Source organism: uncultured Brevundimonas sp. (assembly GCF_963975535.1).
Taxonomy (GTDB): Bacteria; Pseudomonadota; Alphaproteobacteria; order Caulobacterales; family Caulobacteraceae; genus Brevundimonas.
Window position 1 is genome coordinate 166,129 of record NZ_CAXBHE010000005.1, and the last position, 56,194, is coordinate 222,322.

The 56,194-nt window shown below is 69.4% G+C and carries 50 protein-coding genes and 1 riboswitch (2 of these 51 running past the window's edge); of the genes, 26 read left to right on the forward strand and 24 right to left on the reverse strand.

The features are described 5' to 3' along the window. Positions 1 to 44 carry the 3' portion of a MarC family protein gene (locus tag AACZ75_RS08960; RefSeq protein ID WP_339872507.1) on the forward strand. Its footprint begins 655 nt before the window's first position, so the window shows 44 of its 699 coding nt (coding positions 656–699); the start codon falls outside the window, past its left edge; its stop codon occupies positions 42 to 44. Positions 45 to 60: 16 nt separating this feature from the next. On the opposite strand, the gene AACZ75_RS08965 is transcribed toward AACZ75_RS08960, so the two are convergent. Together AACZ75_RS08965 and AACZ75_RS08970 are read right to left on the reverse strand one after the other, a co-directional pair. Beyond that, positions 61 to 867 carry an SDR family oxidoreductase gene (locus AACZ75_RS08965; RefSeq protein ID WP_339872508.1) on the reverse strand — a complete coding sequence of 269 codons (807 nt, stop codon included), beginning with the start codon at positions 865 to 867 and terminating at the stop codon, positions 61 to 63. Next, positions 864 to 1,334, reverse strand: coding sequence for an Rrf2 family transcriptional regulator (locus AACZ75_RS08970; RefSeq protein ID WP_339872509.1), 471 nt, complete (start codon positions 1,332 to 1,334; stop codon positions 864 to 866). Before AACZ75_RS08970 ends, AACZ75_RS08965 begins: the two co-directional genes overlap by 4 nt. A 147-nt stretch (positions 1,335 to 1,481) precedes the next feature. Here AACZ75_RS08970 and AACZ75_RS08975 point away from each other — a divergent pair, with 147 nt between their 5' ends. From AACZ75_RS08975 to AACZ75_RS09000, 6 genes are all read left to right on the forward strand, one after another. Next, positions 1,482 to 3,470 (forward strand): potassium transporter Kup, encoded by a 1,989-nt coding sequence (locus AACZ75_RS08975; RefSeq protein ID WP_339872510.1) that lies wholly within the window; start codon positions 1,482 to 1,484, stop codon positions 3,468 to 3,470. Beyond that, complete coding sequence (locus tag AACZ75_RS08980; RefSeq protein WP_339872511.1) at positions 3,467 to 4,873, forward strand: RsmB/NOP family class I SAM-dependent RNA methyltransferase; 1,407 nt, start codon at positions 3,467 to 3,469, stop codon at positions 4,871 to 4,873. Before AACZ75_RS08975 ends, AACZ75_RS08980 begins: the two co-directional genes overlap by 4 nt. A 79-nt stretch (positions 4,874 to 4,952) precedes the next feature. Further along, on the forward strand, positions 4,953 to 5,615 hold the full coding sequence (gene rpe, locus AACZ75_RS08985) for a ribulose-phosphate 3-epimerase (protein ID WP_339872512.1): 663 nt from the start codon (positions 4,953 to 4,955) through the stop codon (positions 5,613 to 5,615). Continuing rightward, positions 5,612 to 7,420: a heparinase II/III family protein gene (locus AACZ75_RS08990; protein WP_339872514.1), complete on the forward strand. Its 1,809-nt coding sequence runs from the start codon at positions 5,612 to 5,614 to the stop codon at positions 7,418 to 7,420. The genes rpe and AACZ75_RS08990 overlap by 4 nt, the downstream gene beginning before the upstream one ends. 71 nt (positions 7,421 to 7,491) lie before the next feature. Continuing rightward, positions 7,492 to 9,096 (forward strand): bifunctional phosphoribosylaminoimidazolecarboxamide formyltransferase/IMP cyclohydrolase, encoded by a 1,605-nt coding sequence (gene purH, locus AACZ75_RS08995; RefSeq protein WP_339872515.1) that lies wholly within the window; start codon positions 7,492 to 7,494, stop codon positions 9,094 to 9,096. A gap of 153 nt (positions 9,097 to 9,249) precedes the next feature. Beyond that, on the forward strand, positions 9,250 to 10,005 hold the full coding sequence (locus AACZ75_RS09000) for a dienelactone hydrolase family protein (RefSeq protein WP_339872516.1): 756 nt from the start codon (positions 9,250 to 9,252) through the stop codon (positions 10,003 to 10,005). Here the strand turns inward: AACZ75_RS09000 and AACZ75_RS09005 are convergent. The 6 genes from AACZ75_RS09005 to mutS form a co-directional block, all read right to left on the reverse strand. Further along, positions 10,002 to 10,463 carry an OsmC family protein gene (locus tag AACZ75_RS09005; RefSeq protein ID WP_339872517.1) on the reverse strand — a complete coding sequence of 154 codons (462 nt, stop codon included), beginning with the start codon at positions 10,461 to 10,463 and terminating at the stop codon, positions 10,002 to 10,004. The two genes, AACZ75_RS09000 and AACZ75_RS09005, sit on opposite strands and share 4 nt — an antisense overlap. A gap of 14 nt (positions 10,464 to 10,477) precedes the next feature. Continuing rightward, a complete protein-coding gene (locus tag AACZ75_RS09010; RefSeq protein WP_339872518.1) occupies positions 10,478 to 11,170 on the reverse strand; it encodes a GNAT family N-acetyltransferase in 693 nt (230 codons plus the stop codon). Positions 11,171 to 11,246: 76 nt separating this feature from the next. Continuing rightward, the gene (trpS, locus tag AACZ75_RS09015) at positions 11,247 to 12,299 is read right to left on the reverse strand and encodes a tryptophan--tRNA ligase (protein ID WP_339872519.1); all 1,053 of its coding nucleotides are present in this window, start codon (positions 12,297 to 12,299) and stop codon (positions 11,247 to 11,249) included. A 40-nt stretch (positions 12,300 to 12,339) separates the two neighbouring features. Then, positions 12,340 to 13,920 (reverse strand): murein biosynthesis integral membrane protein MurJ, encoded by a 1,581-nt coding sequence (gene murJ, locus AACZ75_RS09020; protein WP_339872641.1) that lies wholly within the window; start codon positions 13,918 to 13,920, stop codon positions 12,340 to 12,342. 156 nt (positions 13,921 to 14,076) lie between these two features. Further along, a complete protein-coding gene (gene glnD, locus AACZ75_RS09025; RefSeq protein ID WP_339872520.1) occupies positions 14,077 to 16,752 on the reverse strand; it encodes a [protein-PII] uridylyltransferase in 2,676 nt (891 codons plus the stop codon). Next, positions 16,749 to 19,454, reverse strand: a complete 2,706-nt coding sequence (gene mutS, locus AACZ75_RS09030; protein ID WP_339872521.1) for a DNA mismatch repair protein MutS — start codon at positions 19,452 to 19,454, stop codon at positions 16,749 to 16,751. The genes glnD and mutS overlap by 4 nt, the downstream gene beginning before the upstream one ends. A 51-nt stretch (positions 19,455 to 19,505) precedes the next feature. Then, a riboswitch (cobalamin riboswitch) is annotated at positions 19,506 to 19,736 on the forward strand. Between the two features lie 166 nt (positions 19,737 to 19,902). Between mutS and AACZ75_RS09035 the strand changes: the two genes are divergently transcribed. After that, entirely contained in the window at positions 19,903 to 21,753 is a 1,851-nt protein-coding gene (locus tag AACZ75_RS09035) for a TonB-dependent receptor (RefSeq protein WP_339872522.1), read from the forward strand. Here the strand turns inward: AACZ75_RS09035 and AACZ75_RS09040 are convergent. The 3 genes from AACZ75_RS09040 to AACZ75_RS09050 form a co-directional block, all read right to left on the reverse strand. Next, complete coding sequence (locus tag AACZ75_RS09040; protein ID WP_339872523.1) at positions 21,737 to 22,645, reverse strand: aldo/keto reductase; 909 nt, start codon at positions 22,643 to 22,645, stop codon at positions 21,737 to 21,739. The two genes, AACZ75_RS09035 and AACZ75_RS09040, sit on opposite strands and share 17 nt — an antisense overlap. An 81-nt stretch (positions 22,646 to 22,726) precedes the next feature. Beyond that, on the reverse strand, positions 22,727 to 23,359 hold the full coding sequence (gene maiA / locus AACZ75_RS09045; protein WP_339872524.1) for a maleylacetoacetate isomerase: 633 nt from the start codon (positions 23,357 to 23,359) through the stop codon (positions 22,727 to 22,729). Continuing rightward, entirely contained in the window at positions 23,356 to 24,015 is a 660-nt protein-coding gene (locus AACZ75_RS09050) for a fumarylacetoacetate hydrolase family protein (protein WP_339872642.1), read from the reverse strand. Before AACZ75_RS09050 ends, maiA begins: the two co-directional genes overlap by 4 nt. A 164-nt stretch (positions 24,016 to 24,179) precedes the next feature. On the opposite strand from AACZ75_RS09050, the gene AACZ75_RS09055 reads away from it, so the two are divergent. From AACZ75_RS09055 to AACZ75_RS09065, 3 genes are all read left to right on the forward strand, one after another. Further along, positions 24,180 to 24,557 (forward strand): DUF883 domain-containing protein, encoded by a 378-nt coding sequence (locus AACZ75_RS09055; protein ID WP_339872525.1) that lies wholly within the window; start codon positions 24,180 to 24,182, stop codon positions 24,555 to 24,557. Further along, the gene (locus AACZ75_RS09060) at positions 24,557 to 24,940 is read left to right on the forward strand and encodes a hypothetical protein (protein ID WP_339872526.1); all 384 of its coding nucleotides are present in this window, start codon (positions 24,557 to 24,559) and stop codon (positions 24,938 to 24,940) included. Before AACZ75_RS09055 ends, AACZ75_RS09060 begins: the two co-directional genes overlap by 1 nt. 89 nt (positions 24,941 to 25,029) lie before the next feature. Further along, on the forward strand, positions 25,030 to 25,200 hold the full coding sequence (locus AACZ75_RS09065; protein WP_339872527.1) for a DUF1328 domain-containing protein: 171 nt from the start codon (positions 25,030 to 25,032) through the stop codon (positions 25,198 to 25,200). Positions 25,201 to 25,275: 75 nt separating this feature from the next. Here AACZ75_RS09065 and AACZ75_RS09070 read toward each other — a convergent pair whose 3' ends face one another. Genes AACZ75_RS09070 through AACZ75_RS09080 form a run of 3 tightly spaced genes read right to left on the reverse strand, consistent with a single transcriptional unit; the run spans position 25,276 to position 27,519 of the window. Beyond that, entirely contained in the window at positions 25,276 to 26,127 is an 852-nt protein-coding gene (locus AACZ75_RS09070) for a metallophosphoesterase (protein WP_339872528.1), read from the reverse strand. Beyond that, entirely contained in the window at positions 26,127 to 27,113 is a 987-nt protein-coding gene (locus AACZ75_RS09075) for a diacylglycerol kinase family protein (RefSeq protein WP_339872529.1), read from the reverse strand. Before AACZ75_RS09075 ends, AACZ75_RS09070 begins: the two co-directional genes overlap by 1 nt. Before the next feature lie 58 nt (positions 27,114 to 27,171). Continuing rightward, positions 27,172 to 27,519, reverse strand: coding sequence for a hypothetical protein (locus tag AACZ75_RS09080; RefSeq protein WP_339872530.1), 348 nt, complete (start codon positions 27,517 to 27,519; stop codon positions 27,172 to 27,174). 171 nt (positions 27,520 to 27,690) lie between these two features. Here AACZ75_RS09080 and AACZ75_RS09085 point away from each other — a divergent pair, with 171 nt between their 5' ends. From AACZ75_RS09085 to AACZ75_RS09095, 3 genes are all read left to right on the forward strand, one after another. Beyond that, entirely contained in the window at positions 27,691 to 28,029 is a 339-nt protein-coding gene (locus tag AACZ75_RS09085) for a YMGG-like glycine zipper-containing protein (RefSeq protein ID WP_339872531.1), read from the forward strand. A gap of 118 nt (positions 28,030 to 28,147) precedes the next feature. Further along, a complete protein-coding gene (locus AACZ75_RS09090; RefSeq protein WP_339872532.1) occupies positions 28,148 to 28,603 on the forward strand; it encodes an OmpA family protein in 456 nt (151 codons plus the stop codon). Positions 28,604 to 28,662: 59 nt separating this feature from the next. Then, positions 28,663 to 30,843, forward strand: a complete 2,181-nt coding sequence (locus AACZ75_RS09095; RefSeq protein WP_339872643.1) for a thioredoxin family protein — start codon at positions 28,663 to 28,665, stop codon at positions 30,841 to 30,843. A gap of 236 nt (positions 30,844 to 31,079) precedes the next feature. Here the strand turns inward: AACZ75_RS09095 and AACZ75_RS09100 are convergent, their stop codons facing one another. Continuing rightward, a complete protein-coding gene (locus AACZ75_RS09100; protein ID WP_339872533.1) occupies positions 31,080 to 31,556 on the reverse strand; it encodes a hypothetical protein in 477 nt (158 codons plus the stop codon). Between the two features lie 97 nt (positions 31,557 to 31,653). Between AACZ75_RS09100 and pgi the strand changes: the two genes are divergently transcribed. Beyond that, entirely contained in the window at positions 31,654 to 33,282 is a 1,629-nt protein-coding gene (pgi, locus tag AACZ75_RS09105) for a glucose-6-phosphate isomerase (RefSeq protein WP_339872534.1), read from the forward strand. Between the two features lie 14 nt (positions 33,283 to 33,296). Here pgi and AACZ75_RS09110 read toward each other — a convergent pair whose 3' ends face one another. Together AACZ75_RS09110 and AACZ75_RS09115 are read right to left on the reverse strand one after the other, a co-directional pair. After that, complete coding sequence (locus AACZ75_RS09110; RefSeq protein WP_339872536.1) at positions 33,297 to 33,857, reverse strand: hypothetical protein; 561 nt, start codon at positions 33,855 to 33,857, stop codon at positions 33,297 to 33,299. A gap of 326 nt (positions 33,858 to 34,183) precedes the next feature. Continuing rightward, positions 34,184 to 34,750 (reverse strand): hypothetical protein, encoded by a 567-nt coding sequence (locus AACZ75_RS09115; RefSeq protein ID WP_339872537.1) that lies wholly within the window; start codon positions 34,748 to 34,750, stop codon positions 34,184 to 34,186. Positions 34,751 to 35,041: 291 nt separating this feature from the next. Between AACZ75_RS09115 and groES the strand changes: the two genes are divergently transcribed. The 5 genes from groES to AACZ75_RS09140 all read left to right on the forward strand — a co-directional run bounded on the left by groES (position 35,042) and on the right by AACZ75_RS09140 (position 43,773). Continuing rightward, on the forward strand, positions 35,042 to 35,329 hold the full coding sequence (gene groES, locus AACZ75_RS09120; protein ID WP_300445965.1) for a co-chaperone GroES: 288 nt from the start codon (positions 35,042 to 35,044) through the stop codon (positions 35,327 to 35,329). A 56-nt stretch (positions 35,330 to 35,385) separates the two neighbouring features. Next, positions 35,386 to 37,038, forward strand: a complete 1,653-nt coding sequence (gene groL / locus AACZ75_RS09125; RefSeq protein WP_339872538.1) for a chaperonin GroEL — start codon at positions 35,386 to 35,388, stop codon at positions 37,036 to 37,038. A 391-nt stretch (positions 37,039 to 37,429) separates the two neighbouring features. Further along, positions 37,430 to 41,413, forward strand: a complete 3,984-nt coding sequence (locus AACZ75_RS09130) for a DUF4365 domain-containing protein (protein ID WP_339872539.1) — start codon at positions 37,430 to 37,432, stop codon at positions 41,411 to 41,413. A 291-nt stretch (positions 41,414 to 41,704) separates the two neighbouring features. Beyond that, positions 41,705 to 42,280, forward strand: coding sequence for a hypothetical protein (locus AACZ75_RS09135; RefSeq protein ID WP_339872540.1), 576 nt, complete (start codon positions 41,705 to 41,707; stop codon positions 42,278 to 42,280). Further along, positions 42,277 to 43,773 carry a terminase family protein gene (locus AACZ75_RS09140; RefSeq protein ID WP_339872541.1) on the forward strand — a complete coding sequence of 499 codons (1,497 nt, stop codon included), beginning with the start codon at positions 42,277 to 42,279 and terminating at the stop codon, positions 43,771 to 43,773. The genes AACZ75_RS09135 and AACZ75_RS09140 overlap by 4 nt, the downstream gene beginning before the upstream one ends. A gap of 180 nt (positions 43,774 to 43,953) precedes the next feature. Here the strand turns inward: AACZ75_RS09140 and AACZ75_RS09145 are convergent, their stop codons facing one another. The 3 genes from AACZ75_RS09145 to greA form a co-directional block, all read right to left on the reverse strand. Further along, the gene (locus AACZ75_RS09145) at positions 43,954 to 45,075 is read right to left on the reverse strand and encodes a DUF2855 family protein (protein ID WP_339872542.1); all 1,122 of its coding nucleotides are present in this window, start codon (positions 45,073 to 45,075) and stop codon (positions 43,954 to 43,956) included. Between the two features lie 119 nt (positions 45,076 to 45,194). After that, entirely contained in the window at positions 45,195 to 45,356 is a 162-nt protein-coding gene (locus AACZ75_RS09150; protein WP_339872543.1) for a hypothetical protein, read from the reverse strand. Between the two features lie 161 nt (positions 45,357 to 45,517). Further along, complete coding sequence (greA, locus tag AACZ75_RS09155; RefSeq protein WP_339872544.1) at positions 45,518 to 45,997, reverse strand: transcription elongation factor GreA; 480 nt, start codon at positions 45,995 to 45,997, stop codon at positions 45,518 to 45,520. Positions 45,998 to 46,271: 274 nt separating this feature from the next. Between greA and AACZ75_RS09160 the strand changes: the two genes are divergently transcribed. After that, a complete protein-coding gene (locus AACZ75_RS09160) occupies positions 46,272 to 47,504 on the forward strand; it encodes a TIGR03862 family flavoprotein (RefSeq protein WP_339872545.1) in 1,233 nt (410 codons plus the stop codon). Here the strand turns inward: AACZ75_RS09160 and AACZ75_RS09165 are convergent. Continuing rightward, positions 47,501 to 48,595, reverse strand: a complete 1,095-nt coding sequence (locus tag AACZ75_RS09165) for a pentapeptide repeat-containing protein (protein ID WP_339872546.1) — start codon at positions 48,593 to 48,595, stop codon at positions 47,501 to 47,503. The genes AACZ75_RS09160 and AACZ75_RS09165 overlap by 4 nt on opposite strands. A 408-nt stretch (positions 48,596 to 49,003) precedes the next feature. Here AACZ75_RS09165 and AACZ75_RS09170 point away from each other — a divergent pair, with 408 nt between their 5' ends. Continuing rightward, positions 49,004 to 49,192 carry a hypothetical protein gene (locus tag AACZ75_RS09170; RefSeq protein WP_339872547.1) on the forward strand — a complete coding sequence of 63 codons (189 nt, stop codon included), beginning with the start codon at positions 49,004 to 49,006 and terminating at the stop codon, positions 49,190 to 49,192. A 104-nt stretch (positions 49,193 to 49,296) separates the two neighbouring features. Then, positions 49,297 to 50,442, forward strand: coding sequence for a serine hydrolase domain-containing protein (locus AACZ75_RS09175; RefSeq protein ID WP_339872548.1), 1,146 nt, complete (start codon positions 49,297 to 49,299; stop codon positions 50,440 to 50,442). Here AACZ75_RS09175 and rarD read toward each other — a convergent pair. Both rarD and AACZ75_RS09185 read right to left on the reverse strand, forming a co-directional pair. Beyond that, positions 50,439 to 51,362, reverse strand: a complete 924-nt coding sequence (gene rarD / locus AACZ75_RS09180) for an EamA family transporter RarD (RefSeq protein WP_339872549.1) — start codon at positions 51,360 to 51,362, stop codon at positions 50,439 to 50,441. The two genes, AACZ75_RS09175 and rarD, sit on opposite strands and share 4 nt — an antisense overlap. Further along, on the reverse strand, positions 51,362 to 52,408 hold the full coding sequence (locus tag AACZ75_RS09185) for an aspartate-semialdehyde dehydrogenase (protein ID WP_339872550.1): 1,047 nt from the start codon (positions 52,406 to 52,408) through the stop codon (positions 51,362 to 51,364). Before AACZ75_RS09185 ends, rarD begins: the two co-directional genes overlap by 1 nt. 135 nt (positions 52,409 to 52,543) lie before the next feature. On the opposite strand from AACZ75_RS09185, the gene zapE reads away from it, so the two are divergent. Together zapE and AACZ75_RS09195 are read left to right on the forward strand one after the other, a co-directional pair. Beyond that, the gene (gene zapE, locus AACZ75_RS09190; RefSeq protein WP_339872551.1) at positions 52,544 to 53,632 is read left to right on the forward strand and encodes a cell division protein ZapE; all 1,089 of its coding nucleotides are present in this window, start codon (positions 52,544 to 52,546) and stop codon (positions 53,630 to 53,632) included. Between the two features lie 34 nt (positions 53,633 to 53,666). Next, positions 53,667 to 54,233, forward strand: coding sequence for a YbjN domain-containing protein (locus tag AACZ75_RS09195; RefSeq protein ID WP_339872552.1), 567 nt, complete (start codon positions 53,667 to 53,669; stop codon positions 54,231 to 54,233). A gap of 233 nt (positions 54,234 to 54,466) precedes the next feature. Here AACZ75_RS09195 and mdh read toward each other — a convergent pair whose 3' ends face one another. After that, the gene (gene mdh / locus AACZ75_RS09200) at positions 54,467 to 55,429 is read right to left on the reverse strand and encodes a malate dehydrogenase (protein ID WP_339872553.1); all 963 of its coding nucleotides are present in this window, start codon (positions 55,427 to 55,429) and stop codon (positions 54,467 to 54,469) included. Positions 55,430 to 55,538: 109 nt separating this feature from the next. On the opposite strand from mdh, the gene AACZ75_RS09205 reads away from it, so the two are divergent. After that, on the forward strand, positions 55,539 to 56,194 hold the 5' portion of the coding sequence (locus AACZ75_RS09205; RefSeq protein WP_339872554.1) for an EcsC family protein. It continues 118 nt past the right edge of the window; only the first 656 of its 774 coding nucleotides appear in the window; its start codon is at positions 55,539 to 55,541; its stop codon lies off the right edge, out of view.

Below are 56,194 nucleotides of genomic sequence, written 5' to 3' on the forward strand. Positions count from 1 at the left end.
TCAGCGGTGATGTCACCGCCCCCTATCCGGCCGGCGGTCACTAGGGCCCTCAGGCAAGGCCTAGAGCCGCTTCAGCCGTTTCGCGTGTCCGCCGACCATCCCCAGGGCCACCGCGTCCGGCAGCAGTTTGGGCAACAGGGCCAGAAGATTGTTCATGATCCCCGGCGCGACCTTCGGGCGGTTGGCCTCGCAGGCGCGGTAGCCGACCCGGGCCACATGGCCGGCGCTCTGCCACATCCACGCCGGATAGGCGGCCGAGACCTGGTCCCGGGTGCCGTTGACGTCATGGAATTCGGTCAGGGTGTAGCCCGGGCACAGGGCGGTGACGTGGACGCCGGTGCCGCGCAGCTCCAGATGCAGGCCGGCCGTGGCCTTGGTCAGGAAACTCTTGATCGGACCATACAGGGTGTCGCCCCCGGTGGCCGGCATCTGGCCGGCCAGCGAGGACACATTGAGAATCCGGCCGAAGCCGCGGGCGACCATATCGGGGGCCAGTCGCCGGCACAGGGCGACCGGAGCGGTCAGCATGACCCGGATCATCGCCGCATGCCGGGCCGGATCGGTGTTGAGGAAGCCGTCGGTGCAGCTGAATCCGGCATTGTTGACCAAGCCGTCGACGGTCAGGCCGCGGGCCGACAGGTCGGCGACGAGACGGTCGGGGGCGTCGGGATCGGCGAGGTCGGCGGTCAGGACGGTGACGTTGCAGCCGTGGGCCGCGGTCAGAGCGGCGGCCAGGGTCTCGAGCGGGGCGCGACGGCGGGCCGTCAGGACCAGATCCCAGCCCTCCGCGGCATAGACCCGGGCCAGGGCGGCCCCGATGCCGGCCGAGGCACCGGTGATGAGGACGGTCCGCCGCGGGTCGCTCACGCCGGGACCGTGGCCCGGTCCGGCAGGACGATGCCGGCGAGGGCCGCCGGATCGGTGGCCAGCAGATCGGCGATGGTGATGCGGGACAGGGCCTCGGCCGCGGCGGTGTTGGCGGCGATCAGGGCCTTGCCGACCTGGCGGGGGATGTGTTCACCGACGGGGCAGCCTCTCGCCCCCGCGGGCGGCGAGCCGAGGTGGGCGCAGCCGTGGACCGCGTGCAGCACGGTATCGAGGGCGATGTCTTCCGGCCGGTGCAGCAGCCAGGCCCCGCCGCTGGCCCCCGGCCGGGTGGCGATCAGCCCGGCGCGGGCCAGCAGGGCGGTGACGCGACGGACAACGACGGGATTGGTCGGTACCGAACAGGCCAGAACGGCGCTGGCGATGGCCTGACCGGGCGCAAAGGCGTCCTTGTGGGCCAGATAGGCCAGCACATGGGCGGCGACGGGAAAGCGTTGACTGTCTGACATGGTGTGACCGTGAAGGTAGGGCGTCGCCGCCGGTTACACAATCAGCGTCCCTGCGGCCTCGCCGGTACGATTGAACCCGAACTGGAAAGAGACTAAAGGCTCGCCGCTCTTGATGGGACCGCCTTCTGCGGCACCCGGAGGCTGTTCATGGTCGGGGCCCCTCCCCCAGGTGAAGACGGCAGCGCCGCCCCCACCTCAAACTCCCAGGCACCCGGCGACAAGTCCGTCGCACCGGCCCATCCGCACCCCGCGGCGGCCGGTGAGGGCGGCCACGTCAAGGCCGGCAAGCTGGGCCTGGCCATCGGGGCCATCGGCGTGGTGTTCGGCGACATCGGCACCAGCCCGCTCTACGCCATGCGCGAGGCGCTGGCCCATTCCCGCAGCGGCGGCGCGGCGGAACTGGCGGTGCTGGGCACGGTTTCGCTGGTGTTCTGGGCCCTGATCCTGGTGGTCACGGTCAAATACGTCTTCTTCCTTATGCGGGCCGACAACAAGGGCGAGGGCGGTACCCTGGCCCTGATGGCCCTGGCCCAGCGGGCCATCGGCAAGCGATCGACCCTGGTCTTCTTTCTCGGCGTCTGCGGCGCGGCCATGTTCTACGCCGACGGCGTTCTGACACCGGCGGTGTCGGTTCTGTCGGCGGTCGAGGGCCTGGGCGACGCGCCCGGCGTCGCCGGCCGGATGACGCCGTTCATCCTGCCGATCACCGTCGGCATCCTGATCACCCTGTTCATGGTCCAGGCGCGCGGCACCGCCAGCATGGCCCGGGCCTTCGGCCCGATCACCACGGTCTGGTTCCTGGTGCTCGCGTCGCTCGGCCTCTTTCATATCTTCGATGACCCCAGCATCCTCAGGGCCGTGTCGCCGCACTACGGCGCCCTGTTCCTGATCGACAACGGCTTCCTCGGCTTCATCCTGCTGGGCAGTGTGTTCCTGGCCGTCACCGGGGCCGAGGCGCTCTATACGGACATGGGTCATTTCGGAAAGGCCCCGATCCGGGCCGGCTGGCTCTGGTTCGTCCTGCCCTGTCTGATGCTCAACTATTTCGGCCAGGGGGCCCTGGTGCTGAGCGACCCTTCAGCCCGCATCAACCCGTTCTGGGAGATGATTCCCCACGGCGTCTACTGGCCGGTGTTGATCCTCGCGACCATGGCCACCGTCATCGCCAGCCAGGCGGTGATCACCGGGGCCTTCTCGCTGACGCAACAGGCGGTCCAGCTCGGGCTTCTGCCGCGGATCAAGATCCTGCAGACCAGCGAGAGCCAGGCGGGCCAGATCTTCGTGCCGTCGGTCAATCTGGCGATGCTGGTCGGGGTGATGCTGCTGCTGATGATGTTCCCGACCTCGTCCCAGCTGGCCGGGGCCTATGGCGTGGCGGTGACCGGTGCCATGCTGGTCGACAGCCTGCTGGCGTGGTTCATCGTCCGGCGTCTGTGGAAGTGGAGCCTGCCGGTGAGTGTGCTGGCGATCACACCGTTCCTGATCATCGATCTGGCCTTCTTCGGCTCCAACCTGCTGAAGATTCCGCAGGGGGCGTGGGCGCCGCTGGCCATGGGCGGCGGCATCGTCCTGCTGATGTGGACCTGGGTGCGTGGCACCCAGATCCTGACGGCCAAGACCCGCAAGGACAGTCTGCCGCTGGCCGATCTGATCGAGATGTTGCGCGCCCGGCCGCCGCACCGCGCGCCCGGCACCGCCATCTTCCTGACCTCGGATCCGGACATCGCCCCGGTCGCCCTGATGCACAACCTCAAGCATAACAAGGTTCTGCACGAGAAGAACGTCATCCTGACCGTCCGCACGACCGACCGGCCGCGCGTGCGGGAATCCGACCGTATCGCGCTGGAACCGATCAGCGACGACTTCAAGAAACTGACCATCAGTTACGGCTTCATGGAACAGCCCAACGTGCCCAAGGCGCTCGGGCTGTGTCGCAAACAGGGGCTGAAGTTCGACATCATGTCGACGAGCTTCTTCCTCGGTCGCCGCTCCGTGATTCCGTCGGCGCACAAGGGCATGCCGATCTGGCAGGATCGGCTGTATATCTTCCTGATGAGAAACGCCGCCAACCCGACCGACTTCTTCCACATTCCTCCGGGCCGCGTGGTCGAACTCGGAACCCAGGTGTCCGTATGAGTGGTGGAACCCCGAAAGGGCGCAGCAAGGGCGGAGACTCCGCCGCACGTGGCCGGCGCATGGCCGACAAGGCCCGCGGCCCGCGGCCCGAACGGCCCCGGCCGGAGCGGCTGGAACCGGACGATTCCGCCGATATCGGGGTCGAGGCGCGCATCGCTGCCGGCCTGCTGCTGAACGGGGCGCTGATCCGCCGCGGGGGTCTGGACGAGGCCCTGGCCCTGCCCGCCGTCAGCAACCTGCCGGGCCCGGACCGGGCCTTCGCCCGCGCCGTGGCCATGGCGGCCTTGCGCCGGCTGGGCGAGATCGACCAGATTCTCAATCACCGCCTGCAGAAGTCCCCGCCCGAGGCCGTGCGCACCATCCTGCGTATCGCCCTGGCCCAGACCCTGGTGCTGGAAACCCCGGCCTTCGCCGCCGTGTCGACGGCGGTCAAGCTGGCCGAACGCGACCCCAAGACCCGGCCGTACAAGAATCTGGTCAATGCGGTGCTGCGCGGCATCGGTCGCGAGGGCCCCGGCCTGACCACGGCCGAATCCAACCTGCCCGACTGGCTCGTCGCGCGCTGGCGCCAGACCTATGGCGACGCGGCCCTGGCCGGCCTGGCCCTCGCCGCACGCGAGGAGCCGCCGACCGACCTGACCCTCAAGCCCGGCGCGAACGCCGAGGCCCTGGCGGAGCTGGTCGAGGGCGTCGTCCTGCCCGGCGGCTCGGTGCGTACCGGTCGCCACGGTGACGTGGCCGGCTGGCCCGGCTTTGAGGACGGCATCTGGTGGGTGCAGGACGCGGCGGCCGCCGTGCCGGTGCGGCTGCTGGCCCCACAGACGGGTGAGACGGCGCTGGACATGTGCGCGGCACCCGGGGGCAAGACCATGCAACTGGCCGCGGCCGGCGCCGTGGTCACGGCCCTGGACCGGTCGGAGGCGCGGCTGAAACGCCTGCATCGCAACCTGGCCCGGGTCGGGCTGGAGGCCGAGGTCGTGGCCCGCCCGGCCGAGGACTGGCTGGACAGCCGTACCTATGACGCGGTGCTGCTGGACGCGCCCTGTACCGCCACCGGCACCTTCCGGCGCAATCCCGAAGTGCTGCGCGCGACCAAGCCGGCCGAGGTGGCCAAGCTGGCCGATGTGCAGCACCGGCTGCTGGACGCCGCCGCCGAGCGCGTCGGTCCGGGCGGGCGGCTGGTCTATTGCGTCTGCTCGCTGGAACGCGAGGAGGGCGAGACCCAGATCATCGCCTTCCTGCGCCGTAACCCGGCCTTCCGCACCGTGCCGGCGGATCCGGCGGCCGTCGGAGCTCCGGACGAGGCGCTGACGCCCGAGGGCTGGCTGCGCATCCTGCCGTCGATGTGGGCCGAGCGCGGCGGCGTCGATGGCTTCTTCGTGGCCAAGCTGGCGCGGGCCTGACCCCGGCCCCCGGCGCTCAGGGCGGCGGTGCGGCGAGGTCACGCTTGCCCCTCGCGGCCAGCCGTCTTATCCCGGGACCATGTCCACGCCCCTGATCTGCCCGTCGATCCTCGCCAGTGATTTCGCCCGTCTCGGCGAGGAGGTAGCCGCGATCGAGGCCGCCGGGGCGGACTGGGTCCATGTCGATGTGATGGACGGGCATTTCGTGCCCAATATCACCCTCGGCCCGGACGTGGTGAAGGCGCTGCGTCCACACACGACCCTGCCGTTCGATGTGCATCTGATGGTCGCCCCGGTCGATCCGTGGCTGGAGGCCTATCGCGAGGCCGGAGCCGACATCCTGACCGTCCATCCCGAGAGCGGGCCGCATCTGCACCGCACCCTGGGCCGGATCCGCCAGATGGGCGCGAAGGCCGGGGTGGTGCTGAACCCGGGCACGCCGCTGTTGGTGCTCGAGGATGTCATCGACCTCGTCGACCTGGTGCTGATCATGTCGGTCAATCCCGGCTTCGGCGGCCAGTCGTTCATCGACGCCTCCCTGCGCAAGATCGAGCGGGCGCGGGCCCTGCTGGACGCGGCCGGTTCGGCAGCCCGCCTGCAGGTCGACGGCGGGGTCACGGCGGTTAACGCCGGGGCCTGTGTCGCCGCCGGGGCTGACGCCCTGGTCGCCGGAACCGCCGTGTTCCGGGGTGGTCCTTCGGCCTATGCCGCCAACATCCGGGCCCTGAAGGGAGCCGCGTGAGCCCCGTCGGTCCGTTCGCCCGCAAGGAGGCCGACGCGCCGCCGGCCGGAGAAATCCCCGGTCTGCGCGGTGCGCCGATGCGAACGCCGGTGCGGGCGACCGGGGCGGTGACCGGACCCGGTCTGTGGCCGGCCATCGTCGGCCGGCTGCTGACCCGCCAGCTGTGGATCGAGCTGTACGGCCTGCCGGGCTACGGTTTGACCCTCGGCGGGGCCAGGGTGACGTCCTTTGCCGCCACGCCGCGTGATTTCCGCCCCGCCGATCCGGCCCTGGGCAAGAGCGTCCTCGGTGGGCGATTTGCCCTCGCCGGGTTCAATCTCGATGCGCCCGCGCCGGCCGATCCGTGGAACCGGCCCAGTCCGACCCGGGCCTTCGCCGCCGAGCTGCATGCCTTCAACTGGCTGTCCGCCCTGATGCTGGGCGGCGAACGCGGCGCGCGCGAGGCCCTGCGCCTGACCCTGGCCTGGGATGACCTGTTCAGCCGCTGGTCGCCGTTCGCGTGGCAGCCGGACATCCTGGCCCGGCGCGTCTATGCCCTGGCCTGCGCCGCCCGCCGCATGGGCGGGGTGGCGACCGAGGCTGATCGGCTGCGACTGGCCGCGGTCCTGGCCCGCCAGGCCCGCCAGCTGTTGCGTCCGCCCGGCGGCCTGGCCGGCAAGGCCGAACGTCTGACCGCGGCGGCCGTGGCCGGCTGTGTGCTGGCCGGTCCGGCGGGCATCGCCATTCGCAGAACCGCCCTGAAACGGCTGCCCCGGGCCCTGAGAGAGACGGTCGGGGTCGACGGCGGCCACGCCACGCGCAGCCCCGAGGCCGGGCTGGAACTGCTGCTGGACCTGCTAACTCTCGATGACGCCCTGGCCCAGTTGTCCGAACCGGCCCCCGAGGTGGTACGCGACACAATCGGCCGGCTGACGGCGGGGCTGAATGTCCTGACCCTGCCGGACGGCCGGCTGGTGGCGATGCAGGGCGGCGGTCCGTCCACCGTGGCGCGGGTCGCGGCAGCCCGGGCCGACGAGGACGCCGTCGCCCCGACCTCCGGCGTCGCCGTGGCCGGGATCACGCGTATCCAGAGTCCGCTGCTGACGATCGTCGCCGACGCCGCCGCGCCCGCGCGCGGGGCCTGGTCGACGGCCGCCTGTGCCCAGCCGCTGGCGCTGGAAATCGTCTGTGGCCGCGACCGGCTGATCTCCGGGTGCGGCTGGACCCCGCGCGCGGCGGATCGCCAGGGGTTGCGGCTGACACCGGGGCATTCGACCCTGACCCTGGGCGAGACCTCGATCGCCGAACCGCTGGGCGGCTGGAAGGCCGACATGCTGGGTCCGCGACTGGTCGGGCGGCCATTGCACGTCGAGGTCGAACAGCGCGACGGCGAGGGCGCGGTCTGGCTGGAGGTACAGCACGACGGCTGGGTGCCGCGTTATGGCCTGCTGCATCAGCGCCGGCTGTATCTGGACCAGCGGCTCGACGAATTGCGGGCCGAGGAACGGCTGTATCCGGCTTCGGGCCAGGCCGAGGTGGTGCGCATTATCGCCGCCCCCTATGCCGCCCGTTTCCAGCTGGAGCCTGGGGTCCAAGCCTCGCTGGCGCGCGACCGTCGCTCCATTCTGCTGCGCGGTCATTCCGGCCGGGGCTGGTGGTTCCGCACCGATGGTCCCGACGTCGCCATCGAGCCCTCGGTCCATGTCGAGGACGGCCTGACCCGGCGGTCGCTGCAGATCGTGGTGCGTGGCTCGGCCCGGACCGACTCCGAAACCAAGATCCGCTGGAAGCTGAGCCCGGCCGGAGCGGCGGGCGATCCGGTCTAGAGGGTGACGCTGGCGGCCCGGGATGCTAGACGGCCCGCGCCCTCCCCCGCCCCCAATGAACGGACGCCGTCATGCCCGCCGCTCCCGACTTTCCGCCCGCACCCGACCGGGTCAAGCCCGTGCGCGCCCTGATATCCCTGTCGGACAAGACGGGGCTGAAAGAGGCGGCGCAGACCCTGCACGACCTGGGCGTAGAGCTGGTCTCGACCGGGGGCACGCGGGCGGCGATCGCCGGCTTCGGCCTGCCGATCAGGGACGTCGCCGATCTGACCGGCTTCCCCGAGATGATGGACGGCCGGGTCAAGACCCTGCACCCGGTGGTGCATGGCGGCCTGCTGGGCGTGCGCGACGCTGCCGCCCACGCCGAGGCCATGACGACCCACGGCATCGGCCCGATCGATATCGTCTGGATCGACCTGTACCCGTTCGAGGCCACGGTGGCCGCAGGCGGCGGCTTCGAGGCGGCGGTCGAGAACATCGACATCGGCGGTCCGGCGATGATCCGCTCCGGGGCCAAGAACCACGGCTATGTCGCCGTCTGCGTCGATGCCGAGGGCGTGGCCGAGGTGACGGCGGCGCTTGCCGCTGACGGGAGCACCTCCCTGACCCTGCGCAAACGGCTTGCCGCCCGGGCCTTCGCCCGCACCGCCGCCTACGACGCCGCGGTCTCCGGCTGGTTCGCGGGTCAGGTTGAGGACACGGCTCCGGCGCGCAAGACCATCGCCGGCAGCCTGGCCCAGACCCTGCGCTACGGCGAGAACCCGCACCAGACGGGGGCCTTCTACCGCACCGGCCTGATCCGGCCGGGCGTGGCCCATGCCGAACAGATCCAGGGCAAGGAGCTGGGTTACAACAATATCGCCGACGCCGACGCCGCCTATGAGCTGGTGGCCGAGTTCGACGCGCCGGCCTGCGTCATCGTCAAACACGCCAATCCCTGCGGCGTGGCCATCGGTCACGACCTGCACCAGGCCTATGTGCGGGCGCTGGAATGCGATTCCGTCTCGGCCTTCGGCGGGGTGATCGCGGTCAACCGGCCCCTGACCGGGGCCGACGCCCGGGCCATCACCGAAATCTTCACCGAGGTGGTCATCGCCCCCGGGGCCGACGACGAGGCCCGGGCCATTTTCGCCGCCAAGAAGAACCTGCGTCTGCTGCTGACCGACGGCCTGCCCGAAGCCCTGGCCGCGGGGGAGGTGTTCCGGTCGGTGGCCGGGGGCTTCCTGGTCCAGTCGCGCGACCGCACCCGGATCGCCGCCCAGGACCTGAAGATCGTCACGCGACGCCAGCCGACCCCGAGCGAGGTGCGCGACATGCTGTTCGCCTTCACCGTGGCAAAACACGTCAAGTCCAATGCCATCGTCTATGCCCGCGACGGCCAGACGGCGGGCATCGGGGCCGGTCAGATGAACCGTCGCGACAGCGCCCGCATCGCCGCGATCCGCGCCGCCGAGGCCGGGGAGGTCAAGGGGCTGGCCCGGTCGCTGGCCCAGGGGTCGGCCTGTGCCTCGGAAGCCTTCTTTCCGTTCGCCGACGGCCTGATCGAGGCCGCCGCCGCCGGGGCCACCGCCGTGATCCAGCCGGGCGGCTCGATGCGCGACGCCGAGGTCATCGCCGCCGCCGACGAGGCCGGCCTGGCCATGGCCTTCACCGGGGTGCGGGTGTTCCGGCACTAGGGCTCGTCATTGGCGCTATCGCTCACGACGCGGTCGTTCGCTGCAGGAGCGCTTTCTGGGGGCGCTACGTTCGCCGCGCGGCGGCTCTCCGCTTGAGCGCCGGGTCTGCGATTTCGGCTATTTGACCGCGACGGGGACGGCTAGGCTCCGGCCATGGACACACTGGCCTCCCGCTGGGCGAAGCTCGCGCCCCATACCACGGTCACGGGGCCCGACGACGACCGGCCGCGACCGGCGGTGTTGCTGTTTCACGGCTGCGGCGGGCTGAGGGACCATCTGCCGCTTTACGCTGCGGCGGCCAGGGCCGCGGGCTGGCGTGCCTGTACGGTCGATTCCTATGCCGGGCGCGGCTTCAGCCGGACCTTCGCCCTGGGGGCCGTCTGTACCGGCCTGGTGCTGCGGGGCAGCGAGCGGGCCGGGGATGTGCTGGCCACCCTGTACGGCGTGTCGCGGATGGCTGAAGTCGATTCCGATCGTATCGCCCTGGCCGGCTGGAGCCATGGCGGCTGGGGCATCATGGAGGCGATGAGCGCCGACCGCTCGGGGCCCGGCCTGACCCTGTCCAATCCCGGCGATGTGCGCCTCGACCCGGTCATCGCCGCCTATCTGGCCTATCCCTATGTCGGCTTCCTGGCCCGCAACCGGATGCGGCCGTGGCGGCACTGTCCCCGGACCCTGGCGGTGATCGCCCGCACCGACCACCTGACCAGCGTGCGCAATGCCGAGCGGGTGCACGACATGGTGCGCAACTGCGGGGCCGAGGTCGAGACCTGGATCGCCGAGGGTACCCATTCCTTCGATGAGCCGACCAGCGCCCCGCCGATGCGTCACGATCCGGACCTGACCGCCGAGGCGGTGCGCCGCTTTCGCGCCCTGCTGGAGGACGTGGCGGTCGCCCCGCCGCCTTAGGCCGGCTCTATCCGGACCTCGGCATGGATCGAGCTGGCGATGTAGCAGGCCTCATGTGCCCGGTGATGCAGGGCCTTGATCCCGGGTTCGTCGGGTCGGAACTCGCCCGAGAACACCACCGCCGGGCGTAGGGTGATCAGGGTCATGGCCATCTTGCCGCGCCCGTCTCGGTCCAGAAGGCCGACCGCCGCGTCGCGGTAGCGGTCGACGACGAAGCCCTCCTTGCGGGCGAAGGCCAGGAAGAACAGCATGTGGCAGCTGGACAGGGCCGCCACCAGCGCCTCCTCGGGATCGACGGCGGCGAGGTCCGACATCGGGGCCGGAACGCTGGTCGGGGCCGAGGAGCCGCGCACCATCGCCCCGCCGTCGAAGCGCCAGTCGTGACCGCGCGAATAGAGATTGTCGGCAAAGAGCTGGTCGCCCCGACTCCATTCGACGATCGCCTCGTGCCTGCTCATGCCCGTCTCCGCCGTCAGCCCGCCAGAACCGTATAGGTCATCCGTGCGCGAACGTTGAAGCCCAGCGAACGGTAGAAGGCGATGGTCGCGTCGTGACCGTCGAAGGCGTGCAGGAAAACCCCTTCGCCCGTGGCGAGAATCCCGGATATCACCGCCCGCGACAGGGCCGCGGCCAGGCCCTGGCCGCGGTGGTCGGGGTGGGTGCAGACGCCGCTCAGTTCGGTGAAACCCTCGACCCGCAGCCGCCGCCCGGCCATGGCGATCAGGTCGCCGTCACGCTTGACGCCGATGAAGGGGCCCAGATTGCGGGTCTTCGACCGGAACGGACCGGGCTGCGTCAGGGTCGCCAGGGCCAGCATGGCCGGGGCGTCGGCCTCGGTCAGGGTCTCGAACGGCAGATCCCGCCCCCCGGGCGTCAGGGCGGTCGCCATCATCTGCACCAGGGCGATGCGGCGATCGACGGCGGTGCCCTGGGGCAGGACGTCGACCATCGGGCCCCCCGTCGCCTCGACGAGACCGGCTCCCGGATGCCGGCGCGCCAGCTCGCTGAGTCGGGCAAGGCTGGCGGCCGACGTATCGGCGGCGGCGAGGAAGACGCCGACCTCGGGGTCGATGCGCACGGCGCGACCGTCGGAGTCCGCCGTCGTGAATGGCGACAGCCTTGTGGTCAGGGCGTTCCAGACGGCGCGGTCGAGGGGGTGGCTCATGACCGACGCTCTAGAGCCGAACGGTCCCGGGTGGAACCGCCTGACACAGCGCGACGTCCGGAAACCGCCGGAGCCGTCAGCCGCGCCAGAAGCCGACGATCTTCCTGACCTCGGCCACGACGGGGTCGGCGATGGCGGCGGCGCGTTCGGCCCCGTCCTTCAGCACCCGGTCGATCTCGGTCGTGTCGGCCATCAACCGGCGCATCTCACCGCTGACCGGGGCCATCGAGGCCACGGCCAGTTCGGCCAGTTTCGGCTTGAACACGCCGAAGCCCTGGCCGCCGAATTCGGCCAGAACCGCCTCGCGGCTCATGCCGGCGAGGGCGGCGTAGATGGTCACCAGGTTCCTGGCCTCGGCCCGGTCGGCGAGACCCTCGAGGGTCTCGGGCAGGGGTTCGGCGTCGGTGCGGGCCTTGCGGATCTTGGCGGCGATGGTGTCGGAATCGTCGGTCAGATTGATGCGCGACTGGTCCGAGGGGTCGGACTTGCTCATCTTGGCCGCGCCGTCGCGCAGGCTCATGACCCGCGGGGCCGGGCCCTGGGTCAGGGGCTCTGGCAGGGGGAAGAAGCCGGGTACATTGAAGTCGGTGTTGAATTTCTGGGCGATGTCACGGGTCAGTTCCAGATGCTGTTTCTGGTCCTCGCCGGTCGGCACCTCCGTGGCCTTGTAGAGCAGGATGTCGGCGGCCTGCAGCACCGGATAGGTGTAGAGGCCGACGCTGGAGCGCTCCTTGTGCTTGCCCGACTTCTCCTTGAACTGGGTCATCCGGTCCAGCCAGCCGAGGCGGGCAACGCAGTTGAGGATCCAGGCCAGTTCAGAATGGGCCCGCACCGCCGACTGCGGGAAGATCACCGACCGGGCCGGATCGAGGCCCGAGGCCAGATAGGCGGCGGCGATCTCGCGCGTCTGGGCGGCCAGCAGGGCCGGATCCTGCCACACGGTGATGGCGTGCAGATCCGCCACGAACAGGAAACAGGGCGCGCCCTGGTCCTGCAGCTCGGTGAACCGCTTCAACGCGCCCAGGTAATTGCCCAGATGCAGGGCACCCGAGGCCTGGATACCGCTGAGAATGCGGCGGGGGCCGGTATAGGCGGGCGGCGGGGCGGCGGGCGCGGTCGGGTCGTACATGCCCGCGCAGATGCCTTACCCCCGGGCTCAGGGCAAGGGTCTAGCGGCGGCTGCGGCCCAGCAGGGTCTTGACCTCGGCCACAGTCAGCGCCCGGGTGGCGAAGGCCAGGGCGACATAGGTCAGGCCTCCGGCCAGGGTCACCAGCACCAGACCCATTTCCTTGGCCCCGTGATCCAGACCGGCCAGGGCCAGGGTTCCGGCGATCGGGGCCTCGAGCAGGGGCCGGGCCGAGGCGGCCAGACTGACGACCACGGCGAGGCCGGCGCTGGACAGGCCGATTCGGACCAGACGCGACAGAGCTGCCGTGGCGGGACGGTAGTGGTTGCGTCGCCACAGGGTGAAGCCCAGCAGGCCGGCATTGGTCCAGGCGGCGGCGCTGACAGCGGCGGCGATGCCGGAGACGCCCATGCCGAGGTTGAACAGGGCGATGGCCAGGCCGGCGTTGACGGCCACGGAGACGAGGGCGAACAGCATCGGCGTTCGGGTGTCGCGACGGGCGAAATAGGCGGGCGCGAGGATGCGGATCAGCACGAAGGCCGGCACGCCCCAGCCGAACTGGAACAGGGCGCGGGCGGTGTTGACGGCGTCGATCTGCAGGAAGGCCCCGCGGGTGAACAGGGCGTCGATCAGGAAATAGGGCATGGCCATCAGGGCCGCGGCGGCGGGCAGGGTCAGCGCCATCGACAGGGTCACGGCCTCATCCATCGAGGCCTGCTGCTGGCCGTGGTCCCCGGAGGCCACCGCGCGCGACAGGCGCGGCAACAGGGCGATGCCGATCGCGACACCGACGAGGCCGAGCGGCAGCTGGTACAGGCGGTCGGCGGTGGCCAGCCAGGTGCGGCCACCGGCGACAAAGCTGGACAGGTTGCCGGAGATGAAGACGTTGATCTGGGTCGCCGAGTTGCCGATCGCGGCGGGGATGGCGGTGATGATGATGGCCTTGACCGCCGGGCTCAGCCGCGGCCAGGCGAGGCGAATATTGGCCCCGGCCCTGCGCGCGGCCCACCAGCACAGGCCGGCCTGGGCCACGCCGGCGACCAGCACCGCCCAGGAGGCGGCATAGGCGGCCCCGATCTGGTCGCCCTGGGCCGGGATGACGGCGGCCAGCATGATCAGGTTGAGCAGGATCGGATAGGCCCCGGAGACGATGAAGCGGCCGCGGGCGTTGAGCACGCCGCTGAGCAGGGCCGCCACGGCCATACAGGGCAGATAGGGCATGGTGATCTGGGTCAGGATCACCGCCAGCTTGAAGCGGGCCGGGTCGTCGAGGAAGCCGATGTTGATGACCGTCATCAGCCACGGCATCGTCAACTGGGCGATGAGGGTCAGGATGACGGTGGCCGCGGCCACGGTGGCCAGGGCGTCGGTGGCGATCTTGTCGGCCACTTCCGCCCCCTCGGTCTCGAGCGTCTTGGCGTAGGCCGGAACGAAGGCGGCGGCGAAGGCCCCTTCGGCGAAGATGCGGCGGAACAGATTGGGGAAGTTCAGGGCGGTATTGTAGGCGTCGGCCGCCGGTCCGGCGGACGCCCCCAGGGCCGCCGAGATCACCACGTCCCGGGCGAATCCAGCCAGCCGGCTGACCAGGGTCAGGCCGCTGAAGATGGCCGAATTGCGCATCATACCGCCACCCTTGCCGGGCTTGGGACCGGTGGCCGGACGATCGTTGTCGATGGACGAGGCCAGGATCGGCAGGGCGGGATCGATCGGTGTGTCGTCGGTCGGTCGGGGGGGCTGGCTCACGGGCGAACGATCCGGATGAAGGGGCGGACGACCCGCTTAGCGTGGTTCAGCGGCGGGCGATACGGTCCGGCTGCGGCTCAGGTCGGATACATCGCGAACGCTGGCGCGGGCGGGGGTGACGGCGCGCCCGGCCGGGGCGACCAGGCGCTGGTCCAGCACGGCCTCGAGGGCGGCGCGCAGGGTGTCGGTGCGGCTGCCGACGGCTGGCTTCCGGCCGCGGGCATCGACGACATAGAAGCTGTCCACGGCCCGTTCCCCGAAGCTGGCGACATGGGCCGAGCGGATCGACAGTTTGTGGGCCGACAGGACCCGGGCCAGATCGGCCAGCAGGCCGGGGCGGTCTGCCCCCGAGACCTCAATGACCACGGCGGTGTCGCTGGCGCGGGCGTCGATCAGTACTACCGGCCGGACGTCGAAGGCGGCGCGGCGGCGGCTGATCTCGACCGAGGCGACAGGTTCCGGGGCCGTGTCGCGGCGGGCGGCGGAGTCCAGTCGTGCCAGCAGTCGCTTCAGCCGTCGAGGTTCGGACCGGCCATAGGGCAGGCCGGCCCCGTCCTGGACCGCGAACACATCGAGGGCGGTGCCGTCTTCGGCGGTGGCGACCCGGGCCCCGACCACATCGGCCCCGGCGGCAGACAGGGCGGCGGCGAGGGCGGCGAACAGGCCGGGCCGGTCCCGGGCCGCGATGGCGATCCGGGTGGTGGCGGCGGCGTCGCCGGGCCCGGGCGGCAAGGCCTCGACCGCTACTCCGGCGGAGCGGGCCCGTTCGACCAGATCGGGGAATTCGGCCAGCGGATCGTCGCGACGCACATCCTCTCCGCGGAACAGGGCTTCGGTGCGGTCGTAGAGGTCGCGCATCAGCTGGCCCTTCCAGCTGTTCCACACGCCCGGGCCGACGGCGCGGATATCGGCGACGGTCAGGACCAGCAGGGTGCGCAGATGTTCGGGGTCGCCGACCAGATCGGCGAAGGCGCGGATGGTGTCGGGATCGGAGACGTCGCGCTTCTGGGCATAGTCGGACAGGGCCAGATGGTTGCGCACCAGCCAGACCACCAGGTCGATACGACGGCGGTCGACGCCCAGACGCTCACAGGCGCGGCGGGCGGCGATGGCCCCGTCCTCCAGCTGACCGCGGTCACCGCCCTTGCCGACGTCGTGCAACATCATGGCCAGCATCAGGGCCTCGAAATCCCCGATCCGGTGAACGATCTCGGTGGACAGCGGATGGTCGGCCTGCAGCTTGCCGCGGGCGATGTCGTTGATGATGCCGATGGCCTGGAGGGTGTGCTCGTCGACCGTATAGGCATGGTACATGTTGAACTGGGTCTGGCCGACGATCCGGCCCCATTCGGGCAGGAACCGGCCCAGCAGGCCGGTCTCGTTCATCAGGGTCAGGACCCGGTACGGGCGCTGGCCGTGGGCCAGGATGTCGAGAAAGGTGCGCGTCGCCTCCGGGTCGCGGCGCAGCGACGGCGTCACCAGCGACAGCGACCGGGTCACGGCCGAAAAGGCGTCCGGATGCAGGTCCAGATCATGGGTGTCGGCGACGCGGAACAGCGTCAGCAGCTTGAGCGGATCGGCGGCAAAGATTCCGTTTCCGGTCACCGACAGACGCCCCCGGTCGTCGATGAAACCCTCGACCCCGAGCTTGCGCCGCCGTCCGGGGATCAGGCGCGACAGGCTGAGCGCCGACTTCTGCTGGCGCGCCTCCAGCTTGGCCGAGATGGCGCGGGTCAGGGCCCCGACGTCGCGGGCGACGAGAAAATAGCGGCGCATGAAGCGCTCGACGGCCGGCTCATCGCCACGGCCGCGCCAGCCCATGCGCCGGGCCACCTCGGCCTGATGGTCGAAGGTCAGCTTTTCCTCGGCGCGGCCCACGATCAGGTGCAGGTGGGCCCGGACCCGCCACAAGAAGTCGAAGGCCTCCTCGAAGGTCCGGCGCTCGCGGCTGGTCAGCAGGTCGTCGAGAACCCGTGCCCCCAGCGGGCTGTCCGGGGCCAGGGAGCGGGCGATCCAGAACAGGGTGTTGAGGTCGCGCAGGCCGCCCTTGCCGTCCTTGACGTTGGGTTCGACCCGGTAGCGCACCGCGCCCGACTTCTGGTGCCGGGTGTCACGCTCGTCCAGCTTGGCGGCAATAAAGGGCCGCGGGTCGGCGCGCGACACCTGGGCCCGGAAGGTGTCGATGAAGGTGTCCGCCAGGGCCCGGTCTCCGGCCAGGGGGCGGGCCTCCAGCAGGGCCGTGCGCACGGTCATGTCGCTCTGGGACAGGGCAAGGCAGTCGTCGACCGACCGGACCGACTGGCCGACCTTCAGGCCCATGTCCCACAGGACATAGAGGACGAATTCGACCACGGATTCGGTCCGGGGGGTGGTCTTCCACGGGCGCAGGAACAGCAGGTCGAGGTCGGAAAAGGGGCCGAGGACGCCGCGCCCGTAGCCGCCGACCGCGATCAGGGCCAGGCGTTCGGCCTCGGTCGGATTGGGGGCCGGATACAGGATTTCGGTAGTGAATTCCCACAGCGCCAGCAGCAGGTCGTCGGCGGCGGCGCAGTACAGGCGGGCGACCTCGACCCCGGGCAGGCCGGCGTTCAGGCGTGCGCCAACCCTGGCCCGGGCGGTCCGGTAGTGTTGGCCCAGAATGCCGGCGACGGCGGCGCGAACGTCGGGCGTGTCGACGGCGGCGGCGAGTGAACCGGCGAGAGGGTGGGTCACCGGCCGGCCAGACCCTTGAGCCGGTACAGGGCCTCCAGCGCCTCGCGCGGGGTCAGGGAGTCGGGATCGATGCCGGTCAGGGCCTCGTCCACGGCGGAGGCGCGCAGAGGCGGTGCGGCGGGTTCGGCCATCGCGAACAGGGGCAGGTCGTCGAGCCGGACATGGGCGGCCTTGTCGGTCTCGAGCCGGTCCAGAACCTCGCGGGCGCGGGCTACGACCGCGGCGGGCACGCCGGCCAGCTTGGCGACCTGGACCCCGTACGAGCGATCGGCGGCCCCGGGCGCGGCCTCATGCAGGAAGACGAGCTCGCCGTTCCATTCCCGGGCCCGCATCGACAGGTTGCAGACGTGGTCGAGTCGATCCTCCAGCCGCGCCAGCTCGTGATAATGGGTGGCGAACAGGGTGCGGGCTCGGTTGTGATCGTGCAGGGCCTCGGCCGTGGCCCAGGCGATGGCCAGGCCGTCATAGGTGGCGGTGCCGCGGCCGATCTCGTCCAGCACCACAAAGGACCGGTCGGTGGCCTGGGTCAGGATGGCCGCGGTCTCGACCATCTCCATCATGAAGGTCGAACGGCCCCGGGCCAGGTCGTCGCCGGCCCCGACGCGACTGAACAGCCGGTCGACCACGCCCAGCCGCATCGACCGGGCGGGCACGAAGGCCCCGGCCTGGGCCAGCACCACGAGCAGGGCGTTCTGACGCAGGAAGGTCGACTTGCCGGCCATGTTGGGGCCGGTGACGATCGACAGCCGGGCCCCGGCGCGGTCGCCGTTGGCGGTGTCGGACCCGTCCAGCGCACAGTCATTGGGCGTATAGGGATCGCCGGCGGCCTTGACCGCGGCCTCGACCACCGGATGCCGGCCGCCTTCGACCACGAAGCCGGTGCTGTCGTCGAGCACCGGGCGCACGGCCCCGATCTCGGCCGCCCATTCGGCCAGGGCGGCGTGGGCGTCCAGTTCGGCCAGGGCCTCGGCCACCGCCTGTAGCGGCTGGGCGAGATCCTGCACCGTGCGCCGCCAGGTCTCGAAGGTCTCGCCCTCGATGGCCAGGGCACGATGTCCGGCCTGGCTGATCTTCGCGTCGAGTTCCGACAGTTCGACAGTGGTGAACCGCACCTGGTTGGCGAGGGTCTGGCGATGGATGAAGGGGCTGTCGGGTCCGCCCCGCATCAGCGGTTCGGCGTGTTTGGCGGTGGTCTCGAGGAAATAGCCGAGCACCGCGTTGTGACGCACCTTGAACGGCACACCGGCCTCGCGCTGGGCCCGGGCCTCGAGATCGGCGACGACCCGGCGACTGTCGTCACGCAGGCGGCGCGCCTCGTCCAGCTCGGGGCGGTGGTCAGGGCGGACAAAGCCGCCGTCGCGGGCCAGATGCGACGGTTCGTCGACCAGACCGTCGACCAGGCTGGCCAGCAGATGGTCGACCGCCGGGGTCAGGGTCAGGCGGTCGAGGCAGGCGGTGATGCGGGCGGACGGCCCGGTCAGCGGGTCAGGGGTGCCGGCGAACAGGCTGGCCAGGCCCTGGCCCGTGGTCAGACCCGAGCGGATCGCCGCCAGATCGCGCGGTCCACCCCGGCCGAGGGCGAGGCGCGAGGTGGCCCGGGCCACGTCGGCCGAAGCCTTGAGCGCATCGCGCAGGTCACGACGCAGGTCGCGACGCTCCAGCAGCCACTCCACGGCGTCGAGGCCGTGGTTGATGGTGGACACATCGCGCAACGGCCGGGCGATGCGCTCGGCCAGGGCCCGGGCCCCGCCCGAGGTCACGGTGCGGTCGATACAGGCCAGCAGCGAGCCGTCGCGTTCACCGCGCTGGGTGCGGTCGATCTCGAGGCTGAGGCGGGTCGCCGGGTCGATGGCCAGGAAACCGGCCTCGCCGGATCGGCGCGGCGGGGCCAGGGCCGGGATCTTTCCGGCCTGGGTCGTCTCCAGATAGGCGGCCACCAGGCCCAGGGCCGAGACCTCGGCCTCCTCGAAGGCCCCGAACCCGTCCAGCGAGGCGACGCCGTAGAGCCGCTCGACCCGGACCCGGGCCCCGACCGGCTCCGCCAGGGCCTGGGCCAGGGCCTGGACCACGCCGCCGCAGCCGTCGAGCGCGGCCTGGGCCGTGGGGTCGGAGAACAGCCGGTCGGGGACCAGCACCTCGCTGGGGCGGAAGGCGGCCAGGGTCGCGCCCAGATCGGCCAGGTCGCAGGCCACGGCGTCGACGGTCCCGGCCGACAGTTCGACCACGGCCACCGCCGCGCGGCCCCTGCGCACCGACACGGCGGCCAGCCGGTTGGCCCCGCGCGCGTCCAGCAGGGTGTCCTCGGTCAGGGTGCCGGGGGTGACGACCCGCACCACCTCGCGTTTGACCACGGCCTTCGAGCCGCGTTTTCTTGCCTCGGCGGGGGCCTCGACCTGTTCGCAGATGGCGGCCTTGAAACCCTGGCGGATCAGTCGGGCCAGATAGCCCTCCAGCGCATGAACCGGGACCCCGGCCATCGGGATGTCCTCGCCCTGGTGCTTGCCCCGCTTGGTCAGGGTGATGCCGAGCGCGGCCGAGGCGATCTCGGCGTCCCTGAAGAACAGCTCGTAGAAATCGCCCATGCGGAAGAACAGGATGGCGTCGGGTGCCCCCGCCTTGGCCGCGAGAAATTGCGCCATCACCGGCGTGGTCCCGGTGTCGACGGATTCGGCTTTTGCTGGTGGCTTCAGGGGGGCGTTCATGGCGTCGGCACAGGGTGAAGGATTGCGTCCCTGCCCTCAAGCGGAATGGCGCGTAATCGACTTGTCGGCGGCGACCGGGCCTGCGACAAGCGGATCAGGCGGTTAAGGGAACACGGTGCGACACCGTGGCTGTGCCCGCAACTGTAGGCGGCGAGGCTGTCGTCCGGTCCGGGTCAGCGATGATCCGGCGTCACTGGGCCGTCTTCGGACGGACCGGGAAGGCGAGGGCGGAAGTTGTTGACCCGCAAGCCAGGAGACCTGGCCGCCGACGTCGTTCGTCCGCTGTCCGGGACCAGACAGAGGCGCGGGGTCCGTCCTGCCTTCCTGCGCAGGCATCCGTCCGTCGAAGCGACCCGATCCATGCGTCACCAGGCCGTCCGGTCTGGCGGATCGGTCGCTTTCAACACCGCTGCGCACGCATCCGCGGCGGTTTGACGGAGATACGCTGATGAAGCGGTCCATCCTGCTGTCCACGGTTGCCCTCGCGACCCTTTTCGCCCTGCCCGCCACCGCCCGGAATTCCGATAACGACCGGGCCACCGTCCTGCCCGAGGTGATTGTCACCGCCACCCGGCTGCCGGCCATCGTCGCCGACACGCCGGGCGCGCGGGTCATTGACGGAGCCACCATCGAGCAGCGCGGTGCCATCTTCGCCACCGACATCCTGACCGATATTCCGGGTCTGTCGGTGACCCGGTCGGGGGCCTATGCCGGTGTCGCCCAGGTGCGGATGCGCGGGGCCGCCCCGGGCAAGACCCTGGTCCTGGTCGACGGGGTGCCGGTCAACGATCCGTCCGAGATCAACGGGGCCTTCGATTTTTCCGGCTTCGACCTCGGCGACATCGACCGCATCGAGGTGCTGAGCGGACCCCAGTCGTCCTTGTGGGGGTCGGCCGCTATCGGCGGGGTGATCGCCTTCACCACCCGCGAGGTCGACGGACTGCGGGCCGAGGCGGAAGCCGGGTCGTTCAATACGGTGCGCGGGCGTCTGGCCCTGGGTCGGGCCGACGAGGCCTGGGCACTGGGGGCCTGGGTATCGCGTTTCGATACGGACGGCATTTCAGCCGCCGACGCCGCTGACGGAAACCCCGAGCGCGACGGCTTCGGCAGCACCACTGCCGGATTGCGGGGTCGTTATTCATTCGCCCCCGCGACGCAGCTCGAGGGCACGCTGCGCTGGACCCGAAGCGCCGGCGACCTGGACGGCAATCCGCCGCCTGTCTACATCCCCGGTGACACCGCCGACACCACCGAGAGCGAGCAATGGTCGGCCAGCGGCCGGCTGCGGTTCGCGGCGGCCGGTCTCGCCCATCAGGTCAGCGTTTCGGCGATCGACCTGACCCGCGCCAACCAGGGCAATTTCGCCTCGACCTTCACCGCCGACCGCCAGGTCTTTCGCTGGCAGGCGACCGGGGCGACCGCAGCCGGCCGGATTGACTACACCCTGGGGGCCGAGCGGGAGGACGACCGCGGAGCGCTGTCGACCGGGGCGACCGCAGACGCGGGGGTTACCTCGGCGTTCGGGGTGTCGCGCCTGCAGGTCACGTCCCGGCTGAGTGCGACCGGTGCCCTGCGTCGCGACGAGACCGACGATTTCGGCGGGGCGACCACCGGGCGCTTGTCTGCCGCCTGGGAAATGGATGGGGGCTTCATCCTGTCGGGGGCCTGGGGCACCGGGTTCAAGGCCCCGTCGATCAGCCAGGCGGTGTGTGACTACTGCTTTTCCAGCGCGCCCTTCCCGGTGCTGAGGCCAGAGACGGCCGACAGTGTCGAACTGGCGCTGGGCTGGAGTTCGTCCGACGGCGGAATCCAGGGCCGGGCCACCGCCTACCGGCTGAGTGTCGCGGACCAGATCACCTATCTGTTCGATCCGGTGACCTTCGACAGCGCCTACGTCAACGTCGCCCGGACCCGGAGCGACGGGGTCGAGCTGGAAGGTCGCGTGCGGCTCGGCGAGGGGCTGGACCTGAGTCTGGCCTATGCATGGACGGATGCGACCGATCGCGCGACCGGCGCGCGGCTGCTGCGGGTGCCCGAACACGCCGGATCGGCGAGCCTGGCCTGGAGTGGCGCGCGCCTGTCAGGTGCAGTGACGGTCCGGGCCGAAGGGGACCAGCCGGACGCCGGTGGTGTGCGCGAGGCGTTCGTCACCGCGGGTCTGTCCGGGTCCTGGGCCGTGACGTCCGCGGTCAGCCTGACGGCGCGGATCGACAATCTGACGGATACGCATTTCCAGCAGGTGTTCGGCTATGGCGAGCCGGGACGCTCCGGCTATGTCGGGATCAGGCTGCGTTACTGATCGCGCAACGGGCGGCGGTCCCGGGGCTTTGCGACAGGGCCGCCGGCTGCTCGAAGGCCAGCGCCGCCCAGTCGAGATCCGGCCGGGGGGCGTGGGCCGCGGCGAGAATGGCGCGCATCTCGGCGGCCGAGGCCACGCTGGCGACGACGGCGGCGACCTCGGGCAGCCCCAGCGTATAGGCCAGGGTCGCCTGCATCGGGTCGATCCGGGCCTCGGCCAGCCGACGACGGGTGCGTGACAGGATCGGGGCGTAGGCGGCCAGATGGTCGGGCAGGGTCTCGCCGCTCATGAACAGCAGGCCCCGGGCGAAAACCGAAGACAGATGGACGGCCACGTCCATCTCGGCCAGTTCGGACAGGATGCCGGTGCGATGGGCGCGCTGGTCCAGCAGATTGCCGGGCATCTGCACCACATCCGGCTTGTAGCGACGGGCCAGCAGGGCCGGACCGTCCTCGACGGCGGCGCAAAAGCCGATGCGCCGGAACAGGCCGCGATCCTTGAGGGTGTTGAGGCGGTCCCACAGGGCCCGACCGTCGACGCCGGCCAGGTCGGTCGCTTCGGCGACCAACAGGGTGTCGCCGCGCGGCAGGCCGAGTCGTTCGAGTGAGCGGCGTGCCCGGGCCTCGACCCGGTCGAGACCCTCGCTCAGAGGCACGGTGCGCACCGTCACCTGGAAAGGCGAGGGAAAGGGCCAGGCCTGGCCCAGCTGGCGCTCGCCGTCGCCCTCCGGGCGGGTCGCGATCAGCCCGATGCCGGCGTCGGCGGCGGTCTGCAGCAGGAAACGCAACGCCTCCTCGCGCGCGCCGGTCGGGGCCGGCAGGGCGCGCTCGGGCTCATGCACCACCGACAGGGCGAGTTTGGTGACCGGGGACTGGGGGGAGGACGGCTTCACCCGGCGACCCTGAACGGCAAAGTTTAAGGTCACCTCACCGAGACTTTTACAGAGTCTTACCCGCAGAGCGCCGGTCGGTGATCAGTCGGCGTCCGGCTGGCGGTCCGGATGGGCGGCAATGAAGGCGGGGTGGGCATTTGCGGCGGCCTCGATGGCCAGCAGGCGCGGCCAGGCGTCCAGCGCCACATGGAAGCGACGCGCTGAATAAATCTGCGGAATCAGATAGCAATCGGCCAGGCTCGGGGTCGAACCGTAGGTCCAGCCGTCGCCGTGGTCGGCGACCAGTGTCTCGAGGGCTCCGAATCCGGCGGTGATCCAGCGGGCGGCCCAGGCGTCGGTCTGGGCGGGGGCGGCGTCGAACGAGTCACGCAGGGCCTTCAGCACCCGCAGATTGTTGAGCGGATGGATGTCGCAGCCGACGAGGGCGGCCATGGCCCGGACCCGGGCGCGCCCGACGGCGTCGGCGGGCAGCAAGGGCGGTTCGGGGGTGGTTTCCTCGAGCCATTCGAGGATGGCCGGGCTCTGGGTCAGCACCAGGCCGTCGACCTCGAGCGCCGGGACCAGTCCCTGGGGGTTGAGTGTCAGATAGGCGTTGGACTTCTGGTCGCCCTGGCGCAGGTCGACGCCGGCCTGACGATAGGCCAGGCCCTTGAGGTTGAGGGCGATGCGGGTGCGGTAGGCGGTACCCGAGCGCCAGTAGCCGTGCAGGATCATCGCGGCCGCACCGTGAATTCCAGCGGGCTGAGCCCGTCGATGGTCGCCAGCACCTGATCGCCCGCCTGCAGCGGCCCGACGCCCTCGGGCGTGCCGGTGAAGATCAGGTCGCCGGCCTGCAGGGCCCACAGCTCGCCGGCCTTGACCAGAATCTCGGAGGGCGTCCAGATCATGTCGTCGAGATTGCCGGTCTGACGGGCCACGCCATTGACTTCAAGGCGGATCGCCGCCGCCGGATCGGGCAGGGTCCCGAGGGTCAGGGCCCCGCAGGGGGCGGACTGGTCGAAGCCCTTGGCCGCGTCCCACGGCCGGCCGGCCGCCTTGGCCGCGGCCTGCAGGTCGCGCCGGGTCAGGTCGCAGCCGACGGCCCAGCCAACGATCGCCCCGCCCTCGCCGACCGCGCAGACCAGTTCGATCTCATGGTGCAGGTCGGCGGTGGCCAGGGGATAGGTCGGATCGGCTCCGTCGGTGACGAGGGCGTCCGCCGGCTTGGAAAAGAAGAAGGGGGCCGGACGCGACGGGTCGCCGCCCATTTCCCGGGCGTGGGCCGCGTAATTCTGGCCGACGCAGAGGATGCGCCGGACCGGAAATCGCTCCGCGGCACCGAAGAGCGGCAGGGACGGGGTGGGGGCGGGCGGGAACAGCCAGGAGGTCATCTGCATTTACTAGGTCGGACCGCCGCGCTTCGCCAGAGGGTGGGCCTCCGGGCCCGCGCAGCAGGCTGGCGCGACAGCAGGAACTGTCGATGGTGACTGGCGTTTCACGCTCGGCGACCCTATCTGTTCAGGTATCACATTCATTTTCTATCCCGGAGCGCATCATGGCCACGACCAAGGCACGAGAAGATATCAAGGCTGACCTCAAGACCCTGAAGGCCGATCTGACCGTCGGTGCGCGCGAGGAAGCGCAGCGCCTGCGCGAAAAGGCCGAGGCGGCCGAGGCCCGCATCCGTGAAAAGGCCGGCGAGGCCGAGACCCTGCTGCGCGAGAAGGGCGAGGAAGTCCGCGACCGTGCCCGGGTCTATTACGATCAGGCGCGCAATCGCAGCCGCGAATATTACGATGACGCTTCCGAGCGGATCGACGAGGCGCAGCGCTATATCACCGAGCGCGTGCAGGAGCGGCCGGTTCAGTCGACCGCGATCGCCCTCGGCGTCGGCGTGGTGCTGGGTCTGCTGCTGGCCGGTCGTCGCCGCTGATGGTCGGACGCAGTCTGGTTCGCAAGGCCGTCGCCACCGCGGTTGCGGCGGGCGCGGCCTTTGTGGCCGTGATCGCCTTGGGGGCGACCCTTTTTCATGCGCTGACCCTTGTGGTTCTGCCCGTGGCCGCAGCCGCGATCACCGCCCTTGTGTTCGCCCTGGTCGCGATCGTGGTGGCGGTGGCGTTTCTCGCCCGGGCGGAGTTCGAGGAGGAAGACGAGCCGGAAGGCCTGGCGGCACGGGCGTTTGCCCTGTTCCGCGACCGTCCGTTGATGGGCGCTGCGGCGGCCCTGGCCGGCGGGTTCATCTTTCTGCGCAATCCGGCCCTCGCCACGATGGTCGCAGCGGCCTTTACGGAAAAGGGCCGCGGTCGACGGCACTAGGTGGCGGAACGTCGGTTCGCCGGGGGCGTTGATGCTGCAGGCGTGGCCTTGATGGACGCGTCTCCATCAATCGCTTCTGGAGAACTCCGATGCTTCGCTATGCCATCATCTTTCTCGTTCTGGCTCTGATCGCCGGGGCTCTGAATATGGGCGGAGTCGCCGCCGTCTCGATCAATATCGCCTATGTGCTGTTCGTCGTTTTCCTGATCCTGCTGGTGGTGCATTTCTTCACCGGCCGGGGGCGTGGATCTGGGCTGTAGCGCCGGGTCAGCCGACCCGTTTGAAGAGGCCGCGATCATCAGGATCGCGGCCTTTTTGCTGTCCGGGCGGCCGGATCAGGTTGCGGCCTGTTCCATCGCTCCGGCGACGGCCGGGTCGGGGGCGGTGGCAGCGGTGCGGGTATCCTGCCGGCGCGGCAGCCTCCAGACCTGTTGCGGTTCAAACCGGTCACCGGTCCAGCCCATGGCGGTGACGGTGATGGCCTGGCTGTCCCAGTCGATCTGGTTGAATCCGGGTGCGGCACCCCGTTCACGCAACGACAGGGTCCCGCAGCCGACCGCATAGGAGTAGCGGTCCGACATCTCGATCGGCAGGGCGAAGGGCACGTGGACGTGGCCGGTCATGATCAGATCGACCCCGGCCTCGGCGAAGATGTGGGCGGCGACCTCGCCGCGCCGGACGTCGCCGGTCATCGGTGCGCCGAGCATTTCGATCAACGGGTGGTGGCAGGCCAGGACCCGCAACGCCCCGATCGGAGCCTGGCGCAGGGCCTCAGCGGCGCGCCGGGTCTGGTCGAGGTCGATGACACCCTTGGACCAGTTGAGGCGGGCCTGCCAACCGCGGGCGGTGGTGACGCCCCGCACCATCAGGGCGGCACCGAGGAACTGGTGGTCATGGGCCGGATGGCCGATCGTGGCTTCGAAGGCGCGCCACGGCCAGAACAGCCGCGCCATCGCGTTCCAGTAGGGTACGTCGTGGTTGCCGACGACGACAAAGGTCGGTTCGGGCATGGCCCGGATCCAGGTTCCCGCCGCCTGGAATTCGTCCGGGTGGCCGCGCTGCGTCACGTCACCGGTGATCAGGGTCAGGTCGGCAGGGGTGGCGTGGGCATAGTCGAGCGCGGCGGCCGTCGCCTGCCGGTGCTCGCACCCGAAATGAATGTCGGAGAACTGAAGAATACGCCCCACTAGGTGACGGCTCCGGCCGCAGTGGTCGGTGGCGGGGCCAGGGCGCGGAAGGCGCGGGGAACGAAGCGTATTGTGGCCTCATGCCGCAGCAGGGTCGGTTCGCCGTCGATCACCGCCGGGATGCGCGACCGGGCCCGCACGTCGGCACTCCGCGTCGCCGTGGTGCGCACGGACGGATCCTGTCGCCAGCCATTGAACAGCGCGCGGGCCGCCAGCCGAACGGCCTGCCCGGCATCGGCCGGGTTCATCGCCGCCGCCTCGAGCCCGGCGTCCTCGCCGACAGTGCGGGAAATGGTCGGGCTGATCAGGACGAGGGCTTCGGTCTGGCGTCCGGCCACTCCGTCCAGCGTATACCGCAGTCGCCCGCCGAAGGCGCGCCGCAGGGCCCGCCGGGCGTAGACCCAGGCCAGTCTCATCTGCCCGGTCCGGATCGCCTCGCGGGCCGGAGCCCACAGGGCCGCGGAGCCGAGGATGGCGGCGCAGTAGAAGGTGTGAAGACTGTCCGCATCCCGTATCTCGCCGCCCGCGATGCTCCGGATCGTGCCCTGTTCGAGCGCCAGCCGCAGAGCGACCTTCCAGTCGGCGGTATCATAGAGGGCGCGGGGCAACATGTTCATGGTCCCGCCCGGCAGCGGGGCGATCAGCGGGCCGCCGGGCCCGGCGCGCGAGGCGATGGTGCCGGCGGTACCGTCACCGGCCAGCACGATCAGGACGTCGGGTCCGGCGGCCAGGGCGGCGTCGACACGGACGTCGAAATCGTCATGGGTCAGTTCGACGACCGAGGAGTCGCAGTCATAGTCGGTGAGAATGGCGGTCGCGTCCGCAAGGGCCTGGGAGTCGACGCCGCCGGACATCGGGTTCACCAGCATGATCACCCGTTTCAGCGCAACATGGGCCGTCAGCACCGGCAGATCGGACGCGGGTCCGGGCCGGGCGCGGATATCGGCAGCCCGACCGGCCGGCGGATCAATCAGGATTTCGCTCATCAGAGCCGAACGTCCCGGCCGGGACGATGTTCCGGCCGGGCGGGTCCAGTGTCAAAATCTACTTCTTCATCTCATTGGCAGTGGTTTCAGCCCCGGCCTGCAGAGCGTCGCCGGCCCGCGTCGCCGCCGCACCGGCTTCGGCCGCCGCTTCGTCAGCGGCCGCCGGAGCCTTGCCGACCAGGCCCATGGCCGCATCCCAGCCGCTGCCGATCCAGCCGTCGACGACAGCGCCGCCCGCCGCGAGCGACTGTTCCTTGATGCCGAGAACGGCGGTCAGGGCCCCGAACAGAGCCAGTAGCGTGACCAAAAGACCGACAATCGGCACGCCGGAACGCTTGCGCGAACGGGCCCAGACCGGACTGGCGTCGCCGCCGTCCGCCATTCTGACGGGTTGAGAAAATCGCATGGAAGCCCCCAAATTGTCCGGTGGTTTCGGGCCGCACCCCCTGCGCGGCCTCACAAAACACCGGATGCAAAGCCTAATACAGCCTTGCAATGGATCATAGCGCGGGAACCTGTACGATAATCCAGCGTTCTCTCCCACGGGGCGAACCCTCGAGGGATGAAGGACTTCAATATGACCAAGGCAATTATCGCGATTGCAGCCGCTGGCCTGATGGCCACGGCCTGCGCCACCGGCCCGAACGGCAGCAACGAAACTGTTCGCCAGGGTGCTATCGGTGCAGGCATCGGTGCTGTCGCCGGTGCCATCATCGGTAACAACGTTGGCGATGGTAACGCCGGACGTGGCGCGGCGATCGGTGCCGTTGTCGGCGGCGCAGCCGGGGCTATTCGCGGCTCGCAGCAGGACCGTGCCAACCAGCAGCGTTATCAGGACGCCCAGGGCCGGTATTACTATTGCTACGATAACCGTCAGACCGAATGCTATTGGGAAAACGGTCAGCGCCGCTACTAGGCGGGGCCAGGCCGGATCGGGTCTGACCTGATCCGGACCCGGGGCGGTCCGTCGTTCGGCGGGCCGCCCTTTTTGCGTGCGGGACCCGCCGGGGAGGCGGGGGCCCTGGAGGGTTGCTATGACACGGACAGCATTGATTGTGATGACGGCGGGGCTGGCGCTGGCGGGGTGCGGGCTGAGCAATGGCCTGTTCGGCAGCCGGGATGTCCTGGTGGCGGAGCCCGAGACCTGTGTGCCGCAACGGTTCGAGATCTATTTCGCCGACAGCGAGGCCCGGCTGACCGAGGCGGCGCGCCAGGCGATCGGGGCCACGGCCGCCCAGCTGCGCGACTGCGACATCCAGCGCGTGCAGGTGACCGGCCTGTCCGACGCCCGCGGCGGCGGGGCCGCCAACCAGAGTCTGTCGGAGCGCCGGGCGCTGGCGGTGGCCGATGCGCTGAAGGCGGCCGGCTGGCCGGTGCCGGTGTTCGCCGTGGCCGGGGTGGGCGACACGGGGGCGGTGACGGACACCGGCGCGCGCGAACCGATGCGCCGCCGCACCGAGGTGCTGGTCGAGGCCGCGCCGCGACGCTGAGGCCGGTGGCTCCGCGCCCCGGGTTTGGCTAGGGTCGCCGCTGTTTCGGCCGCCGGATGATGATCGCCTTGCGCAGACTGACCCTGTTCCTGACCGGCCTGCTGCTGGCCCTGATCGCCCTGCCGGTCGCGGCCCAGGCCGTGCGCGGGCCGCAGGCGACGCCGCGCATCGAGGCCGAGCTGGTAGCCATGTCGCAGTGGGCCGCGCCCGGGTCGACCGCCGTGGTCGCGGTCCGCCAGAGCATCGAACCCGGCTGGCATACCTACTGGCGCAATCCCGGCGATTCCGGCGGGGCCACGACCCTGGCCTGGCGCGTGCCGTCCGGCGTGCGGGCCGGCGACATCGTCTGGCCGATTCCGGAACGGCAGCGGCTGCTGGGCCTGATGAACTACGGCTACTCCGGCACGGTTTATCTGCCGGTCCCGGTCGAGATTCCGGCCACGGCCCGGCCGGGCACGACACTGGCGCTGACGGTCAAGGCGCTGTTCCTGGTGTGCAGCGCCGAGATGTGCGTGCCGGACGAACTGACCCTGGGCCTGAGTCTGCCCGTCCGCGACGGCGCGGCCCCCCTGAACGCCCGTCACGGCCCCGCGATCACGGCGGTGCTGGCGAGCGCGCCGCGACCGGCGGGCATCGCCGCCCGGATCGCGCTTGAGAACGGCCGGCTGACGCTGGGGGCAGCCGGAGGTCCCCTGACCGGGCGCGACCCGGGCCCGAGCTATTTCTTTCCGTTCGCGGGCGGGGTCATCGACCATCCGCAGGCCCAGACCGGGACCTGGGGCCCGCAGGGCCTGACGCTGTCGCTGCAGCCCGGCGACGAGACCCGGGCGACGGGTCTGTCCGGACCGGTCGGTGGGGTGCTGGTCACCGCCCACGGCGCCTATGAGATCGCGGCGGAGCCCGGGCCCTTGCCGGCCGGTGTGACCGGCTCCGGCACCCTGGACGCGGTCGCGGACGCGGTGCCCGGCGGCGCGACGACGACGACGACCGGAACGGGTCTGGTGCTCTTCGTCCAGGCCCTGCTGTTCGCCGTCCTCGGCGGGCTGATCCTGAACCTGATGCCGTGCGTCTTCCCGATCCTGGCGATGAAGGCGGCGTCGCTGGCGACCGCGGCCCATGATCCCGGCCACGCCCGGCGCGACGGCCTGGCCTTCCTCGCCGGGGTGCTGACCACCTTCCTGCTGCTGGCCGGGGGGCTGCTGGCCCTGCGGGCGGCGGGCGAGGCCGTGGGCTGGGGCTTCCAGCTGCAGTCGCCGCCGGTGATCGCCGGGCTGGCCCTGCTGATACTGGGCGTGGCGCTGAACCTGTCGGGCGTGTTCCACGTCGGCGCGGGCCTGCAAGGGGTTGGGAGCGGCCCCCTGGCCCGCCTGCCCGGCGGGCTGGGTGCCTTCTTCACCGGGACCCTGGCCGTGGTCGTGGCCGCGCCCTGCACCGCCCCCTTCATGGCCTTCGCCCTGGGCGCGGCCCTGGTCATGCCCTGGCCGATGGCGCTGATGGTCTTCCTCGGCCTCGGCCTCGGCCTGGCCCTGCCCTTCGTCGTGGTCAGCCTGTCGCCCCGCCTGCTGGCGAAACTGCCGCGCCCCGGGCCGTGGATGGACCGGCTCAAGGGGCTGCTGGCCTTTCCCATGTATGCGACCGCCCTGTGGCTGGCCTGGGTGTTCAGCCGCCAGACCGGGGCCGAGGCGCTGGGACTGTTGTTCGCGGCGGGCGTGCTGCTGGCGCTGGGCCTCTGGCTGGTCGGCACCGGCCAGGGCGAGCGGACGCCCGGGGTCACCCGCCGGCTGTTTCTGGCCGTCGGCGTGGTCGTGCTGGCCCTGTCCGGGGCCACGGCCCTGCTGGCGGCGGTAATCCCGGCGGAGGTCGCGGTGACGGAGCCCGTGGCCGCACGGTCCGGGCCGGTCTCCGCGCCCTGGTCGGCCCCGGCCGTGGCCGCGGCGCTGGCCGAAGGGCGGCCGGTGCTGGTCAATTTCACCGCGGACTGGTGCGTGACCTGCAAGATCAACGAGCGGACCGCGCTGGGCTCACCACGCGTTACGGCGGCCCTGGAGCGGACCGAGGCCGTCTATCTGGTCGGCGACTGGACCCGGCGCGACGACGCCATCGCCGCCGAGCTGCAGCGCCACGGGCGGTCGGGCGTGCCCCTGTATCTGCTGTACACGCCCGGGTCGGCCGAGCCGCGCATCCTGCCGCAACTGCTGACCGAGGGGGTGGTGGTGGAGGCGTTGAAGGACAGTCGCTGAACCCTCTCCCGAGGGGCGAGGGAGGAGGCGCTGAAGTGGGTTCGTTGACCCTCTCCCGTTGGGAGAGGGCTTGAGCCTCCGGGAGCGCAGCGATCGGGAAGGCGAAAGGGTGTGGGTCGGGTGCTGGCGGCCGGCGAAGCCGCGGCACGACCGGAGCGGCGGCTTACGCCGACGGATACAGTCGACCCTCATCCGGCCCTTCGGGCCACCTTCTCCCAATGGGAGAAGGTATCGGATCAGACTTCCGGCTGCGGCGGGGCGAGGATGACCTCGACATTGTCGTTCAGCAGATAGGCCAGGTCGGACAGGGCCTCGGCCCGCGCCGGGCCGGGGGTGGCGGCCTCGAGGGCCGCGACCTTTTTCGGCATGTCCTCGGCGATGCCGCGCAGGATGCATTTCAGATCGCCGTCGGTGCCGCGTTCGCGCAGAATTATATGACCCTGCATGTCGAGATCGGCCAGTTCGGCGGCGCGGGCCTTGAAGCCGGCGAAGACGTCACCGGTGGTGAAGCCAGCCTGGTCGGCGACACCGTCGGCGGCCCAGCCGTCGACCATGGCCTTCAGCGTTCCGGAGCGGACCACGATGTCCGCGAACAGGGGTTCAGCCGCGACCGAAACCGGCGCGTCGGCCGCGGCGGCCGGCCGGGCCGCGGCCAAGGCGACGTCGGGATTGGTGAGCAGCAGCATCGAAGCAATGGCGAGACCACAGGACATGGCAGACCTCTCGGGGCAGAATTCGCGAATCAGCGGTTGAACCGGCTTACGCCTGACCCGTAAACGAGAGCTTGATCGCCGCCCGGAGTTTGCTGACATGCCCGTGACATCCCCGCGCACCCAGGCCCTGACGGCGCTGGAAAACATCGCGCGCATGGACGCGGACACGGCGATCCTCGATCAGTTCGACGCCGACCCCTGGCGCGCGGCGCGCATGGGCCTCGAGGCGGTCGGTCTGTGGCTGGACGTATCCAAACAGAGCTGGAGCCGCGAGGGGTTCGAGGCCTGTCTGGCCCTGGCCCGGGCCTGTGACCTGGAGGCGCGCCGCGCCGCCCTGTTCGCGGGCACGGCCGTCAACGGCACCGAGGGCCGGGCCGTGCTGCATCCGGCGCTGCGGGCCGGGCCCGGCGCCGACTTTCATGCGCTGGGCGAACCGGTGTCGGCAGAGGTCGCCACCGTGCGTCAGGCCATCGCCGCCTATGCCACGGCGGTGCGGACTGGCACCGAGACCGGGGCGACCGGCAAGCCGTTCCGCGCCATCGTCCATATCGGCATCGGCGGGTCCGATCTGGGGCCGCGCCTGCTGTGGGACGCCCTGCGGCCGCTGGACCCGGACATCGACCTGCGTTTCGTCGCCAATATCGATCCGCGCGACATGGCCGAGGCCCTGACCGGGCTGGATCCGGAAACCACCCTGGTGGTGGTGGTGTCCAAGACCTTCACCACCCAGGAGACCCTGGCCAACGCCGAACGGGCCCGCGCCTGGCTGGCCGCGGCCCTGCCCGAGGCCGGGCGTGAGCGCCATCTGGTCGGGGTCACCGCGGCCCCGGACAAGGCGGCGACCTTCGGCTGTGGCCACACCTTCGGTTTCCGCGACTGGGTCGGCGGGCGCTATTCGCTATGGTCGGCGGTCAGTCTGTCGGTGGCGGTGGCCGCCGGGCCCGAGGTGTTCGAACGGCTGCTGGCCGGAGCCGCCGAGATGGACGCCCATTTCCTGTCCGCCCCGCTGGCGCGCAACGCCCCGGTGATGCTGGCCCTGGCCCAGGTGTTCAATGTCGCCGGGATGCAGCGGCCGGCCCGCACCGTGGCCCCCTATGCCCACGCCCTGCGGCGGTTGCCCGCCTTCCTGCAGCAGCTGGAGATGGAGTCGAACGGCAAGGGGGTGAAGCGCGACGGCTCACCGGTCGATACGCCGACCGGGCCGGTGGTGTTCGGCGAGCCCGGCACCAATGGCCAGCACGCCTTCTTCCAGCAGATCCACCAGGGGCCCGAGGTGGTGCCGGCCGAATTCCTCATCGTGCGCCACACCGGCGAGGACGACGCCGGGGTCGGTGACGCCCCCCTGTGGTCGAACGCCCTGGCCCAGGCCCAGGCCCTGATGCTCGGCAAGAGCGCGGCCGCGGCCCGGGCCGAACTGCTGGCCGCCGGGGCCGACGCCGCCGAAGCCGACCGCCTGGCCCCGCATAGGGCCTTCCCCGGTAACCGGCCCTCGACCACGATCGTGATGGAACGGCTGACGCCGGAGACTTTGGGGGCCCTGCTGGCCCTGTATGAGCACAAGACCTTCGTCGAGGGGGTGATCTGGGACATCAACAGCTTCGACCAGTGGGGCGTCGAACTGGGCAAGGTGCTGGCGCAGGCGATCGTGAAGGATGTGAAAGCGGGCAAGCCGTCAGCCGGGCTGGACCCGTCGACGGCGGGGTTGCTGAAGCGGCTGCTGGGGTGAGGGAGGTGCGGGCCTCACTGGGGACGGGGCGAAGCACCGGATGCGCTGGAGGCAGTCCGGCCAAGGCTGACGTTCAAAAGAGACAGCATCATCGCCACGGCGAAGGACGCGGCGGCGAGGTGGAGAAGGTCTGGCACGCCGCCCGACAGCACTACGGCGGCGCCGAACTCTACGAAGAGAATAGCCCGGATCGTCAGGAGAAGTGGCGAACCTGCGCGACTTCCAAATATGCCCCAATCAGGGTCGAAGATCGGGGTGAGGCGAAACTTAAAACCCGATCCACCCATCATCTCCCGATTGGCGGCCCCGATCCCTCTGTGGCAACGCGGATCAAGGAGCATCCGCAGGAACAACACAGTTGTGACCGCCGCCGCCAGCAGGGCCAGAGGGCGGGCGAGCAAGGTGCGCGCCGGTTCGTACGCCCAACCAATTCCGACAACAGTTCCGCCTAGCGCCGCCACGAACAGAGAGGGCCAGTAAATCAATCGTGAGTTCATGCCGGAGATTGCGCATCCGGCGACGATGTCCGCAATGGTTCGATAGCGGCCACTCACTTCGCGTTGGGCTGCAGGCATTCTAACGTGCCGCCATCAACGGATCTGGCCGAGGTCCAGCGGGATCTTCGCTCACCTCCCACCCGTCATCCTCGGGCTTGGCCCGAGGATCCATTGCGGGGCCGTGCGAGCGGTGGAGGTGTGGCCTTGGTCTTCAGCCGGCGTTCCCTGATCAGCCGGTCGAAACCGCTGACCCATGGGGTCCTCGGGACACAAGCCCGAGGATGACGGGATGGAAGATTTCCCGCCGGGCCGGATGCCGCACCGAAAAAGGCGGCCCCCGTTTCCGGGGGCCGCCTTCTCGCCCGTCCGGTCAAAGGCTACGCGACCGGACGTATGGGTTTTGCCTAGTAGCGGCGGTCGTAGCGGTAATCGCGACGGTCGTAGCGCTGGTTGCGGTCGCGGCTGTTGATGCCGTGTTCGCGTTCCCAGTGGCCCTGGTTCCGGTAGCAGACGCCGCCGCGATAGTAGTTGCAGTCAGCGCGCCGGCTCCGGGCCTGGCTGTAGCCGCGGTTGTCGCCATAGCCGTAGTTGCTGCCGTAACTGCCGTAACCGCCATAGCGGTTGCCGTAGTCCCGATTGCGGTTGATGCCGTGCTCACGCTCCCAGTGGCCCTGGTTCCGGTAGCAGACGCCGCCGCGGTAATAGCTGCAATCGTTGCTGTTGGCGGTGGCCCCGATGGCCGCCCCGGCGAGCGCGCCACCGGCGACATAGGTGCCGTCGCCATTGCCGATCAGCGCCCCGGCCAGGGCCCCGATGGCGGCGCCGATCAGCACGTCACCGGTCTGGTCACGGTCATTGTCGTGGGTGCGGTAGCGGCTCTGGGCGTCGGCCGGACTGGCGGCGGCGACGCTGAGCGCCAGCGCGCCGACCAGGGCCGGGGAGGCGAGGGTGAGTCTGGAGAAAATGGTCATGATCCGTCCCTTCGGTCTGTGGTCGGCGGGGGTGCCGAAATCTTGACCACAGTGTAGCCACACCCGCCTGAACCGGATCGGGGGGGCTCGTTCATCCTGCGTTCATCCGCGGTGGCGACGGCGGGGCCCTGCCGTGGCACCGGATCGGCGAATATCGGCCCGCCCCGCTTGACGATGCGACGGCGTCTCCCTACTTGCCCCTCACGTTAGCACTCGCAGGTATCGGCTGCCAAAACCGGTCCCGAGGCGCTGGCGACTCATTCTGGAAGTCTGCAATCGGAGAATACACAGATGGCGTTTCGTCCTCTCGGCGATCGCGTGCTGGTCAAGCGCGTTGAAGAAGAATCCAAGACCAAGGGCGGGATCATCATCCCCGACTCGGCCAAGGAAAAGCCCCAGGAAGGCGAAGTCGTCTCGGTCGGCCCCGGTGGTCGTGACGAGGACGGCAAGCATGTCGCCATGGACCTGAAGGCCGGCGACCGCATCCTGTTCGGCAAATGGTCGGGCACCGAGGTCAAGATCGACGGTGACGACCTGATCATCATGAAAGAGTCGGACGTGCTGGGCGTGCTTTCGTAAGCACCGGCGTTTCAACGACTTTTCCCTACATACTCTAGACACAGGAGCCGCCTCACATGGCAGCCAAACAAGTTCAGTTCTCCACCGAAGCCCGCGAGAAGATGCTGCGCGGCGTCAACGTCCTCGCCAATGCCGTCAAGGTGACCCTGGGGCCCAAGGGCCGCAACGTCATCATCCAGAAGTCGTTCGGCGCGCCGCGCTCGACCAAGGACGGCGTCTCGGTGGCCAAGGAAATCGAGCTCGAAGACGCCTTCGAGAACATGGGCGCCCAGCTGATCCGCGAAGTCGCCTCCAAGACCAATGACAAGGCCGGCGACGGCACCACCACCGCCACCGTCCTGGCCCAGTCGATCGTGCAGGAAGGCCTCAAGTCCGTCGCCGCCGGCATGAACCCGATGGATCTGAAGCGCGGCATCGACAAGGCCGTCGCCGCCGTCATCGCCGACATCAAGGCCTCGGCCAAGAAGGTCAGCGCCAACTCGGAAATCGCCCAGGTCGGCACCATCTCGGCCAACGGCGACGTCGAGGTCGGCGAAATGATCGCCAAGGCCATGGAAAAGGTCGGCAACGAAGGCGTCATCACGGTCGAGGAGGCCAAGACCGCCGAGACCGAGCTGGACGTCGTCGAAGGCATGCAGTTCGACCGCGGCTATCTGAGCCCCTATTTCATCACCAACGCCGACAAGATGGAGGTCCAGCTCGAGGAGCCTCTGATCATGCTGCACGAGAAGAAGCTCTCGTCGCTGCAGTCGATGCTGCCGATCCTGGAAGCCGTGGTCCAGTCGGGCCGCCCGCTGCTGATCATCGCCGAGGACATCGAGGGCGAGGCCCTGGCCACCCTGGTCGTCAACAAGCTGCGCGGTGGCCTGCGCGTCGCCGCCGTCAAGGCCCCGGGCTTCGGTGACCGCCGCAAGGCCATGCTGGAGGACATCGCCGTCCTGACCGGCGGCCAGGTGATCTCGGAAGACCTCGGCATCAAGCTCGAGAACGTCACCCTCGACATGCTGGGCAAGGCCAAGAAGGTCACCATCACCAAGGACGACACCACCATCGTCGACGGTATCGGTGGCAAGGACGAGATCGAGGCCCGCATCGGCCAGATCAAGCGCCAGATCGAGGACACCACCTCGGACTACGACAAGGAGAAGCTGCAGGAACGTCTGGCCAAGCTGGCCGGCGGTGTGGCCGTGATCCGCGTCGGCGGCTCGACCGAAGTGGAAGTGAAGGAGAAGAAGGACCGCGTCGACGACGCCCTGAACGCCACGCGTGCAGCGGTTGAGGAAGGCATCGTCCCCGGCGGCGGTATCGCCTTGCTCAAGGCGACCCGCGCCCTCGAGGGCCTCAAGGGTGACAATGCCGACCAGACGGCCGGTATCGCCATCATCCGTCGCGCCATCCAGGCCCCGATCCGCCAGATCGTCGAAAACGCCGGCGTCGAAGGCTCGATCGTGGTCGGCAAGGTGCTGGACAACAAGTCCGCCACCTACGGCTTCAATGCCCAGACCGAGGAGTACGGTGACCTGGTGCAGATGGGCGTGATCGATCCGGCCAAGGTGGTTCGCACCGCCCTGCAGGACGCGGCCTCGGTCGCCGGCATCATGATCACCACCGAAGCCGCCGTGGCCGACGCGCCCAAGAAGGCCTCGGCCGGCGGCGGCGGCGGCGACATGGGCGGCATGGGCGGCGGCATGGGTGGCATGGACTTCTAGTTCCCTTCCCCGGTGGAGGAGCGGGTCGCGTCAGCGACCCGCGAGACCGGGCCGGGGAGCCACGCAGGCTGAACGAACAGAAGAGGGCGGTCCCAGCGATGGGGCCGCCCTTTTTGGTTGGGTTGGGGTTCAGAAATTCGAAATCAGCAACGCTCCGATTTGCTTCAAACGGCGAGCTCGGGCGTTGAGTCAGCCAATTTCCATCTGTGGACGTGTGGAGATAGGTGCTTACAAGGGAGGCGAGCGTAACGGTATGAGATATGTGATCGCCATCGATACTAATATCGACGGGCAATACCGCGCCACAGTGGAGTCAGATGCGGAAAGCTCTTGAACAGCGCTGCTATATGCCATGCGGCTATGTCAGGGGGCGCATGGTCTGTGACGTCTCATGAGCTCCAATAAGAAGCGTCAGCTCAACGTAACCGAGGGGCTCGGCCTGAATGCCGTTGAAGCCATCCTGCTAAGGATGGGTTGGCAGCCCCGCGATCAACGTGCTGGAGACTATGGCGTCGATCTCCAAGCTGAGATGCCCCGCCCGGACGGTACAGCCAGTGGGCGCCTTCTCGCTTTGCAAGTTAAGGCGGGCCCCTCCTACTTCACGGGCAATAAACGGGAGGTCCAGTTTTATGCGGACAAAGACCATATTGACTACTGGGTAGGCCATTCGCTGCCTGTCGTCGTCGTCTTCCACAACACCGACACTGAGGAGACGCTCTGGCAGTGGGCTGACCAAGCCGTGCGGAAGGGAAAACGATGGCGGCTGACGGTGCCGAGAACTCAAATTCTCGATGTGTCCGTAAAGGATCAGTTCGCAAAGGTTGTTTCACAAGGGCGCCTTTTGGACCCGGCCACAGTCTCACGGCTGGGGGAAGATGTTGCGGAGACTGCGAGCACCAATAAGCAGGGGGCTGTGCGGCCCAATGAGGCTATTGTTTCAGTACCGTCTAACAGTCAGCCAGTTCCTCCAAGGCTAAGGGCAGAGGTGGGCGATGGCAGCCTCTCACCGACCGCCATAGACCAACTTTCAAAGCTGCTCGATGAGAAGCTTCGACCTTTACAGCCATCGGTCATGGAGGCGTCGTCAGGGACCTCGACTGACCCTCGACGGGTTACCGAAGACGCAGCGCTCCACGCCCAGATTGATCAGCTTCGCGACATTAAGAACGCGGGCAACCCTGGCGTTGCGTATCGTATGTTACTGGAACTACTTCCGAAGATCGACCGCACGCGAGTGCCGTATGGCTACTTTCGCGCTCGCACCAATCTCGCGGCATGCGCTTTGGATATAGGTCTTAGCGCGGAGGCTATCGAAGGCTTTGAAGAAGCCTATGAGTTTGAGACAAAGAACCCACTTGCGATTGCCAATCTAGGCCTCGCAAAGCTGCTCAAGCAACAATACCAAGACGCATTTGACTTAGCTAAACAGGCCCTAAACGGCAGCCCATGCCCGTCGCATGCGATAACGGTCTTGCTTAGTGCGGCAGCGAGGCTCGAAGGGATAGGCGAACCAGAGAGCCTTATCCCGGAGGCAGTTCGGGGCGGCTCAGACGCGCGGTTTGCCGTCCTTGAATTCCTGCGGGTGACGGAAGCGCCGGACTGGATCGAAAAGGCGATCGGAGCCTATCCTGAAAATCCAGACGATCCAGCATTTAAGCGCCTTTGGGCCTACGCCATTCTAGAGGCCGCGACGACGGATCGTCAGTTCGTGCCAGGGGGGCAGTCTAAGGTATCAGTTGCTGAGGTAAGTGAAGCTGCGGTTGTCCTTCGCGCAGAGGTCGAGAAGAAGATCGCCGGCGGCTACGTCGATAAAGCAGAGTTGGCAAATGAGGCGACCAACGCGGCCATCGCGTTCCGCGTTGTCGATGATTATCAGTCGGGAATCGATCTTCTACGCCGAGTTCAATCGGAGACGGGCCACCAACCGAATGCCGCGCGAATGCTGGCGCTTCTCGAAGCGTTGAACGGAAATGAAGCGGGTGCGCTCGCGGCGCTGGAATCCATTCCGGACGATGGAGAGGCCCAGCTTCTGAAGGCCGAGATCATTGGCCGAACCGATCCGAAGGCGGCTCTGAGGTTCGTCATCGAATTGGATGATGCGACCATTCCAGAGCATCATCGTATAAGCAGATGGATCGTGGCCGCCAACCTCGCGATAGTTGCGCGCGACCGGCCGGCATTGGACGCCGCGATCGAGCATATCCGGATTGATTCATCCCGTTCGGTTTATGCTGACATCCTCTCCATTCGTTGGCGAGCAGAAGAAGGCGAAGCCGACGAGGTGTTGGCAGGCGAACTAGCGGCCCTTGCCGAAGCTCTGCCTGCTGACGCATCATTCGCGCAGAGGGTCACAGTCGCCCAGGCCCTGAAAAGTCATGACGCGACAATTAAGGCGTCTCGGGTTCTTGATGGTCACGTTGATCTGACGCGGGATACGGAAGCAACGCGACTTTACATTGGGCTGCTAGCGAGTAGCGGAAGAGCCAGAGATTTCAACAGCGCCATTGCGATGTTGCCTAAGGCCGCGCTCGATGACCCTGACATCGTCTGGCTCCGAACCGTTCAAGCTTTCAATCGCGGCGATCTTGACCAAGCGGAGAAGCACGCCCGGCACTTAACCTCACTAAAGCCGGATATTTTAAAGCCGACTCTCTTGCTGCTCGAAAGCTTGGTCCGGCGTCGCAGGGACGTCGCCATTAAGCGTGTACTGGCGGCCTCTGTAGAAGATTTCAAATCCGACAGCGTCTCCGATCAAATGAGGTTGGCTAGGCTGCTTATTGGATTTGGCTCTCCTCAACGCGGGCTAGCACTACTCTATCGCCTCCTACTGGAAAATCGCGACGACCCTCAGCTATGGACCAGCTTCGGAGCGCTCGTGCTCGATGCAGGACGAAAGAAAGGTGGGCGACTCGATGCACCGGCCATCGCCGATGATATCTCCGTGGTCCTAACCTTGGATGGTGGACAACGCTTAGAATTTATCGTCGAGCCCAATCCAGAGTTGAGAAAGCTCGACCCTGATGCGCGCGAACCCAGTCATCCTGACGTGGCTGCGGTCATGGGCATGAAGACTGGAGACGAGTTCACCTTGCCGGACGGCCGCAGGGGTAGGGTCGGCGAACTACGCCACAAATTCGTTGCCCGTATGCAAGCCGTACTTCAGCAGTTTGAGGATCGCTTTCCTACCGTCAATGGCTTTAAGAGCATCCAGGTTGATGTGGAGGCGGAAGGTGGCTTGGATGCTGTTAAGGCAATGCTCAAGGCGCGTTCCGACTTCCTCGATGAGGAAGCGAATTCCTATGAAACGGGAGGGATGCCACTTGCGGTCTTCGCCTATCGTGTCGGGACGAGCACGATCGACGCGGCCGAAGGGCTCTCACAAGTTGGGCGAAAATTCCAAGTTGCAATCGGTGAGGAAGGGGAGCGTGCGCAGGCGACGAAGAGCTTAGTCGCAAACGCTCGCCGAGGTGTTGTTGTCGACGCTCAAACCTTTTGGACGATGTGGTCACTTGAGGTCACAGAACTGATCGAAGCGGCTTTGGGTAAAGTGCATTATTCAGCCAACACCCTACTAGACCTTCAATCTCGTCTCGAACGACTGAGTGATGGTGACGAGGACGGCTTGCAGTCGATGTCCTACCAAGGCGGACAGATCTCGATGAACAGCGTTGATGCCGAGGATGTCCGTGCCGCCGCAGAAAATCTGAGATCCGGCATAAATTGGCTTGAGGCCAGCGCCGTTCTTTCACCCGTGACTGTCCCTGACAGCCTGCCTGACGAGATGCGCGCGGTTATTTTAGATATGGGAACCCCTCTGTTCGACGAGGTTTTCATCGCTAATGAAAACGACCTGCTGCTGCTCGTTGATGACCTTCGACTTCGTCAATGGGGTGGTGGGCTAGGTGTAACGCGGTCCTGTTGGCTTCACTGGGCGCTCGGTTACGTGGTCGATGAGAAGTTGGCCGAAATATCGGACTATGTCGTCTGGAGCGCGAAGCTATTAGCGCGTGGTCAAAGCTACCTTGGTCTCTCAACAACGGTGTTTTTCGAGGCACTACGAACGGACATGCGAGATGGCTTGAAGAAGCCGAGCGTCGTCTTTGAGACCTTGACGACGTGCATTGGGGGCGCAAAAGCGGACATCGAATCGCACGTCCGGGTTACCGCGCAGATCATCTATGGGTTATGGCGCGGCACGGAGTTCATTGACCTACGGGAAGGCGCGACGGGCATTCTGCTGCGTCGCGTCACCGCCGAACGATACGGTGATCACGGGCTCATACTTTCGGTTCTAATGCATGTGTTCAGGTCGACTCCTCTCGCGGCGCGATACATTCGAGATTGGTCGAGAGGACACTTCTTGAAAGTCACATGACGCGATTTCTGACTTGTCGCTGACCCTTCCACCGCTTCAGGCTTCACCCCTCCACCGCTTCGCGGTCCCCCTCCCCATCGCTGCGCGACAGGGAGGAGACGGGACGAGCGGTGCGGTTTTGGCCCCCTCCACCGCCGTTCCGGCGGTCCCCCTCCCCCTGTGGGGGAGGATTGGGAGGATTGGGTGATGTTTCCGCCTAATTTACGCGAAAAACCTGCGCCCGCTCAACGACCTGACGGTTTCTGAGCGCCAATTTCCCGCCCCGGGTCCGGCCTGGCGGATAATGCGGGCATGACCCGATCGACACCGATCCACCGCCGACCCTATTGCCGCCGCAGCGACGCCGAATGGGACGAGATGCGCCGGCTGTATCAGGCCGGGGCCACGGCCAGGGCGCTGGTTGAACAGTATGGCGGGACCGAGCGGACCCTGTATGCGCGGGCGCGCCGCGACGGCTGGCGGCGCAAGGACGACCGGCCGCCGCTGACGGGGCTGTCGCCGGGGGCGGCGGATGCGGTGGTGCGGGCTTTGGGAGCGGACGAGGGTGTGGCGGGGGCCGATGCGCCGTGCCGGGCGCTGGCGGTCGATGCCTCTCTGGGCGAGGCGGCGCGGGCGGCGGCGCAGAGCGCGATCCGCATGTTGCGCGATCTGGAACCGGCGCGGGCCTACACCTATGCGCGGCTGGCCGGGACGCTGGAACGGCTGGCGCGCGGCGGGGCCGGGGGCGACGGCGACGATCCCGACGGGACCGAGCGGGGGCGGCGGGCGGCGCTGGACTTTCTGCGGCGGGAGGGGGGTGCGGCGGCTTACCCCTCCACCGCTGCGCGGTCCCCCTCCCCATCGCTGCGCGACAGGGAGGAGACGTGAGGGCTTTTGAGCTCGATGCCGAGCGGGCCGGGGCGGAGGCCTGGGATCGGGTAGCGCATGACGGGCAGAGGGCGCCGGGCGGGGACTGGACGACCTGGCTGTTTCTGGGCGGGCGCGGGGCGGGCAAGACGCGGGCGGGGGCGGAATGGGTCTGGGGCGAGGCGGCGCGGCTGGCGCGGACCGTGGGGGCGGCCGGGCGGATCGCCCTGGTGGCCCCGACGCTGCACGACGCGCGGGCCGTGATGGTCGAGGGGCCGTCGGGGGTGCTGAACCTGCCGTTCCGCTCGGGCGCGCGGTTCGAACCGTCGCTGCGGCGGGTGGTGTTTCCGGGCGGGGTGCTGGGGCTGATCTTCTCGGCGCGGGAGCCGCAGCGGCTGAGGGGGCCACAGTTTCACGCCGCCTGGGGGGATGAGTTCTGCGCGTGGGACTACGGACGGGAAACGCTGGCGATGTTGCGGCTGGGGCTGAGGTTGGGGGTGCCGCATTCTTGTGGGGCCGCGGTCGTCGGCCCTTCGGGACCTCCCGACCCGACGCGGCCTGGCGCTTCGCGCGGGTCTCACTCACCAAGGCTGATGCTCACGTCGACGCCCAAGCCGGGGCGGTTGCTGCGCGGGGTGCTGGATGAGCCGGGGCTGGTGCGGACGGACGCGGCGACGGTCACGAACGCCGCGCACCTGGCCCCCGGGTTTCTGGCGGCGATGCTGGATCTTTACGGCGGCACACGACGGGCGGCGCAGGAGCTGGACGGACGGGTGCTGGAGGTGGAAGGGGCGCTGTTCACCTATGCGGAGATCGAGAAGGCGAGGACGGCGGGGCGGGACTGGGTCCCCGCCTGCGCGGGGATGAGCGGGGTGGGGCACGATCAACCGTCCGGGACCGTCCGGGGCTCAAGTAGCGCGAAGCGCGATAGCCCTCAGGATGTGGGCTCAACTAGCCCGAAGGGCGATAGCCCAATGCAAGAAGTGGTGGTGGCGGTGGATCCCCCCGCCGGGCCCTTGTCCGGGCGGGCGCGGGATGCGTGCGGGATCGTGGTGGCGGGGCGGGCGGGGGAGCGGGTTCTGGTGCTGGCCGACCGGACGGTGCGGGGGCTGTCGCCCGAGGGCTGGGCCGGGCGGGTACGGGCGGCGGTCGAGGCGTTCGGCGCGCAGCGGGTGGTGGTCGAGACCAACCAGGGCGGGGCCATGGCCGGGGCGGTACTGCGGGCGGCGGGGCTGGCGGTGCCGATCCGGCGCGTGCATGCGGTGCTGGGCAAGGCGGCGCGGGCCGAGCCGGTGGCGGCGCTGTACGAACAGGGCCGGGTCGCCCACGCGGCCGGGCTGGAGGCGCTGGAGGAGGAACTGTGCGGTCTGGGGGCCGAGGACAGCGGCCGCGCCAGTCCCGACCGGGCCGATGCCCTGGTCTGGGCGGTGACGGACCTGCTGCTGGAGCGGCGGGCGGGACCGTCGGTCAGGGTGCTGGACTGGGGTGCGCGCGGGGGGTCGTGTCTGGGGTGAGTGACGCTACGCCTCCCTTCCCCCTCGAGGGGGGAAGGGCCGGGGATGGGGGTGGAGGCACTCTTTTTGGGCCGCGGTCGTCGGCCCTTCGGGACCTCCCGACCCGACGCGGCCTGGCGGCTTCGCCGCGGGCTCACAGGGACCCGGGCGCTCAAGCAGCGCGCGACCGCGTAGCGCGCGTTAGCGCCCCAGCGTAATGATATGCCCTTCCGCCGGGTCACCGCCGCTGTCGGCCAGCGTGCGGATCACGGCAGCGGCGGCGGCGAAGCCGGTGGACTCGACCAGGCGCATCCACGGGGGTTTGGCGGCGGTGACGTGGGCGATGAAGCGGGACTGGGCGGTGTGGAGGCGGCGGTTGACCTCGGCCGGGCCCCAGTCGGCGTTGCGCTTCCTGATCTGGTGCGGGGCGAAATAGAATTGCGGGGCCGGGCCGGGCAGGTCGGCGGGGCTGAGGAAGTCGGTGTTGGCGGCGCTGCCGGCGAAACAGTCGTGGGTCAGGGCGGTGCCGAAATGGTGGTGGATGCGGGCGCGCAGGGCGTTGTCGCCGGAGAAGTCGACATAGAGGGTCGGTTTGTCGGCATCGAGGGTCTCGATCTCGGCATAGGTCAGGGTGCGATCGTAGGCCCCCAGGCCCGCGACGAAGTCGCGGTTGCGCGGCGAGGTCAGGGCGATGCGCTCCAGCCCGTCGCCGCCGGGGCCCGCCTGCCCCAGGCAGAAGGCCGTGGCATAGGCGGTCTTGGACGAGGCGCTGGAGATCAGCAGCCGGCGCGCGCCGAAGGCCAGGTTGTCCGACAGATAGTCGGCCAGCATGAAGGCGGTGACGAACAGGGGGCGGTAGAGCGCCAGCCAGGCCTCGTCGGCGGCGCGGTATGACGGGTCGACGCTGCAGCGGCTGTAGTGGTTATAGGCCGAGGTCAGCGGCAGGCGATGCTCCGAGGCGTCATGGAAGCCGCGGTCGCTGACGCGGTCGGGGCGCATCCGCAGGTGGCTGGCGATCGGCCAGTAGCCGTAGAAGCGCTCGCCCACGGCCACGCCCTCGACGGCCGAGGCGACCACATCGGCAAAACCCCAGACCGGCATCTGGCCAAAGCCGGCCTCGCCGGTCGGGAAGAAGTCCCAGTAGTTCATCGCCGCACCGAAGGCGGCATAGGTGATGTTGTTGGTGGTCAGGGAGAAGACGTCGGGGCTGAGGATGACCTCGCCGGGCGCGGCGGCGGCGGGCTCGGGCGTGGTGCGCAGCGCGGTGCGGCCCGGATCGGCCATGTCGGTCAGCAGGCGGGTGACGGTCAGGGTGTCGGTCATCGCGGATCCGCTCCGGCGGCGGGGTGACAGGCAATCGGTCAGGCGCAGGCGGGCGTGACCCCGAGCCTCGCCCTGCCACCCCCGGGGGGATGACGGTCGAGGCCCCGGGATGGCCGGTACTAGTCTTCGGCGGGCGTGTCGTTGGGGTTGGGGCCCTCGCCGGCTTCCCAGGCGGCCTGGGCTTTCTTTTCGGCCTTCTTGGCGGCCTTTTCGGCGGCCTTCTTGGCGTCGGCGCGGTCGCGCTCCATCCGTTCGAAACTGTAGTTGGGCTTGCGGGCCATGGAGGTCTCTCTTTCGTGGCGCTGTCGCGCTTCGCGCTGCGGGAGCGCCGGGAGGTCGTGTGGAACCGGCGCGCGGCGCGCGGTTCCGGGGCGGCTGCCCGCCCGTCCCCTCCTGTTTGAGCCATCGGGCCGCCGGGGACAACCTTCCGGGTGAAGATGCCTCAGTCGACGGCGGTGATTTCGACCTCGCGCCCGGCGATCACGGCGCTGTCGCCGACGCGTTTGCCGCTCAGGGCCACGGCCAGGGGCGAGATATGGCTGACACTGCCGTGGGCCGGGTCGGCCTCGTCCTCGCCGACGATACGCCAGGTCTGGGTGCGGCCGTCGTCGCGTTCGAGGGTGACCGAGCCGCCGAAGCGGACGCGGCCGTCGGCGGGCGCGATCTCGACCGGCTGGGCCGAGGCGCGGCGCGCTGACCAGTAGCGCAAATCCCGCGTCGCCCGGGCCATGGCCGTGCGGTCGGTCTCGATCGCGCCATGGGCCTGGGCGGCATTGTAGGCCGCGCGGGCCGCGGCCAGGGCCGACTCGATCGCCGCCAGCCCTTGCGGCGTGACCAGATTGGCATGCGGCGAGATCGGACGGTCGGGCAGATCGGCGGCCGTGGCCTCCAGATCCTCCTCACGGGTAAAGGCGACACTCATGGGGAGTCAGCGTATCGGGTGCGCGCCGGTTCCGGCACTGTTTTCTTGTCCGTCCCCCAGCTGTCGTCATCCCGGGGCGCGCAGCGACCCCGGGACCCAGCGGCGCGCTCGCGAAGGCGAGGGCGATCTGTTCACGCACGATGCGGTGAGCCGATGTGTTCGCGACAGGGTCGCGCTCGCGCGCGCCGCTGGGTCCCGGCTTTCGCCGGGATGACGACAGCGGTTGTGGGGCTTCGCGATGACGCGCTGCGCGGAACAGGGTAGGACCCGCGCCATGAGCATTGCAGCGAAGACCATCCACATCGTCGGGGCCGGGCCGGCCGGGCTGATGGCGGCCGAGCGGCTGGCGCAGGCGGGGGCAAAGGTGACCGTGCACGAGCGGATGCCGTCGCCGGGGCGCAAGCTGCTGATGGCCGGGCGCGGCGGGCTGAACCTGACCCATTCGGAAGACCAGGCGGCGTTCGAGGGGCGTTACGGGGAGGCCGCCGGGGCCGTGTCGCCGTGGCTGGACGCCTTTTCGCCGGACGACCTGGCCGCCTGGGCCGAGGGGCTGGGCCAGGCCACCTTCACCGGCTCCAGCGGCCGGGTGTTTCCGCGGGCGATGAAGGCCTCGCCCCTGCTGCGGGCCTGGCTGGCCCGGCTGAACGGGCTGGGGGTCGAGCTGCGCACCCGTTCGCGCTGGACCGGCTGGAGCGAGGACGGGGCGCTGCGCTTCGAGACGGCGGACGGCGAGCGGCGGGAACGACCCGATGCGGTGGTGCTGGCGCTGGGCGGGGCCAGCTGGCCCAAGCTGGGCTCGGACGGCGGCTGGGTCGATCCGCTGGAGGCGGCCGGGGTGGCGGTGGTGCCGCTGCGGCCGTCGAACATGGGCTTTGACGTCGCCTGGTCCGAGGTGGTGCGCAGCCGTTTCGCCGGCCAGCCGCTGAAGGGGGTGGCGCTGACGTTCGGCGACCGGACCGTGCGCGGCGAGGCCGTGGTCACGGCCTACGGGCTGGAAGGCGGGGCCGTCTATACGCTGTCGGCGGCCCTGCGCGAGGCGATCGCGGCGGAAGGGTCGGCCCTGCTGACGATCGACCTGCGGCCCGACCTGTCGATCGCGGCCCTGGCGGCGCGGCTGGAGGCCGGGCGCGGCAAGGACAGCACCGCCAACTGGCTGCGCAAGGCCGGGGGGCTGTCACCGGTGGCCGCGGCCCTGCTGCGCGAGGTGCCGGGCGAGCTGCCGCAGGGGGCCGACAAGCTGGCGCGGCGGATCAAGGCGCTGCGGCTGAAACTGACCGGGATCCAGGGGCTGGAGCGCGCCATCTCGACCGCCGGGGGCGTGGCCCTGGACGCGGTCGATGCCGGCCTGATGCTGAGCGCCCGGCCCGGGGTGTTCGTGGCCGGCGAGATGCTGGACTGGGAGGCCCCGACCGGCGGCTATCTGCTGCAGGCGTCCATGGCCTCGGGGGTGGTGGCGGCGCAGGGCGTGGAGCGCTGGCTGGCGGGGGGTGAGGGAGGCACGGCCTAGCCGCGCAGGGCCCCGGTGAGGATCACGCCGTCGACGGAGGCACCGGAAAAGTCGACCGGGTGTTCCCCGCCGTCGCTGCGTGGCAGCGGCCTCAGGTCGCTGCCGACGAACCGAGCATGGGCCAGCCGGCAGTTCCGGAAACTGGTACCGCGAAGATCGGCACCGTCGAATATCGCGCCGCGCAGGTCGGCGCCGCTGAAATTGGCCCCGGTCAGCAGGCTTTCGGAGAAGTCCACGTCGACGGCGCAGACGTCCGGGGCCACCAGGCCGGGCAGGCGGCGTTTGACCAGACCCGTGCCGAGGGGGCGCAGATCCTCACCGCCCAGCTGGGCGGCGGCCCCGTCCGCGCCCTGGATCGACAGCCAGTGTTCCGCGGCGGACAGGATCTCGAGCAGGGCCGGGACGCGATCCAGGGCCGGCTTGTCCGGATCCATCACGCACCGGGCCAGGGCCCCGGCCGGGAAATGCGTGCCCGTCAGGTCGACCCCGGTGAGGATCGCGTCGTGGAAAACGACCCTGTCCAGCCTGGCCCCCCTGAACTGGGCCCCGTGCAGGTTGGCACCGCTGAAATCCGCTCCCTGGAGCCGGGCCCCGCTGAGCCGGGCGCGTTTCAAGGAGCAGTTGCGCAGGTCGACGCCGCGCCTTGCCGGGTCTGACCCGGTCTCCGGCGTGGGGCCGCCGTCGTCGATCCGCGCCAGATGATAGCCGTCGAGGGCGTTGGCGACCGCCAGCTCCGCGTCGCGGAAGTCGGCGTCGTCCAGCATGGCGCCATACAGATTGGCTCCCCGCAAGCTGGCCCCCCGCAGATCCGCCTGGCTGAGGTCGGCCCCCCGCAGGTCGGCGCGGACGAGGGTCGCGCAATAGAAGGAGGCCCGGATGAATTTCGACATGGCCAGCCGGCTGCGGCTCCAGTCGCTGCCGGCGAAATCCGCTTCGGACAGGTCGCGCCGCTGCAGGATGAGTCCGCGCATGTCGGCGAAGCGCAGCTGCAGCCTCACGCCGTCAGCGGCGCGTTTCACGAAACGCTCATGCGCCGCGACGAACCGGACCACGTCGCTTTCAGGATATTTCTTGAGAACAGGCGTCTTCATCGCGGTCCGGCTCGGGCATCCGCGCCCAGCCCTAGGCGTCAAAAATCACCAAATAGAGAATATCCCCCGGTCGTCGCCGGTCCCCCGGTCCAGCGGCGGCGGCCCGGACATCAGGTGTCATCGGTGTCGATACTACCTCCGGTGATGTCGATACCGGGAAAAACACGGGCGTTGCCGGTCACGAATCCAGCACCGACGGCGTTAACTGTGTCTGGAGAATGGAGTTGACACAACGGCGATACTTTGACCCAGTCCTGCCGCCGGTTGTGGGGCGTCCGAAGGGGCGTCCGGGCATTCCGGCCGGGGTTCGTGTCGCCATGCGTCCGGCGGTGCGAACGACCGTGACAACGGATCGGGGATCACGGCGGCCCTGCGCGCAGGGTCCGATGAAACCAAGGGGGGTGGGTGATGGTCATCAAGCACGAGCTGGCGCGGATGGGCGACCGACTGCTGATCGAAACCCGGATCGTCGGGGACAACGGCCAGGTGCACAGCAAGAGCTATGAAATGGCCGGACCTGAAACCCTCTACTTCACCGACCGGGCGGAAGCGGAAGCCGCCCTGTGCGCGGGCGCGGGCGACGCCGTCGCCCCGTAACGCCCGACACGGTCGACCCTCATCCGGCCCTTCGGGCCACCTTCTCCGAACGGGAGAAGGGATCGATGGTCGACGAGCGGCGGGCAGATGGCTAGACCCGACCCATGACCGATCTCCCCGACATCCACGGTAGCTGCCCGGCCCGTTTCGCCGCGGTGAAGGCCGCCTTCGCCGCCAACTTCAGCGACGCCCCCGAAGGGCTGAACGAGCTGGGCGCGCGGTTCAGCGTCTGTATCGGCGGCGAGCCGGTGATCGACCTGTGGGCCGGCCATGCCGATACGGCCCGGACCACACCCTTCACCGACGCGACCCTGGCCCCGGTGTTTTCGACCGGCAAGGCGGTGATGGCCCTGCTGATCGCCACCTGTGTCGAGCGCGGCCTGCTGTCGTACGAGGCCCCGGTCGCCGCCTACTGGCCGCTGTTCGGACAGGCGGGCAAGGCGGGCATCACCGTCGGCCAGCTGATGAGTCACCAGGCCGGGCTGTCGGGCTTTTCCGAACCGGCCGAGCCGACGATCTGGTTCGACCGCGAGGCGGTGCTGGACCGGCTGTGCGCCCAGGCCCCGATGTGGGAACCGGGCACGGCTTCGGGCTATCATCCGATCACCATCGGCTATCTGGCGGGCGAGCTGTTCCGCCTCGTCGACGGGCGCAGCATGGGCACGGCCCTGGCCGGGGATTTTGCCGATCCGTTCGACCTCGACCTGTGGATCGGCCTGCCCGAGAGCGAGCACGACCGGGTGGCGCAGATGCGCAAGCCGACCGCGGCCCCGGACCTGGGAACGATCGATGCGATCAAGACGGCGGCCTTCCTCGACCGCGGCTCGGCCCCCGGCGGGCGCGGCTCCAGCGAATGGCGGCAGCTGGAGATTCCGTCGGCCAATATGCACGCCACGGCGGCGGGTCTGGCGCGGATGCTGACGCCGCTGGCGACCGGCGGGACGCTGGACGGACAGACCCTCCTGTCGGAGGCGGTGCTGGCCCAGGCCACGCGCGAACGCATCCACGGGCCGGACAGGGTACTGCCCTTCGACATCAGCTGGGGCGCGGGCTTTACCCGCAATGCCGGGCTCGACATCTTCGGGCCCAACCCGGCGGCGGTCGGTCATTGTGGCTGGGGCGGCAGCTGTGCCTTCGCCGATCCGGCCACCGGGATCTCGGCCGCCTATGTGATGACGCGCCAGTCGCCGCACCTGCTGGGCGATCCGCGGGCGCTGCGGCTGATCGCGGCGCTGTATTCGGCGGTCTAGACCGGTCCGGCCTGGGACTTCAGCGCCGCGCGGGCGGCCCGGGCCCGGGTCAGGGCGGCCCACAGGAAGACGGCGGCCCCCAGCCAGATGAAGCCGAACGAGACGCCGCGCAGCCAGGTGAAGGGCTCGCCCTGGACCACGCCGATGACGAAGCTGAGCGTCGGGGCGATGAACTGCAGGAAGCCGACCATCGACAGCGGCAGTCGCCGCGCCGCCCAGGCGAACAGCACCAGCGGACCGACGGTGATCGGTCCGGCCATCAGCAGCCAGAAGGTGGCGTCCGGGCTGGCCCCGAAATGGCCGGCCCCGTGGACATGCAGCCAGACCAGCCAGGCCAGGCCCAGCGGGGCCATCAGCAGACATTCGACGAACAGGCCGGTCTGGGCCTCGGCCTTCACCTGTTTGCGGATCACCCCATAGATGGCGAAGGACACGGCCAGGGTCAGGGAGATCAGGGGCAGCCGGCCCAGCGCCACGGCCTGCAGGGCCACGCCGATGGCGGCCAGTGCGATGGCGAACAGGCCGGCGCGGCTGATGCGTTCGCGGAACAGCCAGGCCCCGAAGGCCATGTTGAGCAGCGGATTCAGATAGTAGCCGAGGCTGGTCTCCAGCGTGTGGCCGTTGTTGACCGCCCAGATGAACAGGACCCAGTTGATGGCGATCATCACGGTCGACAGCATCAGCCAGCGCAGGGTGCGCCAGTCGGTCAGTACCCGTTGCACCTGTGACCACTGTCGGGCCAGCAGCACCAGCCCGGCGGCCCAGACCAGACCCCAGACCGCGCGGTGGCCCATGATCTCCCAGGCGTCGGCCCCGGCCGCGCCCATCGGCTGATAGATCAGCGGCGACAGGCCCCAGATCACATAGCAGGCGACCCCGGCCAGCAGGGCCGGGCGCACGTCGGGCGCGGTGTCGGTCACTAGACCGTCAGGGTGCGATAGCCGCCGGCGGGCTTGATCATGCCGGTCTCGTCCAGCAGCTGGGCGATCTGCACGGCGTTGAGGGCGGCCCCCTTGCGCAGGTTGTCGGACACGACCCAGAGGTTCAGTCCGTTCTCGACCGTATGATCCTTGCGGATGCGCGAGACATAGACGGCGTGTTCACCGGCGGCGTCGACCGGGGTGATGTAGCCGTCGTGTTCCTGCTTATCGATGACCTGGACGCCGGGGGCGTCGCGCAGGATGGCGCGGGCCTCCTCGGGGCTGATCGGCCGGTCGAACTCGAGGGTGACGGACTCGGAGTGGCCGACGAAGACCGGCACCCGCACGCAGGTCACGGTCAGCTTGATGTCGGGGTCGAGGATCTTGTGGGTCTCGTCCCACATCTTGACCTCCTCGTCGGTATAGCCGTCGTCGCGGAAGCTGCCGATGAAGGGGATGACGTTGAAGGCGATCTGTTTGGGGAATTTCTTCGGGGTGGCGTCGCCGAGGCCGTAGATGGCCTTGGTCTGGTTCCACAGCTCGTCCATGCCCTCCTTCCCGGCCCCCGACACCGACTGGTAGGTCGAGACCACGGCGCGTTTGATCGTCGCCGCGTCGTGCAGGGGCTTGAGCGCCACGACCAGCTGGGCGGTCGAGCAGTTGGGGTTGGCGACGATGTTCTTCTTCGTCGCCAGCTTGATGGCGTCGGGGTTCACCTCCGGCACGATCAGCGGCACGTCGGGGTCCTTGCGGAAGGCCGAGGAGTTGTCGATCACGATCGGGCCCAGCTTGCCGATCTTCTCGGACCAGGCGCGCGACACGTCGCCGCCGGCGCTCATCAGCACCAGGTCGACGGTCTTAAAATCGAAGGTATCGATGTCCTCGCATTTGATCGTGCGGTCGCCCCAGGCCACCTCGATGCCGCGCGACTTGCGCGAGGCCAGGGCGTGCATCTTGTCGACGGGGAAGTTCAGCTCCTCGAGGATGTTCAGCATTTCCCGGCCGACATTGCCGGTGGCACCGATGACGGCGACGCGATAGCCCATGGGGAATTCCTTCAATACGCGGCCGCTCGTCCCCTGGAGATGCGGGGGAACGGGCCGTAGGCGCTGCATATGGGCTTTCGCAGGCGCGAAGCAACGGCTTTTCAGACGCGCGCCGGACCGCTAAGCCCCGTGACCATGCCCACACGCCTTCGCGCCGCCTATGACAAGCGTATCCAGACCGGGCAACTCAGCCCCGATCCGGCCCAGCACGAGGCCATCGCGGCGCTGTCGCGACTGAGCCACGACCTGAAGCGGCGCGGCCGGTTCGGCAAGGTGCCGACGGTGACCGGCGTCTATCTGTGGGGGCCGCCCGGGCGCGGCAAGTCCATGCTGATGGACCTGTTCTTCGCCTGTGCGCCCGAGCCGCGAAAGCACCGGGCGCATTTCCACGCCTTCATGGCCCGGGTGCACGGGCTGATCCGCCAGTGGCGCGAGGGCGACAAGACCCGGCGCAAGGCGGTGTTCGGCACCCATCGGGGCGACGACCCGATCGAGCCGGTGGCCGAGCTGATCGCGTCGGAATCGCGGCTGCTGTGTTTCGACGAGCTGCAGGTCACCGACATCGCCGACGCCATGTTGCTGGGCCGGCTGTTCGACGCCCTGTTCGAACGCGGCGTGGTGCTGGCGGTGACCTCGAACCGGGCCCCGGAACAGCTGTATCTGCACGGCATCAACCGCCAGCTGTTCCTGCCCTTCGTCGACCGCCTCACGCAGCGCTGCGAGGTGCTGCAGGTGGCCGGGGCGCGCGACTGGCGACTGGACCGGATGGCGGCCGGGCGGCTGTGGTTCGCGACGGGGGATACGGAGTTCGAGACCCTGTGGGCCGACCTTCTGGGCGACGAGCCCGAGGAGCCGGCGCAGCTGACGGTGCTGGGGCGCGACCTGATGATCGCGCGCACGGCCGGCGGCATGGCCTGGGCCGGGTTCGCCGAACTGTGCGGCCGGGCCCTGGGGCCGCAGGACTATCTGGCCATCGCCGAACGTTTCCATACCCTGTTTCTCGACGCCGTACCGGTGCTGGACCCGGCCCGTCGCGACGAGGCCAAACGCTTCGTCACCCTGGTCGACGCCCTGTATGAGGCGCGGGCGCGGCTGGTGGTGCGGGCCGCCGCCGGTCCGGACGCCCTGTATCCCGCCGGTGACGGGGCGTTCGAATTCGCGCGCACCGCCTCGCGCCTGCATGAGATGACCAGTGCCGACTGGCTGGCGCAATCGCGCGACTGAGGGTTAGGGTGGGCCAAACCGGAGTCCACACACCATGATCCACCGTCGTTTCGCCGCCGCCCTCGCCACCGCCGCCCTGCTGGCCGCCCCCGGGGCCGCGCTGGCCGCCACGCCCGGGACGGTGACCCAGACCGCCTACCAGGCCGCGCCGGCCGCGGCGGCCCAGGCCCCCGCCTCCGGCGGGCTGGCGATCACCGCCGTGCGCGACTGGCTGATCAGTGTCGGGGCCACGGTCGGCGAGGTCACGCGCGCCGACGGCCGGATTTCGGTGACGGTCACCGACGGCCCGATGACCTGGCTGGTCTTCTTCAACGGCTGCGAGGCCGATGTCTGCGGCGACATCCAGTATATGGCGGCGTTCAGCAACGAGACCATCACCCCCGAACGGGTCAACCAGTGGAATCTCGAGCACCGCTTCCTGAAGGCCTATTTCACGCCCGGTACGGCGGCCGGGACGGCCATCGTCCAGTATGACGTCCTGCTGGTCGACGGGGCCGGCACCCGGCAGCTGATCGACCCGACCTCGGTCTGGGTCGGGCTGCTGCCGACCTTCGCCACCCACGTCGGCTTCTTCGTTCCGGCGCAGACTCCGGCCCAGTAGGGCGGTTACCGGACCACGCAAAAGGGCCGCGGAGCGATCCGCGGCCCTCTTTTTGTTTGGCCGCGGTCACAAGGCTCCGCACCAGATTTCCGCTCATCCCCGCGAAGGCGGGGACCCAGTGTTTTGGATGACCAGGCCATTCCGACGACCCGGTGCCCGCCGTCCCTGGCACCCCTGCGCCACAAAAGAACTGGGTCCCCGCCTTCGCGGGGATGAGCGGGGTTTGTAGCGCCCTAGGAAAGCGAGCTGTCGATGTCCTTGCAGGCCTGGAGCAGGCCCTGGACCGAGGCGACGGACTTTTCGAACATGGCCTTCTCTTCGGCATTGGTCGTGAACTCGATGACCTTTTCGACGCCGCCGGCCCCGATCAGGGCGGGCACGCCGACATAGAGGTCCTTGAGGCCGTACTCGCCCGACAGCCAGACGGCGCAGGGCAGGACGCGCTTCTGGTCCAGCAGATAGGAGCGGGCCATGGCGATGGCGCTCTCGGCCGGGGCGTAGAAGGCCGATCCGGTCTTGAGCAGGGCCACGATCTCGCCGCCGCCCTTGCGGGTGCGTTCGACGATGGCGTCCAGCTCGGCCTGGCTCATGAAGCCGGCGGCGACGGCGTCGGGCAGGGGCAGGCCGCCAACGGTCGAGTGGCGCACCATCGGCACCATGTCGTCGCCGTGACCGCCCAGGGTCCAGGCGTTGATGTCCTGGACCGAGACGCCGGTCTTCTCGGACAGGAAATAGGCGAAGCGGGCCGAGTCGAGCACGCCGGCCATGCCGACGACCTTGGCCTTCGGCAGGCCCGAGAACTGCTGCAGGGCCCAGACCATGGCGTCCAGCGGGTTGGTGATGCAGATGACGAAGGCGTTGGGCGCATGGGCCTTGATGCCCTCGCCGACGGCCTTCATGACCTTCAGATTGATGCCGATCAGGTCGTCGCGGCTCATGCCCGGCTTGCGCGGCACGCCGGCGGTGACGATGCAGACGTCGGCCCCGGCGATGTCGGCATAGTCGGTGGCCCCCTTGAGCACCACATCGGTGCCGATCACGGCGGTGGCCTCGGCGATGTCGAGCGCCTTGCCCTGGGGCGTACCCTCGGCGATGTCGAACAGAACCACGTCGCCCAGCGCTTCGCGCGCGGCCACATGGGCCAGGGTGCCACCGATCATGCCGGCGCCGATGAGGGCGATTTTCGCGCGTGCCATAGGGGTCGTCTCCAAGGGGAAGGGGGCGGCGCAACAGCGACCGTTGCGCGGCGGTCTAGCCCTGCGCGCTTTCGCCTGCAACTGTGACGCGGCGTCAGCCGGAGCCGTTGTGACCCGATCCCCCGAATTCATCGCCGCCGCCGACACGCCGGACAGTCTGGTCACCGTGACCGACGAGGCGGCCGTGCGTGCCGCGGTCGCGGCCTGGCGGGCGCGGCTGCTGAAGGGCCCCGGCCTGTGGGACCGGACCACGCGCGGGGTCCAGGGCCGGATCAATCGCGCCATCCCCGACCGGGTGCATGCCGTGGTCACCGCCGGGGTCGAGGCCATGACCGGGGGCATCATGACCGGCTCCGACCTGCTGAGGGTGCGGCCACTGGCGGAGGGCTCGCTGGCGGCGCGGGAGCTGCGGGCCCGGCAGCGGATCCAGCGCTATCGCAACACCGCCGGGGTCGAGGGCGGGGTGACCGGGGCCGGCGGCTTCCTGCTGGCGGCGGCCGACTTTCCGGCCCTGATGGCGATCAAGGTGCGGATGCTGGGCGAGGTCGTCGGCTGCTACGGCTGGGGCGGGGGCACGCTGCGGGAGCGGCTGTTCGTGCTGCACATCTTTCATCTGGCCTTTGCCAGCGCCGCGCGGCGACCCGAGGCCCTGGCGGCGCTGGAGGCGTGGATCGCCAACCGCGACCAGCCGGACGCCCTCGACGCCTATGACTGGCGCAGCTTCCAGATCGAATATCGCGACCATATCGACCTGGCCAAGCTGGC

Coding starts and splice junctions, on each gene's coding strand:
- AACZ75_RS08970 (WP_339872509.1), bottom strand. CDS start 1,334: ATGTCAGACAGTCAACGCTTTCCCGTCGCCGCCCATGTGCTGGCCTAT.
- AACZ75_RS08975 (WP_339872510.1), top strand. CDS start 1,482: ATGGTCGGGGCCCCTCCCCCAGGTGAAGACGGCAGCGCCGCCCCCACC.
- AACZ75_RS08980 (WP_339872511.1), top strand. CDS start 3,467: ATGAGTGGTGGAACCCCGAAAGGGCGCAGCAAGGGCGGAGACTCCGCC.
- rpe (WP_339872512.1), top strand. CDS start 4,953: ATGTCCACGCCCCTGATCTGCCCGTCGATCCTCGCCAGTGATTTCGCC.
- purH (WP_339872515.1), top strand. CDS start 7,492: ATGCCCGCCGCTCCCGACTTTCCGCCCGCACCCGACCGGGTCAAGCCC.
- AACZ75_RS09000 (WP_339872516.1), top strand. CDS start 9,250: ATGGACACACTGGCCTCCCGCTGGGCGAAGCTCGCGCCCCATACCACG.
- AACZ75_RS09005 (WP_339872517.1), bottom strand. CDS start 10,463: ATGAGCAGGCACGAGGCGATCGTCGAATGGAGTCGGGGCGACCAGCTC.
- AACZ75_RS09010 (WP_339872518.1), bottom strand. CDS start 11,170: ATGAGCCACCCCCTCGACCGCGCCGTCTGGAACGCCCTGACCACAAGG.
- trpS (WP_339872519.1), bottom strand. CDS start 12,299: ATGTACGACCCGACCGCGCCCGCCGCCCCGCCGCCCGCCTATACCGGC.
- murJ (WP_339872641.1), bottom strand. CDS start 13,920: ATGATGCGCAATTCGGCCATCTTCAGCGGCCTGACCCTGGTCAGCCGG.
- mutS (WP_339872521.1), bottom strand. CDS start 19,454: ATGAACGCCCCCCTGAAGCCACCAGCAAAAGCCGAATCCGTCGACACC.
- AACZ75_RS09035 (WP_339872522.1), top strand. CDS start 19,903: ATGAAGCGGTCCATCCTGCTGTCCACGGTTGCCCTCGCGACCCTTTTC.
- maiA (WP_339872524.1), bottom strand. CDS start 23,359: ATGATCCTGCACGGCTACTGGCGCTCGGGTACCGCCTACCGCACCCGC.
- AACZ75_RS09050 (WP_339872642.1), bottom strand. CDS start 24,015: ATGACCTCCTGGCTGTTCCCGCCCGCCCCCACCCCGTCCCTGCCGCTC.
- AACZ75_RS09055 (WP_339872525.1), top strand. CDS start 24,180: ATGGCCACGACCAAGGCACGAGAAGATATCAAGGCTGACCTCAAGACC.
- AACZ75_RS09060 (WP_339872526.1), top strand. CDS start 24,557: ATGGTCGGACGCAGTCTGGTTCGCAAGGCCGTCGCCACCGCGGTTGCG.
- AACZ75_RS09065 (WP_339872527.1), top strand. CDS start 25,030: ATGCTTCGCTATGCCATCATCTTTCTCGTTCTGGCTCTGATCGCCGGG.
- AACZ75_RS09075 (WP_339872529.1), bottom strand. CDS start 27,113: ATGAGCGAAATCCTGATTGATCCGCCGGCCGGTCGGGCTGCCGATATC.
- AACZ75_RS09080 (WP_339872530.1), bottom strand. CDS start 27,519: ATGCGATTTTCTCAACCCGTCAGAATGGCGGACGGCGGCGACGCCAGT.
- AACZ75_RS09085 (WP_339872531.1), top strand. CDS start 27,691: ATGACCAAGGCAATTATCGCGATTGCAGCCGCTGGCCTGATGGCCACG.
- AACZ75_RS09090 (WP_339872532.1), top strand. CDS start 28,148: ATGACACGGACAGCATTGATTGTGATGACGGCGGGGCTGGCGCTGGCG.
- AACZ75_RS09095 (WP_339872643.1), top strand. CDS start 28,663: ATGATCGCCTTGCGCAGACTGACCCTGTTCCTGACCGGCCTGCTGCTG.
- AACZ75_RS09100 (WP_339872533.1), bottom strand. CDS start 31,556: ATGTCCTGTGGTCTCGCCATTGCTTCGATGCTGCTGCTCACCAATCCC.
- pgi (WP_339872534.1), top strand. CDS start 31,654: ATGCCCGTGACATCCCCGCGCACCCAGGCCCTGACGGCGCTGGAAAAC.
- AACZ75_RS09110 (WP_339872536.1), bottom strand. CDS start 33,857: ATGCCTGCAGCCCAACGCGAAGTGAGTGGCCGCTATCGAACCATTGCG.
- AACZ75_RS09115 (WP_339872537.1), bottom strand. CDS start 34,750: ATGACCATTTTCTCCAGACTCACCCTCGCCTCCCCGGCCCTGGTCGGC.
- groES (WP_300445965.1), top strand. CDS start 35,042: ATGGCGTTTCGTCCTCTCGGCGATCGCGTGCTGGTCAAGCGCGTTGAA.
- groL (WP_339872538.1), top strand. CDS start 35,386: ATGGCAGCCAAACAAGTTCAGTTCTCCACCGAAGCCCGCGAGAAGATG.
- AACZ75_RS09130 (WP_339872539.1), top strand. CDS start 37,430: ATGAGCTCCAATAAGAAGCGTCAGCTCAACGTAACCGAGGGGCTCGGC.
- AACZ75_RS09135 (WP_339872540.1), top strand. CDS start 41,705: ATGACCCGATCGACACCGATCCACCGCCGACCCTATTGCCGCCGCAGC.
- AACZ75_RS09145 (WP_339872542.1), bottom strand. CDS start 45,075: ATGACCGACACCCTGACCGTCACCCGCCTGCTGACCGACATGGCCGAT.
- AACZ75_RS09150 (WP_339872543.1), bottom strand. CDS start 45,356: ATGGCCCGCAAGCCCAACTACAGTTTCGAACGGATGGAGCGCGACCGC.
- greA (WP_339872544.1), bottom strand. CDS start 45,997: ATGAGTGTCGCCTTTACCCGTGAGGAGGATCTGGAGGCCACGGCCGCC.
- AACZ75_RS09160 (WP_339872545.1), top strand. CDS start 46,272: ATGAGCATTGCAGCGAAGACCATCCACATCGTCGGGGCCGGGCCGGCC.
- AACZ75_RS09165 (WP_339872546.1), bottom strand. CDS start 48,595: ATGAAGACGCCTGTTCTCAAGAAATATCCTGAAAGCGACGTGGTCCGG.
- AACZ75_RS09170 (WP_339872547.1), top strand. CDS start 49,004: ATGGTCATCAAGCACGAGCTGGCGCGGATGGGCGACCGACTGCTGATC.
- AACZ75_RS09175 (WP_339872548.1), top strand. CDS start 49,297: ATGACCGATCTCCCCGACATCCACGGTAGCTGCCCGGCCCGTTTCGCC.
- AACZ75_RS09185 (WP_339872550.1), bottom strand. CDS start 52,408: ATGGGCTATCGCGTCGCCGTCATCGGTGCCACCGGCAATGTCGGCCGG.
- zapE (WP_339872551.1), top strand. CDS start 52,544: ATGCCCACACGCCTTCGCGCCGCCTATGACAAGCGTATCCAGACCGGG.
- AACZ75_RS09195 (WP_339872552.1), top strand. CDS start 53,667: ATGATCCACCGTCGTTTCGCCGCCGCCCTCGCCACCGCCGCCCTGCTG.
- mdh (WP_339872553.1), bottom strand. CDS start 55,429: ATGGCACGCGCGAAAATCGCCCTCATCGGCGCCGGCATGATCGGTGGC.